Source organism: Pseudomonas sp. lyk4-TYG-107 (genome assembly GCF_030209055.1).
In the GTDB taxonomy this organism is placed as follows: domain Bacteria; phylum Pseudomonadota; class Gammaproteobacteria; order Pseudomonadales; family Pseudomonadaceae; genus Aquipseudomonas; species Aquipseudomonas putida_A.
The window spans coordinates 56,497-114,167 of record NZ_JARVST010000027.1 but is presented as its reverse complement, the minus strand read 5'-3'; the positions used below and the strand labels follow the sequence as shown (position 1 = coordinate 114,167).

Below are 57,671 nucleotides of genomic sequence, written 5' to 3'. Positions count from 1 at the left end.
CTGTGCGCTGGGCACCGTATGGGGTCCAGTGCTGGTCGCCGCGGAAGTAGAAATCGTGGGCGGGCAGGGTGTCCGGCAGCGATTCGTTGGTCAGCGGCGACAGGTCCGGTACCACGTAACCCATCTGCGCGAAACGGCCGAGCATGGTCTTGTAGTTGCCCAGCGCTTTCTCGTAATCGAACGCGGCTTTTTCCTGCGGATTGAGCTTGTTGCGGTTCACCAGGCCACGGGTCGGCTGATAGACGATCACCAGTTCGACGCCTTTGGCCTTGAACGCATCGTGCAGCTGTTGCAGGCGTTTGTAGCCGGCCGGAGTGGTGTTGAACTCGGTGCGCAAATCTTCCTGGGTACGGAACAGCCAGTCGCCCTGCGCCTGCACCAGGGTGGTGAAGTTCTGCTGGTAGCGCGTGGTGTAGTTCTTCGCGTCATGGGCGGCCGGGCACAGGTTGCAGCACGGTTCGGCGCTGAATTTTGGCGGGGTGGCGCCCGCCGTGTCATCGGCGCGGGCAGCATTGCTGGCCGCCAGAATGCCCACGGTCAGGGCCGACAAGCTGAGTAATTTGATCAGGTGTGAGTGCATAAAATTATCCTCAGTCCCGCAGTTCGGTCTGGCGTTCGACAGGGTCGATCAGTACGGCTTTCTGCTGGCGCACCAGCAGGTCGAGAATTTCATCCTGGCGCTCGCCGAGGATGCCGTTGAAGCTGATGCCGCTGGATTTGGTCGGCGCCAGCATCGATACGCGATACAGCTCGACGCTCAACGGCGAGTCGATGGCCATCGGGCCGCTGCCGTTGGCCGCCAGTTCACCGCCGACCACGATCAGCGACACCTGGGCGTCGAACGGGTCGAGCTTGATGTCACGGTCGGTGTCGGTCAGGTCCTTGATGTGGCCGTAGACGCCGGTCAGACCGTTGGCCATGGCGACGTTTTCGTAGAGGCGGATGTTCACGCTGTTACGAATGCGGATGCCGTGACGTTTGTTGCTGATGACCTTGTTGCCCCACAGCAGGTTGTCGGCGGACTCGTAAAGCGTGATGCCGTCCGTGTGGTTCTTGTAGATCTCGTTGTAGGCAATGATGTTGTTGACGCTGTTACGGTCGATCACCAGGCCCGAGAGGTGGTTGTCGTAGCTCTTGTTGTTGAAGATGAAGCTGTCGTTCACTTCACGGGAAATGATGATGCCGTGCTTCTTCTTCGTACCGTGGACGGTGTTCTCGGCAATGATCAGACCGTGGGAACGGTCGTGCGGGTCGATGCCGTAGACGATGTTGTCCTTGTAGGTGTTGCCCTTGACCACGAAGTCGCGGGTCTCGTAGCAATAGAAGCCGTACCACATGTCGGAGAACTCGGAGCCGACGATCCAGCCGGTCGGTTCAGGGCGTTTGAGCACCTTGGCCATGTTCGGCGTGTACTGGGAAATACTCACCCCGTACGACTTACTGTTGGCGTAGCCGAAACTGGCCATCTTGCTGTTGACGATGTAGGTCTCGGTGCCGCCCCAGGCCAGCAGAAACGGCCGGAATTCCTTCGGCGAACGGAAGGTGGCCGGGCCGTTGTCCTTCTCGCGCCAGCCAGTGACTTTGGTGTCACGCACGAACAGCTGACCGTCGTTGACCAGGAACGAACCGGCCTCTTGCGACAGACGCAACTCCTGGGTCTGGCCGTCGATTTCGAGGATGCCTTTACGGCCGACCACGATCGGCAGCTTCGCCAGGTACACGCCCGGCGAGGTCTCGCTGAAGTACTGCTTGGGCAGTTTCTGCGCCAGATCCTTGAGGTTCAGGTAGCCGTCGTCGACGAAGATCGCCTGCGGGATGCCGTGCTGACGCACCACCCATTCGGCCATCTTGTTGTCGCCGCCGATGAAGTCCTTCAGGGCGTCTTCCTGCATCATCCGGCGCACGCTGATCTTGCCCGGTTTGCTGCGATTGATTTTCGCGGCAGCGGCCTCGGCGGTGTAGCCGGACAGGTCGGGCAGTTTCGGCTTGGCCAGTTCCAGCGCCTCGGTCGGCGCGCTGCTGACGGTGTAGGTCTTGGCTTGTTGCAGCTCTTTGGCGGTGGTCACCGGTTTGCCCTGTTGAGGCACAGCTGGTTCCACCGTGGCGAACGCGCCAGCGGAGGCCAGCAGCATGGCGCCGGCCAACAGGCTGAGCGAGCCTTTCCTTGCATGGTGCATGTCGGGCACTCCCTTGGCGGTTTGCATCAGAAGCGCCAGATCACGTCGATGAACGCGCGGTGCATGTACGAATCGACCTGGCTGCCATAGGCATCACCCGGCTTGAACACGCCGCCACGGAAACGCACCAGCGCCGACGGTTCGTCGATCGACTGGCTCAACGCCGCCGGCAGCAAGCCTTGCTTGAAGTACTTGGTCACCACCAGGTCCATTTCCTGACCCAGGTCCTTGTTGCCATCCTGCAGCGGCAGCGAGGTGCTGGAGAGGATCGCGCCAGTGACGTCGTCGGTGTTGTTTTCCACGGCGTTGATGCCGTTGCTGCCCACCGGCTTGTTGCCGTCCACGCGCCAGAACTTGTGGTAGATCAGGCTGGCGTCGTACTGGTCGTTGAGCATCCACGAACCGAACAGGGTCGCGGTCTGCATGTTGTTCATTTCGCCACGGAACGCTTCGCCGAAACGGTGCACGCGCGAGCGGGTACCGGTGTAGTTGGAGCGGTTGCTCTCCAGACCGTTCTGCTGGTAATCGGCGCTGGCGCGGGCGTAGGCCGCACCGACCTGCCACTGCGGATCGAGGCGCAGACGCACGCCCAGATCGGTGGCCCAGCCGTTGATGTCATCACTGCGCTTGGCTTGGGCCGGACGGCTGCCATCGGCGTTCAGCGGGTTGACCGAATCAAGGTCGCCGCTCATGCCGGTGATGCTGCCCCAGTAGTTGACGGTGTTGGTGTTGCGCCAGTTGTAGGCGTCGCTGTCGGCGGTCAGACCGAGCCAGCTGATGTCGCCGTTCTGGGTTTTGTCGAGGGTGTCGCGGGGCACGCCCGGTTCGGCGTAATCGAGCTTGCCGTTGTCGTGGGTGTGATGACCGCGAATGCCGACCCAGTTACCCGGTGTCCACTGGTAGGCGGCATCGGCGTAGGCGTGCAGGCGATCCTTGTCTTTCGGCGCCAGCTCTTTGAGGTCAGTGCGGTATTCGCTGAAGCGTTCGGCGACACCGACGTTGGCGCGCAACAGGGTGGTGTCGAAGGTCCAGTTCAGCGCTTCGATGTTGGTGTCGCGCCATTGGCCGTCGTCATTGCGCAGGCGCTGGCGACCGAGCTTGAGCATCTCGCCGGGGTACGGCGTCAGGCCGCTGTAGCCGACCCAGAACTCGCGCATCGCCAAGTAGTTTTTCTTGGTTTTGCGATCACTGTTGTCGGTGGTTTGCTCACCGTCCGACTGCTGCAAGGTGTCGGTCTCGATGATGTCGGTCGAGGTCACGGCCTGGCCCATGGCGTAGGCACTCCACGCGCCGCTTTCGCCGTAGATCCAAGGACGCAGGTCCAGGCCCACACCGTTGACGTCGCCGCCGCTGGCGGTGCCGAGGTCGCGGTCGTCTTCGGACTGGCCGGTGATTTTCACTTCCAGGCCGAAGTTCTTGGTTTCAGTGATCGCGGCCAGTGTCGGGCAAGACCAGATCAGCGCGAACGTGAGGCCAATGCCAGCCTTCACAAAGGGATTCAACTTCATAGGGATTCCTCGCCGTCTTCTTCTTGCAGGGCGTGCAGTTGCAGCGTGTTCTGGTTCAGGGCGCCACGGCTGGCCTGTTCCTGTTGCAGCAGGCGCTGGGCTTCGGCCAGACGCTCGGGCGGCAATTGCGCGGCCAGGGTGGTCGCCAGTTCATCGGCTTGCGGGGTGTTCTGCGCCTTGGCCAATTGGCTGAATACGTAGGCGTTGAGCGGGTCGGGCTTGGTGCCCTTGCCTTGGGAAAACAGTTGGGCAATGGCGAAATCGGCGCTGTTCTGGCCATTGCGCGCAGCGGTCAGCAGGTGGTCGAGGGCCTTCTGTGGGTAGACCTTGCCCAGGTAACCACGGCGATAGATCTGGCCGAGGTAGTAGTCGGCGGCGACTTCGCGGCCGACGGCTTTCTGGAAGTGTTCTTCGGCGACTTTCGCGTCGGCCGGCACCAGTTTGCCTTCGTAGTAGAGCTTGCCCAGCAACAGTTCGGCGCGCGGCTGGTCGGCGGCGCGGCCGTTGTCCAGGTACTTCATCATCTGATCGACGTCGCCCAGTTCCGGGAAGTCGTAGAGCAGTTGCGCGAGGGTCACCCACGATGCCGGGTAGCCCGGGGCGATCGGTTCGAGCAGCGACTGCGCGGTCTTCTCGTCGGTCTTGCCCAGGGTCGAATCGGCCAGCACGCGGGCCACCGAATCGACGCGCTGCGCGCTGACTGTGCCACGGCTGTAACCGGCCTGCATCTGCTTGATCAGCTCGGCCTGTTGCTCCGGCTGGGCCCGTTTCTGATAGACCGTGGCCAGTTCGACGTAGCAGATGTCGGTGGTGTTGAGCGCGGCTTTGCAGATTTTTTCCACGTCATCCAGATGCTGGTCGTAAGTGCCTTGGGTGCGATACAGCAGCACCTGCGCCAGACCGGCTTCCGGGTAGCCGGATTTGCGCCACTGATCGATCTGCTGCTGTGCGTTGATGTTCGGGAAGCTGTGCGGGAATTGCAGGTACAGCATCGCCAGCGGGATCAACGTGTTGCCTTCGCCATTGGCGGCGGCTTTTTTCAACAGGCTTTCGGCTTCGTGGTGCTCGGCCTCGGTGGAGCCCGGTTTGGCCACCAGCAGGCGACCGAGACGGGCCTGAGCCCGAGGCGACACGTCGGCGGCGGCGCGGTAGGTCGCTTCGGCCTGTTTGATCTGCTCGGGGTCGCGGCTGTCGACCTGGATATCGGCGAGGCCGACTTGCGCCTCGCTGTAACCCAGATCCGCCAATGCGCGGTAGTTCTGCGCGGCGGTGGCAGTGTCGCCACGCTTGAGCGCTTCGTTGGCCAGGCGTTGGTCGGGCAGGCCGGCGCAACCGGCGAGACTTACCGCCAATGCCAGCGAGCACACCATCAAACCCATGTGGGAGCGAGCCTGCTCGCGAAGCAGTCGACTCGGTACTTCAGACAAACCGCGCTGATCCTTTCGCGAGCAGGCTCGCTCCCACAGGTTCGGCGGTGTGTTCAAGATAGGAGTAGTCACAGGCATGTCCTCGACTTAAAGACCGGCAGCCATGGCTTTGTCGATCAGCCAGTTCAGGTTCGGACCACGATCGCTGTTCACTTCCACCGGGCGCCCGGCGAAGCTGCTGTCCAGTGGTTCGTCTGGCTGGATCTGCACGCGGATGTCGGAGGACAGGTCGGCGCTTTTCAGGCTGGTGCTGCTGACGATCTTGCCGGTGCGGGTCTGGTCTTCGCCGGCGATCTGGAAGCTCACTGGCGTCCCCGGACGCACGTCGCCGAACTGGCGATAGGAGAAGCGCGCATCGACGGTGGCCTGGGTGTTGCGCGGTACCAGAGTGAAGATCACGTCGCCCTTGCTAGCGTACTGACCGTCAGCCACCAGTTGCTGGGCCACGGTGCAATCGCACGGAGAAGTCAGGGTGCCGGTCATTTGCTTGCCGAACAGTTCTTCAACCTTGGCCGGTTGCAACTGGTCTTCGTCCAGATGGCCCTTGAGCACGTCGAGCATGCTGGTGCTGAAGGTCGCCAGCGGCGCGCCTTTGGCGGCGACGCCGTCGGACTTGACCAGGCTCTGCACCGTGCCGTCACGCGGCATGGTGATGTTCATTCCCGGCACGCTGACCAGACCTGCTTGCGCGTGGCTGACGAAGTACATGCCGTACACCGACTTGAAGACGAAACCGAAAGCGACCAGACCGATGGCGAAAATGCCGGCGCTGAAAGTCACGGCTTTCAGACGCCCGAACGGGGTCATGCCGCTGCCGCCGTCCTTGACCTTGCGCGCCTTGGTGAAGTTGTCGCGCTGCAGGGTCGCCAGTACTTCACCCATGCTGACGATGTCGCCGGCCAGGTGCGAAGTGATCAGGTGACGCAGGGTCGAGATGTCCTGCGGTTCCAGATTCTGGAACTGGCAACCGGCGCGGCCGCTCTGGCGGTCGTAGGAGCGCACTTGCAGTTCGACGTCCATGGCCAGGCCGAGGTTGTCGATGACGAATTGCAGGCGTGCCTTGTACACCTCGCCGATGGTCAGCGGCAGTTGCCCGGCGTTGAACGCCAGACCGCCGGCGGACAGGTCGAGGACCCGCGCTTCGACCGGCGTCCGGTCTGGGCCGAAGAAACGCAGTTTGGCCGGGATTTTCACTCGGGCGTGCTGACGCTGGGCTTCGGATTCATGCACTACGTTGGCGTTGACGGCGGTATTCATGGGGGCGATTTCCTTGTTAATTCAATAGGGGCAGGTCAGACCATCATCAGCAGCACGGCGACGAAAATGCTGCCGGCGGAGAAGGTCATGGTCCGAGACGACCAGGTGTTGAACCAACGTTGAAAGCTGGCGAGATCACGGGTCAGGGAAGTGGGTTGGCGCGTCCAGGATTGCTGGTCGAGGCGGAAGAATACGTAGATCTTCACCAGCGCACCGACGATCTGGTTGTAATACAGAATCACGGGATAGGCCGGGCCGATCCGGTGACCGGAGCACGACAGCAGCAGGGTCAGAATCAGGCGGGTGATGCCGATCCACAGCAGGTAGGCGAGGATGAACGCGCCGCCGTACTTGAAGCTGGCGATGAGGGCCACGGTCAGGCCCAGCAACGACGTCCACATCGATACGCGCTGATCGAACAGCACCACCGAGGTGAAGGCGCCGAGGCGTTTCACACCCAGGCCCAGCGCTCGCGAGTTCTGGCGCAGGTTGTTGCCGTACCAGCGGAACATCAGTTTGCGGCTGGCCTTGATGAAGCTCTTTTCCGGCGGATGCTCAACGGTGTTGATCGCGGCGTCCGGCACGTAAAAGGTGTCGTAACCCAGGCGCATCAGGCTGAACCAGCTCGACTTGTCGTCGCCGGTCAGAAACTTGAAACGGCCCAGGCGCCAGTGTTGCAGCGAGTCGCTTTCGACGTCGGCGATGAATTCCGGATCGGTCACCACGGTGGCACGAAACACCGACATGCGCCCGGTCATGGTCAGCACGCGCTTGGACAGGGCCATCGAGCACATGTTGATGTGGCGCTGGGCAAAACGCAGCTTGTGCCATTCGCTCATGATGTAGCCGCCACGTACTTCGCAGAATTCGTTGGTGGTCAGGCCACCGACGTTGCCGATCAGCTGGAACCACGGCACGGTCTTGCGCACGGTGCCTTCGCCGAGCACGGTGTCGCCGTCGATCACGGCCACCACGGCACGGTCGTCCGGCAGGTGACGGGAGATCGCGCGGAAACCATAAGCCAGGCCATCGCGCTTGCCGGTGCCGGGAATGCGCACGAAGTCGAGCTTCACGCGGTCTGGCGGATTCATCCGCGCCCACAGCGCCTTGACCAGCAGCTCATCGGACATTTCGACGATCGAGCAGACCACGGTGGTCGGCAGTTCGCAGTCGATGGCTTCGCGGATCACCGAGCTGTAGACCTGCGCGGTGGTCAGCGCGTCGATACGGAAACTGGTGACCATCAGAAACACATGCGACGGATCCGCCGCTTTACCCAGCTTGCGCACTTTGCGGCGCAGATGCGGGTAAACGATGTAGAGAAAAATCATGCCGCGCACAAAGTGCGTTGCACCCATCGAGTAGCGCCAGATACCCACGGCGCCAATCAGGAAAATAAAGTCCTTCGACTCGGAGTCGAATGTGGACGTGGGCAGCATCAAGGCCAGGCCCAACAACAAACTGAGGTAAAACAGCCAACCGGCGGCCTGAAGTAGGCCGTGCTTTAGCCTGTGCATAATCTGCATCCGTCTCTATCTCGGGCGAGCCTGTCGGGTGGCCCGATGGGGTTAAGGCAGGCGAAGAACCGGCCGAGGGTTCAAATCCCCCGGCCGGAAGGCTGACTTACCAGCAGATACCTTCGGTGCGAGTACCCGGGTTGGTGGCTTTGGCCATGAAGCCGACCAGGTCGATGACCTGTTTGCCTTGCGGCGCTTCCTGGGCCAGCGCGCGGAACTTCTCGTCGCGGTTGCCGAGGATGATCACGTCGGAGTTGTCGATCACCGAATCGAAGTCCGAGTTGAGCAGGGACGACACGTGCGGGATCTTCGACTCGATGTAGTCCTTGTTCGCGCCGTGAACACGGGCGTACTCGACGTTGCTGTCGTAGATGCTCAGGTCGTAGCCCTTGCCGATCAGCATTTCGGCCAGTTCCACCAGCGGACTTTCGCGCAGGTCATCGGTACCGGCCTTGAAGCTCAGACCGAGCAGGGCGACTTTGCGTTTGTCGTGGCTTTCAACGATGTCGAAGGCGTTCTGCACTTGCGATTCGTTACTGCGCATCAGCGAGTTGAGCAACGGCGCTTCGACGTCCAGCGAACCTGCACGGTAGGTCAGGGCGCGCACGTCTTTGGGCAGGCACGAACCACCGAAGGCGAAGCCCGGGCGCATGTAGTACTGGGACAGGTTGAGGGTCTTGTCCTGGCAGACCACGTCCATCACTTCACGACCATCGACGCCAACCGCTTTGGCGATGTTGCCGATCTCGTTGGCGAAGGTGACCTTGGTTGCGTGCCAGACGTTGCAGGTGTACTTGATCATCTCGGCGACCGCGATGTCCTTGCGGATGATCGGCGCGTCGAGTTCTTCGTACAGCGATTGCAGAACGTCGCCCGAGGCCTTGTCGAACTCGCCGATGACGGTCATCGGTGGCAGGTCGTAGTCCTTGATCGCGGTGGATTCACGCAGGAATTCCGGGTTGACCGCGACGCCGAAATCGACACCGGCCTTCTTGCCCGAGCAGTCTTCGAGGATCGGGATCACCACGTTGGCGACGGTGCCCGGCAGCACGGTGCTGCGTACCACGATGGTGTGGCGGGTGGTTTTTTCACGCAGTACGAAACCGATCTCGCGGCACACCGCCTCGATGTAGTTCAGTTCCAGGTCGCCGTTCTTCTTACTCGGCGTACCGACGCAGATCATCGACAGGTCGGTGTCACGAATCGCCTCGGCGAAGTTGGTCGTACCGCGCAAACGACCGGTCTCGATACCCTGAGCCAGAAGTTCGCCCAGACCCGGTTCCACAATCGGCGACTTGCCGGCGTTGATCATGTCGATCTTGTCTTTGGCAACATCGACGCCAACCACGTCATGGCCCCGTGCAGACAGGCAACCGGCACACACTGCGCCAACGTAACCCAAACCAAATATGCTGATGCGCATCGCAATTACCTCTGTGTTTTATCAAGCCATTAGATGGCCGGAGTTAATGGTGTTCAGCGGTCATAGTGCACTCGAAAGTGCGGCATACAGGCGCCACAATGCCGTGTGCAGGCATACTAAGTTCCGAGTGTCTAAATAAGTGCACTCAAGATGTGCGCAACTAGGCCTTAGTTGTTATGACTTGCCCTGTTATGCAGCGGATCTTCTTGCTGGAAGACTCTTGTGCATGTGTTCAGTCCACCTGATGTCGGACGAAAGGCCCGTAGATCAAGCGGTTGGGTGCTCAGGCGAGCACAATTACAGGGGCGCAGCCTTGGCCTTGTAGAGGATGTTTATGGTGCGTATCACCTATCCATCGTTAGTTGATCAGATGAGTGAACCATCTAGGCAAGTTGCTGTGACAACTTGGTTACATGGTTCTCCGCTCTGCGTAAGTTATCTCGTACAAACTCGGCGAGAATCGTTACCGGTGGTATGAGCTATGCATTTGGACATAGTTCCTACCCGCTCATCGCGAAATCTGAAATTTTTTGAAATATTGCCAAAGATGGCACTGGTCTCAATTTGATAGCACTTTCGATTTGGGCCTTTGTTAATCGGTGCGTAATCGAGCTAGATAGTTTTGTGCCACTACCGTAAAAAAATTTACGTGCCACTACTGAAAAAAAGTGAGGCTGTCGAGTGAAACTAAAATTAGAATTGGGCAGGACGATTTTATGGCGCCAATAAAACGGCGAAATGTTGCGAGGGATTTTTGACGTCGTGCGAGCTGCACGACTCTTTATAGAAAGAGTCGTGCAATGGGCATGCTTTATTCCGGGGCGTGGTCGCGCAAAAACACCAGATTGTCCGGTTTAGATTGCTCGGCGCTGTAGCGATAACCCTGCACATCGAACTGCTTGAGCAGGGCAGGATCGCTGATTTTTTCCTGAATCACGAAACGGCTCATCAGGCCGCGGGCCTTCTTCGCGTAGAAGCTGATGATCTTGTACTGGCCGTTCTTCAGGTCCTTGAAATCGGTGTTGATGATCCGGGCGTTCAGGGCGCTGCGTTTGACCGCCGAAAAGTACTCGTTGGAGGCCAGGTTCAGCAGCACATCGTCGCCCTGATCGGCCAGCGCTTCGTTGAGCCATTCGCTGATGCGCGTACCCCAGAACGCGTACAGGTCCTTGCCACGGGCGTTGGCCAGTTTGGTGCCCATTTCCAGACGATACGGCTGCATCAGGTCCAGCGGACGCAGCAGGCCATAGAGACCGGAGAGCATGCGCAAGTGCTTTTGCGCATAGTCGAACTGAGCTTCGCTGAACGATTGCGCGTCGAGGCCGGTGTACACGTCACCCTTGAACGCGAGCAGCGCCTGCTTGGCGTTTTCCGGGGTGAAGGCGGGCGTCCAGCTGCCGAAACGCGCGGCATTCAGGCCGCCGATCTTGTCGGACACGTGCATCAGTTCGCTGATCTGTGCCGGGCTCAGTTCGCGCAGCTGCTGGATCAGCTCCTGAGAGTGATCGAGGTATTGCGGCTGGGTAAAGCGCTGGGTCGCCGGCGGTGTTTCGTAATCGAGGGTCTTGGCGGGGGAAATCACCATCAGCATGAAGTCGTCTCCTTTTATCGTGGGGGCGATTCTAGGGGGTTGGCCGAGTGGACTCCAGCTATCAAGTCCATAGGTGATCGACGGCCTAACTCAAACCCTCTGTGGGAGCGAGCCTGCTCGCGAAAGCAGATTCAGATTCACTATAAATGTGGACCGATACACCGTATTCGCGAGCAGGCTCGCTCCCACAGGAGATAGGTGTTGCTGCTGGGAATCGTGCGGGATCAGCTATAGTGCCGCGCGGGTTTGGTTATGGAGACACCCCTTTGCGCATTGTTCTTTTATTCACCGCGTGGCTGTTGAGCTTCGGGGCCATGGCGGCGCCGGGCGATGTGGCGACGCTGGATCGCAGCACCTGGCCGGAGCAACTGAGCAGCCCGACGCTGTTCGACGTCGCCTCGCGCGCGGAAATCCTCATGTTCGCCCGGGGCCTGCTCGGCACCGAGGCGCTGGACGAGGCCGCGCTGGCCCAGCGCCTTGGGCTGCGCACGGTCAACGTCGACGCGATCAGCCACCTGCGGCAGCGGCTCTGGGAACGTCTGTTGGCCAACTACAACTTCGCCCAGCAGAGCTGCGATCAGGATGCCTCGTTCTGCTTCCTCGTCGAAGACCTCTCGACCCTGCGCGAGCAGGCCGCCAAGTTCGTGGTCAGCGACGACAGCTATTACACCAAGTGGGCCGAGCCGAGCCGGTTGTTTCATCTGCAGTATCTGGACGAGCTGATGCGCAAGGCCGCGCTGTCACCGCAAACCAGCAGCGAAGTCGATCAATTCGGCGACTACGAGCGCAATGGCGACGAGATGCACGATCGACTGTTTCTGCTGAGCTTCGACAGCGCCGCCAATCTGCAGCCGGACAACACCGACTGGATTGCCGACTATCTGCGCAAATCCAATCTCAGCGGCACGTTCTTCCTGTTGGGCAAGGATGTTCAGGCGCGTCTGGCCGATCACTCGGTGAGCAATCTGCAATCGGAGTTCTCGAAACAGTGTGTCGGCGTGCAGGGTTGGGAGTTCCGTTCCCACAGCTATTGGCAGGACTGGCAGGACTCGGTGCGCCGCAGCGCCGATCTGGTGAAGAACAAGTTGCCGGAAAACTACGTGCCGCTGTTCCGTCCGCCGGAGGGGCAGCGTCGCTCTGATGCTGGCAGTTTCTTCCGCAATCAGGGCCTGCAAGTGGCGCTGTGGGACATCGATGCCCAGGATGGTGCCGGCAAGCTCAAGGGCGCGCAGAGCGCGCAGCGGGTGCTGACCCTGATGCTGCTGTGGCGTCACGGGGTGATCAATTTCAACATGAAACAGGATGCGGTGAAGACCGCGTTGCCGTGGCTGATCACGCAAACTGCACAAAGCGGCATCGGCTTTGAAGACTGTCAGGACGGGTTTCGCTGACAAACGGCAAAAGCCCGGAAACATTAGGCTTGGGGCGATTTTTCTAGAGAATTCGATGCAGGCGGACTTCCGACTTTAGCGGGGTCTGGACGGTCCGCCAAGGGCTTTTCGTCACTCTGCAAAATAAACTTAAAAAAACCGTCAAAGTGCTTTTTTATGTCATGGGTTTTGGAGTATTACGAAGACAGACCGCCGAAACCTGCAACACAGGTGGCGTCTTCCAAGACTCCTTTTGTGTGCAGTTCATCCAGGCCCTCGTGGATGGATTCGGCAGTCACTTCGAGGCGCAGCACCGCCCAGGTATTGCGTCGAATGGCTCCCACAAAGGTGACCGAGTATGGATGATCACGGACGTAGCCCTTCTTCCAACCAGCCAATCCTTTATGTACTCGATACCAACGTATTGATTCACGATCCAAATGCCCTGCTGAATTTCGAAGAACACCACGTCGCGATCCCGATGACCGTGCTCGAAGAGCTGGACAAGCTCAAGAGCGGCCATCACAGCGTTGCTGCCGAATGCCGCCAGGCGATCCGGCTGATCGACAAGACACTGGGCGATGCCTCCCCCGAGGACGTTGAACTGGGTGTGCCGATCCAGCGCGGCAAGGGCGGGCCAAAGGGCTTGCTGTCAATTCTGATGAGCAAACAGGCCGAATCGAACCTGATTCTGCCCGAGCATCTGAACGACAACAAAATCATCAACCAGTTGATCGACCTGCACACCCGTGATCCGAAGAAGGCCGTGGTGCTGGTCACCAAAGACATCAACATGCGCCTCAAGGCGCGCGCCTGCGGGATCGATGCCGAGGACTACAGCACCGACCAGTTGGTCGATGACGTGTCCCTGCTGCCCAACGGCTACCACAACATGACCGGCTCCTTCTGGGACCGCGTCAGCAAAGTCGAAACCCGTCAGGATCACGGCCGCACCTGGCATCAGGTGCAGTTGATCGACAACCTGCCGGCGGTGCACATCAACGAGTTCATCATTGACGAACAAGGCTTTGTCGGCTGGATCAAGGAAATCCAGGAAGACAAACTGCTGATCCTCGACCTGCATCAGGAACCGCTGCTGCATCAGGAAGCCTGGGGTCTCAAACCGCGCGACATCTATCAGAGCCTGGCGCTGTATGCGTTGCTGGATCCGGACATTCACCTGGTCAACCTGTCGGGTGCCGCCGGCTCCGGTAAAACCATTCTGGCGCTGGCTGCGGCGATCGAGCAGACCATGGTCAGCAAACGCTATCGCCGCATTATCGCGACCCGCAGCGTGCAGGGCCTGGACCAGGAAATCGGCTTCCTGCCGGGTACTGAAGCGGAAAAAATGGAGCCTTGGCTGGGCGCCATCACTGACAACCTCGAAGCCTTGCACATGGATGACGAAAACACCCATGGCAGCGTCGATTACATCCTCAGCAAAGTGCCGTTGCAGTTCAAATCGCTCAACTACATTCGTGGTCGCAGCTTCCAGCAGAGCCTGATCCTGATCGACGAATGCCAGAACCTCACGCCGCACCAGATGAAAACCATCATCACCCGGGCCGGCGCCGGTTCCAAAGTGGTGTGCCTGGGCAACCTCGCACAGATCGATACCCCTTACCTGTCCGCGACCAGCTCCGGGCTGACCTACCTGACCGAACGCTTCAAGGATTTCCCCAACGGGGTGCACATCACCCTGCAAGGGGTGCCGCGCTCGATTCTGGCCGAATACGCCGAATCGCATTTGTAACCCTTCCAACAAAACCGGGCGGCCGCAATGCCGCCCGGTTTTTTATGGATAAACACAAGGCCATTGTAGGAGTGAGCCTGCTCGCGATAGCGGTGTGACATTCAGCATGAGTGTCGACTGATACACCGCTATCGCGAGCAGGCTCACTCCTACAGGGGATTTGCGGGGCAACAGTAATCTCACTCGCAGATATTTGACCCACAGGTTTACAATCCCTGCTCCTGATCAGGAGTAATCCCGTGCTGACTCATCTCGATTCCCAAGGTCGCGCCAACATGGTCGACGTCACCGAAAAAGCCGTGACGTTCCGTGAGGCGACGGCCCAAGCGCTGGTGCGCATGCTCCCCGAAACCCTGCAGATGATCGTCAGCGGAGGCCATCCCAAGGGCGACGTGTTTGCCGTGGCGCGCATTGCCGGCATTCAGGCGGCGAAGAAAACCAGTGATCTGATCCCGCTGTGCCATCCGCTGATGCTCACCGGGGTCAAGGTTGAACTCAGCGCTGAAGGTGACGACAGTGTGCGCATCGTCGCCCGCTGCAAGCTGTCAGGGCAGACCGGCGTGGAGATGGAAGCACTGACCGCTGCCAGCGTCGCCGCACTGACCATCTATGACATGTGCAAAGCGGTGGATCGCGGCATGATCATCGAAAGCGTGCGTCTGCTGGAGAAGGTCGGCGGCAAGAGCGGGCATTTTCAGGCGGAGCAGCCATGAAGCTGACGGTTAAATTCTTTGCCCGTTATCGTGAAGCACTGGGCGTGGACTCGGTGGAGGTCGAAGGCGATTTCGCCACGGTCGACACTGTGCGTGCGCTGCTCGCGCAACGCCAGGGTGCCGAAGTGCTGAGCGAACAGAACCTGATGTGCGCGCGCAACGAAGACCTGTGCCAGCTCGACGAGCCGGTGAGCGATGGCGACGAAGTGGCATTTTTCCCCACCGTGACCGGAGGCTGAGGCATGGCGATTCGGGTGCAGTCCATGGCGTTCGATCCCGGCGCTGAAGTCAACGCGATGCACGCGGCCAACGTCGGCGTTGGCGCGGTGGTAAGTTTTGTCGGCTACGTGCGCGACTTCAATGATGGGCTGGATGTGGCGGGGATGTTCCTTGAGCATTATCCGGGCATGACCGAAAAAGCCCTCGGCAAGATCGCCGTCGAGGCCGAGCAGCGCTGGCCGCTGCTGAAGCTGGAAGTGCTGCACCGCATCGGCGCGCTGGAGCCTGGCGAGCCGATTGTGTTTGTCGGTGCGGCCAGTGCCCATCGCCAGGCGGCGTTCGACGCCTGCGCTTTCGTCATGGACTACCTGAAAACCCGCGCGCCGTTCTGGAAGAAAGAAAACACCAGTGACGGCCCGCGCTGGGTCGAGGGGCGTGACAGTGATCATGCCGCTGCGGATCGCTGGAAGAAGTAATTACTGCATCGCCCTCTAGTCAGCCATCGCTGGCAAGCCAGCTCCCACAGTGTTTTGTGTCGTGCGCATATTTTATGTCCACCACTGAACCGTGTGGGAGCTGGCTTGCCAGCGATGAGGCCATCTGCAACACCAAAACCTTTCTTTCCTCTAATTGACGATTTGTACACATGAGTCCAATATGGATTTATAAGTACAAAAAAGACATATCCCCCCGTTCCAGCTCTTTTCTTCTGTCTTGCCAAACCAACAACAACCCGCGAGAGAACGAACATGAAGAAACTCCCCCTGATCACCGGTCTGGCCCTGAGCCTGTTGGCGTGCACCAGCTCGTTTGCCGCCGAGAAAACCTTGCGCATCGGCATCGAGGCCGCTTATCCACCGTTCGCTTCGAAAACCGACAAGGGTGAAATCGTCGGTTTCGACTACGACATCGGCAACGCCCTGTGCGCGCAGATGAAGGTCAAATGCGTGTGGGTCGAGGGTGAGTTCGATGGCCTGATCCCTTCGCTGAAAGTGAAGAAAATCGACATGGCGCTGTCGTCGATGACCATCAACGAAGACCGCAAGAAGTCGGTGGATTTCACCCACAAGTACTACTTCACGTCGTCGCGACTGGTGATGAAGGAAGGCGCTACGGTCGATGATCAATACGCCAGCCTCAAGGGCAAGACCGTCGGCGTGCAGCGCGCCACCACCACCGATCGTTATGCTACCGAGGTGTTCGAACCGAAGGGCATCAACGTCAAGCGCTACGGCAATAACGAAGAAATCTACATGGACCTGGCGGCCGGGCGGCTCGATGCGATTTTCGCCGACACCATCCCGCTGAACGATTTCCTGTCGATGCCACGCGGCAAGGGCTATGCGTTTGTCGGGCCGGAGCTGAAGGATCCGAAGTACGTGGGCGAAGGCGCGGGGATTGCGGTGCGCAAGGGCAATACCGAGCTGGTCAGCGAATTGAACACGGCCATCGACGGGATTCGGGCGAGTGGCGAGTATCAGAAGATTTCCCAGAAGTACTTCAAGTCTGACATTTACGGCGACTGACAGCCCGCTATCGCTGGCAAGCCAGCTCCCACAGTGACCGAGTCGTGCACAGATTTTGTGTACACCAAAAAAACTGTGGGAGCTGGCTTGCCAGCGATGGGGCCGGAAATGCCAATGCAGATCTTCAGCCCTTCAATTCCTTCAAATGCTTGTACACCGTCGCCCGCCCCATGTTCAGCACATTGGCCACATAGTTCGAGGCACTCTTGCCCTTGAACGCGCCTTCGGCGTGCAGGGCCAGCACCAGTTCGCGCTTGTGATCGCGGGTCAGCAGATTCAGGCTCAGTTGCCGCTCGCGCAGCCAGGCGTGGAGGAAGGTGTTGATGCGTTCCTGCCAGTCATCGCGAAACAGTGAATCCGGCTGCGGGATCAGTTTGCTCGGCGACAGGAACAGATCCAGCGCAGCCTTGGCATTCTCAAACAACGAAATATTCAGGTTGATGCACAGCACCGCCAGTGGCCGCTCTTCACCGTCGCGCAGCACGGTGCTCAGGCTGCGGATTTTCTGGCCGTCCCAATTGAGCTTTTCGTACGGGCCGATGTTGCGCTCGCTGACCTCCTCGCTGAGCATGTCTTCAAGCGATGAATCGTCGCCGATCTCGCGCTTGGACAGGTTGTTGGCGATGTAGTCGACCTTCTGCGTGCGCAGGTCGTGCAGCACCACCTCGGCGTGGGGAAAGAACAGCGTGGCGATGGCGTCGGCGATGGCACGGAAGTTATCCAGTGCCGGATCGATTTCGGGGGCGGTCATGATTGTGGAGCTCCAGGCGGCGTCAGCGCCCCCGTGCACGGGGGCGCTGCGAGTGTGCCGCAATCCGTTGGGCGCGTCATCCGCAGGGGCCATCAGCGCAGTCGTGAAGGGGAGAGCATGGCGCTGCTCAGGCCGAACTGCTGCAACGACTCAGGCAACGGCTGACCACGCACCAATGCCGCGCTGGCCTGGCCCATGGCCGGTGAGGTCTGAATACCGTAACCACCCTGTGCCGCGACCCAGAACAGCCCCGGCACCTGCGGATCGAAACCGCTGAGCAGATCACCGTCGGCGACGAAGCTGCGCAGTCCGGCCCAGGTGCGGGTCGGGCGGCGAATGGTCAGGGTCGTAGCCTCTTCGATCTGATAGATGCCCATGGCGATGTCCAGCTCTTCCGGTTGCACGTCATGCGGTTCGACCGGGTCGGCGTTGGCCGGCGAGCCGAGGAACATCCCGGCGTCGGGCTTCATGTAGAACGATTCGTCGAGGCTGACCAGCATCGGCCAGTGATGAATGTCCACGCCCTCGGGGCCGGCGAAAATGAACGCCGCACGGCGTTTCGGTTGCAGGCCCAGCGCCTGGGCGCCAGCCAGCGCGCCGATCTGGTCAGCCCAGGCGCCGGCGGCGTTGATGATGACCGGCGCGCTGAAGGTCTGACCGTTGGTTTGCACCTGCCAGAGGCCAGCGGCGTCGCGCGTCAGGCCCAGCACTTCGCAATCGGTGTGCACCTCGCCGTTGTTGCGGCGGATACCGCGCAGGTAGCCCTGATGCAGGGCGTCGGTGTCGATGTCACTGGCGGTCGGATCGTAGATCGCGCCGTGGACTTTTTCCCGACGCAGGATCGGCAGACGGGCGCAGGCTTCGTCGGCGCTGAGCAGCTGCATTTCTGGCACTGTGGCTTTGGCGCTGAGGTACTGGTTGTTCAGCTCGGCGGCGTCACCGCTGAAGTCCACGGTCATTTCGCCGCGCGGTGTCAGCAATGGGTGCTCGCAAAAGCCGCTCGGCGGATGGTCGAAAAACTCACGGCTGGCCAGTGTCAGCGCGCGCACCTGCGGCGTACCGTAGGCGGCGGTGTACAGCGCGGCAGAACGCCCGGTGGAGTGATAGGCCGGGTGCGATTCACGTTCGAGCACGATCACTTTGGCGTGGGGCGACAGCCAGAAACCGGTGGAAGCGCCGGCAATCCCGCCGCCGATGATGATGAAATCTGCCTGGCTCATGAAAGGTCTCCGGTGTTTACGCAATATCAAGGCGTTCACTAGTCCACTGTGGGAGCGAGCCTGCTCGCGAAAGCGGTGTATCAGTCGACATCTTCGGTGAATGTCAGGCCGCATTCGCGAGCAAGCCCGCTCCCACAATGGGATGTGTGGTGTCAGTTATTTAATTGATAAACCGCATTCGCCAGCGCAATGTCTTCCAGGCCCAGGCCAATTGAACGGAAAAATACGTGACGGTCGTAATCAGGGCGCGGCACTTTCTCGCTGAGCAGGTCGGCGAGGTCACCGACAATCGCAGACTTGTCCCAGCCATGCTGCTCGGTCGCGATCAACATCTCACCGGCCGAGCCCGGCGTGGTCAGCCGATAGTCACAGAACACTTGCATGTCGCCCAGGCTCTGCGGCGGCACCTCATGGGCGCGTGGCGCGTTGGTGCTGATCGAGGTGATCAGCGCCGGTTTGCTCAAGCTGGCCGGGTCGATGACCGGGCCGGCGGACGAGGTGCAGAGCATGATCACGTCCGCGTCTGTGAGGGCGACATCGCGGCTGTCGGCAATCTTCACCCCCGGGTAGATCTCTTTCAGCAGCGCCCGGGTTTCAGCGTCTTCAGACAGGCTCGGCGAATACACGCTGATGTTCTGCCAGTCGCGCAGACCTTTCACGTAATGCAAATGAGCCTGGGCAACCTTGCCGCTGCCGATGATCGCCAGTCGTTGGGCATTCAGCGGGGCGAGGGCATCGACTGCAACGGCGGTGGTCGCTGCAGTGCGTGCGGTGGTCAGCTCGCCGGCATCGCAAAGCAGCAGCGGTTGGCCGGTTTTCATCGACATTAATAGGGTCCACGCTGTCACCAGTGGCCCTTGCTCGCGGACGATGTACGGCGAGGTCTTGACCCCGTACACGCCGTCCTCGGCCAGCACCCCCAGATAATTGATGAAGTCGCCGGCGCCCTGCGGAAACTCCACCAACTGCTGCGCCGGTTGCACGGCGTGGCCGGCGGCGAGGTCGCGGAACAGTTTGCGCAGGATCTGCGGCACGTCGATGCGCGCCAGCAGCTCGCGGGCCTGGGTATGGTCGATCACGTAGGGTGTACTGGACATGTCAGGCTCCACGGTCTGGATGTAAACTAATTTGTCCATTATGGACTTTTAGTTGTCTACCGCAAGCGCCTGTTGAAAACGCCGGGCAAAAAAAAGCGCAGTCCGTTGCCGGCTGCGCTTTTTGCGTTACAGATCGCTTACTGCGGCTGCGGACGCTTGCGTTCAACAGCGCGCAACAGGTGCGTCGGTGGTGTTTCGCAGCTGATCTTGCGACCGAGTTTTTCTTCGATCGACGGCAACTGGTAGGAATCGTCCTCGCCGGCGAAGCTGATCGATACACCGTCGGCGCCCGCGCGACCGGTACGGCCGATGCGGTGTACGTAGTCGTCCGGCACTTCCGGCAGGGTGAAGTTGATCACGTGGCTGATGCCGTCGATGTGGATGCCGCGACCGGCGACATCGGTGGCCACCAGCACGCGGATCTTGCCTTCGCGGAAGCCTTCAAGGGTCTTGATGCGCTTGTGCTGCGGCACGTCGCCGGACAGTTGCGCGGCGTTGATGCCGTCGCGCACCAGGCGCTCTTCGATGCGGCGCACTTCGTCCTTGCGGTTGGCGAAGACGATCACGCGTTCCCAACCGTTGTCGTTGACCAGGTTGTAGAGCAGTTTGTATTTGTCAGCCGCGGCCACCGCATAGATGTGCTGCTCGACGTTTTCGTTGGCCACGTTGGTGACTTCGATTTCAACGATTGCCGGATCGGTGGTCCATTGCTTGGCCAGGTTCATCACGTCTTCGGTGAAGGTCGCGGAGAACAGCAGGGTCTGACGCTCGGACTTCGGCGGGGTCTGGCGAATGATCTGCCGCACTTGCGGGATGAAGCCCATGTCGAGCATGCGGTCGGCTTCGTCCAGCACCATCACTTCGACCATGTCCAGATGCACGTCGCCGCGCTGGTTGAAGTCGAGCAGACGGCCCGGGGTGGCGACGAGGATGTCGCAGTGGCGCGCTTCTAGGTGCTTGAGCTGCTTGTCGAAGTCCATGCCGCCAACGAACGTCATCACGTTGAGGCCGGTGTACTTGGTCAGGTCGGCAGCATCCTTGGCGATCTGCACCACCAGCTCACGGGTCGGCGCGATGATCAGCGCACGGGGTTCACCCATGTAGCGTTCTTTCGGCGGTGGCGTCTGCAACAACTGAGTTATGATCGAGATCAGGAACGCAGCGGTCTTGCCGGTGCCGGTCTGCGCGCGGCCGATGGCATCTTTGCCGGCGAGGGTGAAACCCAGCACCTGCGCCTGGATCGGCGTGCAGTACGGGAAGCCCAGGTCCTGGATGGCGTGCATCAGTTCCGGAGCGAGCTTGAAATCGTGAAAGCGGGTTTTGCCTTCCTGGGGTTCGACAACGAAATCTTCGAGCTTCCAGGGAATGACCGGTGCCTTGGGCTTCGGTTCGCGGCGCGACCGGGGTGGTTTCGGCGCTTCGGCGCGGACCGGTTCGGTGGCGATGGCAGGTTGCGGCTCGGGCTGGGGTGTCGCTACCGGAGCCGGACGTTCAGCCTTGGGCGTATCGCAGCGAGGGCCGGGGGCGTGCGACGGCGCACTGGGGACTGGCGCGAGCTGCTCAGCCTCGCTTTTACCGAACATTTTCTTGAGTGCTTTGAGCACGGTCATCTCATCAATTGGTTAAGGAATGTACGCCGGCCAGTGTAATGCAAGAAACGGGCGCGGCGTAGTGGGATGATCAAAGGGGCGTTCGCGCTGAAACGATCAACGCAGGCGTTCAGCCAGCCAGACGCCGATATCACGAATTTCTTCGGGTAACACTTCGTGCTCCATTGGGTATTCCTGCCATGTCACGGTGACACCATGCTTCACCAAATGCTCATAGGCGCTGCGCCCCATCGAGTTCTGCACCACGCCGTCGAACTGGCCGTGCAGGCACAGCGCAGGAATACGCTGCTGACTGGCTGAAAGCTCCATCTCGTCAGTGAAGGTCGGGGCATAGGTGGAGAGGGCAAGTACGCCACCCAACGGGCCTTGCCACTTTATATAAGCGGTGTGCAAAACGACGGCGCCGCCTTGGGAAAACCCGGCGAGAAAAATCCGCGAAGCGTCTATTCCGCTGGCGCGCTCCTTTTCGATCAATTCAATGATGCGATCCGCCGACGCTTCCAACTGCTCACGGTCAATCGACCGTGCCGGGCTCATGGCCTTTATGTCGTACCAGCTCGGCATCTCGTAACCACCATTGATGGTGACGGGCAGGGTAGGCGCTTGCGGCAATACGAAGCGGGTAGTCAGCAGGCTTTCCTGCAGCGCTTCGGCGACCGGCAAGAAGTCATAGCGGTCCGCGCCGAGGCCGTGCAGCCAGATTACGCAGGCGTCTGCAGGCTTTACGGGTTGAAGAATCAGGGGCTCGGTCATGGCTGCTCCAAAAATGTGCGGGCGCTCTCAATAAGTGCGTGATTGAGGTGCGCGTCCGGTCGATCCGTTAAGAAGATGTCGCAAGGCTACAAGTTTTGCTATTGACCTGTCGCGCAATCGCTTCAGCAAGCGGTGTGGTACGGGCTTTGCTATGGAGGATTCTGTACGAAGCGTCCTACGCCTTGCGGTAACACTATCAGTGTACGTCTTGCGACGGGATTGCAAAGAATCCGGTGATGGATGTTCGCCAATGGCCGCTACGGGCAAAGCGAACGTGAAAGGGCTACAGCCCGTTCGGCCGATTGGTGAGAAGTGAGTTGTCCATGATGTGGATTTTCTCCTACTAGACTCATAGCGAAGGTCTTACGTCGGTTGACCCCAAAAAAAGCCAACACGGGTCAACAACGCCTCAAAAGGGTGCGACTGGACTCAAGCTCCGACACAACAAGAGCAAAACTGGAGGTTTGAATGAAGATGTTGAAATCCACTCTGGCGGTCGTGACTGCAGCAGCAGTACTCGGCGTCAGCGGGTTCGCTCAGGCGGGTGCAACCCTGGATGCCGTGCAGAAGAAAGGTTTCGTGCAATGTGGCGTGAGCGACGGTCTGCCGGGTTTCTCGGTGCCGGACGCTTCGGGCAAGATCCTCGGGATCGACGCTGACGTCTGCCGCGCTGTGGCCGCTGCCGTATTCGGCGACGCCAACAAGGTCAAGTTCAGCCAGTTGAACGCCAAGGAGCGCTTCACCGCGCTGCAGTCCGGCGAAATCGACCTGCTCTCGCGCAACACCACCATGACCAGCTCGCGCGACGCCGGCATGGGCCTGAAATTCCCGGGCTTCATCACTTACTACGACGGCGTGGGCTTCCTGGCCAACAACAAGCTGGGCGTGAAAAGTGCCAAGGAACTGGACGGTGCAACCATCTGCATCCAGGCCGGTACCACCACCGAACTGAACGTGTCCGACTACTTCCGCGCCAACGGCCTGAAGTACACCCCGATCACTTTCGACACCTCCGATGAAAGCGCCAAGTCGCTGGAATCCGGTCGTTGCGACGTGCTGACCTCCGACAAGTCGCAGCTGTACGCACAGCGCAGCAAACTGGCTTCGCCAAAAGACTACGTGGTGCTGCCGGAAACCATTTCCAAAGAACCGCTGGGCCCGGTCGTACGTAACGGCGACGACGAGTGGCTGGCGATCGTTCGCTGGGTTGGCTACGCGCTGCTGAACACTGAAGAAGCCGGCGTGACCTCGAAAAACGTGTTGGAAGAAGCCAAATCCACCAAGAACCCGGACGTCGCCCGTCTGCTGGGTGCTGACGGTGAATACGGCAAAGACCTGAAACTGCCGAAGGACTGGGTTGTGAAAATCGTTTCGCAGGTCGGTAACTACGGTGAAATCTTCGAGAAAAACCTCGGCAAGAGCACTCCGCTGGAAATCGACCGTGGCCTGAACGCGCTGTGGACCAACGGCGGCATTCAGTACGCACCACCAGTGCGCTAATGGTTCTATCACCCGGCGGGCCAACCGCCGGGTGATGTTCTGTTCCATTTCTTCCGGGGCACTTCATGCAAAATTCAATCGGCGCACCAAAGCAGAGGCTCAGCCTCAGCGATCCGCGAGTGCGTGCGTGGCTGTTTCAGATCATCACCGTCGTGGCGGTGGTCGCCATGGGCTGGTATCTGTTCGATAACACCCAGACCAACCTGCAGCACCGGGGCATCACCTCCGGTTTCGACTTTCTGGAGCGCAGTGCCGGGTTCGGCATCGCTCAGCACCTGATCTCCTACACCGAAGCGGACAGTTACGCTCGGGTGTTCGTGATCGGCCTGCTCAACACCCTGTTGGTGACCTTCATCGGCGTGATCCTGGCGACCCTGCTGGGCTTCATCATCGGTGTGGCGCGGCTGTCGCCGAACTGGATCATCAGCAAACTGGCGACCGTGTACGTGGAAGTGTTCCGCAACATTCCGCCGCTGCTGCAGATCCTGTTCTGGTACTTCGCGGTATTCCTGACCATGCCGGGACCGCGCAACAGCCACAACTTCGGCGACACCTTCTTCGTCAGCAGCCGTGGCCTGAACATGCCGGCCGCGCAAATGGCTGACGGCTTCTGGGCGTTCTTCATCAGCGTGGTGCTGGCCATCGTCGCCATCGTGCTGATGTGCCGCTGGGCCAACAAGCGTTTTGAAGACACCGGCGTACCGTTTCACAAGTTCTGGACCGGCCTGGCGATCCTGCTGGTGATCCCGACCTTGTGCGCGCTGATCTTCGGTGCCCCCCTGCACTGGGAAATGCCGCAACTCAAGGGTTTCAACTTCGTCGGCGGCTGGGTGCTGATCCCGGAACTGCTGGCGTTGACCCTGGCGCTGACCGTGTACACCGCCGCGTTCATCGCGGAAATCGTCCGTTCGGGGATCAAGTCGGTCAGCCATGGCCAGACCGAAGCGGCGCGTTCGCTCGGCCTGCGCAACGGCCCGACCCTGCGCAAGGTGATCATTCCGCAAGCCCTGCGGGTGATCATTCCGCCACTGACCAGCCAATACCTGAACCTGGCGAAGAACTCGTCGCTGGCCGCCGGTATCGGTTATCCGGAAATGGTTTCGCTGTTCGCCGGCACCGTGCTCAACCAGACCGGTCAGGCCATCGAAGTCATTGCCATCACCATGAGCGTGTACCTGGCGATCAGTATCAGCATTTCCCTGCTGATGAACTGGTACAACAAGCGCATTGCGCTGATCGAGCGGTGAGGAAACGCGCATGACAACCCATACTTTCAAACCCGACATGCCACCGCCGGCCAAGGTCTTCGGCCCGATGGCATGGATACGCGCGAACATGTTTTCCAGCTGGCTCAACACCCTGCTGACCCTGTTTGCGTTTTATCTGATCTACCTTGTGGTCCCACCGATCCTCAGCTGGGCGATTCTCGATGCCAACTGGGTCGGCACCACCCGCGCCGACTGCACCAAGGACGGCGCCTGCTGGGTGTTCATTCAGCAGCGTTTCGGCCAGTTCATGTACGGCTACTACCCGACCGGCCTGCGCTGGCGCGTCGACCTGACCGTGTGGCTGGCGGTGATCGGCGTGGCACCGCTGTTCATCTCGCGCTTCCCGCGTAAAGCGGTGTACGGTCTGAGCTTCCTGGTGATCTACCCGATTGTCGCCTGGTGCCTGCTGCACGGTGGCGTGTTCGGCCTCGACGCCGTGGCGACCAGCCAGTGGGGCGGTCTGATGCTGACCCTGGTCATCGCCACCGTGGGTATCGCCGGCGCCTTGCCGCTGGGGATCATTCTGGCGCTGGGCCGGCGCTCGAACATGCCGGCGATTCGTGTGGTCTGCGTGACCTTCATCGAGTTCTGGCGCGGCGTGCCGTTGATCACCGTGCTGTTCATGTCCTCGGTGATGCTGCCGCTGTTCCTGCCCGAAGGCATGAACTTCGACAAGCTGCTGCGGGCGCTGATCGGGGTGATCCTGTTCCAGTCGGCCTACGTTGCCGAAGTGGTGCGCGGCGGTCTGCAAGCGATCCCCAAAGGTCAGTACGAAGCGGCAGCGGCGATGGGCCTCGGTTACTGGCGCGCCATGGGCCTGGTGATTCTGCCGCAAGCCTTGAAGCTGGTAATCCCCGGCATCGTCAACACGTTTATTGCGCTGTTCAAGGACACCAGCCTGGTGATCATCATCGGCCTGTTCGACCTGCTCAACAGCGTCAAGCAAGCCGCTGCCGACCCGAAATGGCTGGGCATGGCCACCGAAGGCTACGTGTTCGCCGCCCTGGTGTTCTGGATTTTCTGTTTTGGTATGTCGCGCTATTCCATGCATCTGGAACGCAAGCTCGACACTGGCCACAAGCGTTAGGAGTTCTCTGTAAATGAGCGAAGCAATCAAAAAGCCTGTCGGCCCTGAAGGCATTATCCAGATGCAGGGCGTGAACAAGTGGTACGGCCAGTTCCACGTGCTGAAAGACATCAACCTCAACGTCAAACAGGGCGAGCGCATCGTCCTGTGCGGCCCGTCGGGTTCGGGCAAATCGACCACCATCCGCTGCCTCAACCGTCTGGAAGAGCACCAGCAGGGCCGCATCGTCGTCGATGGCGTGGAGCTGACCAACGACCTCAAGCAGATCGAAGCGATCCGCCGCGAAGTCGGCATGGTGTTCCAGCACTTCAACCTGTTCCCGCACCTGACCATCCTGCAGAACTGCACGCTGGCGCCGATGTGGGTGCGCAAGATGCCCAAGCGCAAGGCCGAGGAAATCGCCATGCATTATCTGGAGCGCGTACGCATTCCGGAGCAGGCGCATAAATTCCCGGGGCAACTGTCCGGCGGTCAGCAACAGCGTGTGGCGATTGCCCGCGCGCTGTGCATGAAACCGAAAATCATGCTGTTCGACGAACCGACCTCGGCCCTCGACCCGGAGATGGTCAAAGAGGTGCTGGACACCATGATCGGCCTCGCCGAAGACGGCATGACCATGCTCTGCGTGACCCACGAAATGGGCTTCGCCCGCACCGTGGCCAACCGGGTGATCTTCATGGACAAGGGCGAAATCGTCGAACAGGCGGCGCCGAACGACTTCTTCGACAACCCGCAGAATGACCGTACCAAGCTGTTCCTGAGCCAGATCCTGCATTGATCGAAATCAGCCAGTGAAATAAACCCGGACCTGTTCCGGGTTTTTTTTTGCCCGCGATTTGCCCCTTGTGCCGATTCGGCTGCCTGACTACCATGTCAGGAAATTCATCCTATGATTGGATGAAAGGGCAAATTCAATGACAGACATCTCACCTTTGATCAAACGATCCCTGGTCGATCAGGCTCTGGATCAGTTGCGTCAGCGCATCAGCGATGGCGTGTGGCAGGTCGGCGAACGGCTGCCGACCGAGCCTGAGTTGTGCGCCGAACTGGGCATCAGCCGCAACACGGTGCGCGAAGCCATGCGCGTGCTGGCGTTTTCCGGGTTGATCGAAATCCGGCAGGGCGACGGCAGTTATCTGCGCGCAGTGGTCGATCCGATGGACACGCTCAAGGCGTTATCACGCTGCTCGCTGGAGCAGGCGCGCGAGACCCGGCACATCCTCGAAGTCGAAGCGATTGGCCTGGCCGCGTTGCGTCGCACCGATGAAGATCTCGCCGCGCTGCGCGAAGCGCTCGGCACCAGCGGCAGCCACTACCACGGCGATCTCGACACTTACATTGCCTGCGATCTGGTGTTCCACCGCCGTCTGGTGGACGCCGCGCACAACCCCACCCTCAGCGAGTTGTATCGCTATTTCTCCAGCATCGTCGGCGCGCAATTGCGCCAGACGCTGAACATCGTCCCGCGCCGTCAGGAAGTGTTCGACCTGCACATCGAGTTGCTCGATGCGGTCGAACAACGCGACCCGGAACGGGCCAAAGCCATATCGAGGCAGTTGATCAATGAACCTTGAAAGCGATAAAAACCTCCCAATCCCCAAGCGCACGGCGGAGCTCGAAGAGCTACTGATCGACGCCGAGGCCGATGACGAGCAAGTGCAGCAAAGCCATCCGCTGGTGCGCCGGCCGTGGCTGTTGTTGCTGGGGCTGATTCTGGTGGCGCTGAACCTGCGCCCGGCGCTGTCGAGCATGGCGCCGCTGCTCAGCGAAGTGTCGAAAAGCCTTGGCCTGTCTGCGGCTCAGGCCGGTCTGCTGACCACGTTGCCGGTGTTGTGCCTGGGCTTGTTTGCGCCGCTGGCGCCGATTCTGGCGCGGCGTTTCGGCGCTGAACGGGTGGTGTTGGGGATTCTGCTGACCCTGGCCGCCGGGATTATTGTGCGCAGCAACTTCGGTGAGATCGGGCTGTTTGCAGGCAGCGTGCTTGGCGGTGCGAGCATCGGCATTATCGGCGTGCTGCTGCCGGGCATCGTCAAACGCGACTTCGCCAAACACGCCGGGACCATGACCGGCGTCTACACCATGGCCCTGTGCCTGGGCGCGGCAATGGCAGCGGGTTCCACCGTGCCGTTGAGCGAACACTTCGACCACAGCTGGGCACTGGGCCTGGGCTTCTGGGTAATTCCGGCGCTGGTGGCGGCGTTGTTCTGGCTGCCGCAAGTCGGGCAGAAACACGGCGCGCACAATGTCGCCTATCGAGTGCGTGGGCTGCTGCGCGATCCGCTGGCGTGGCAAGTGACCTTGTACATGGGCCTGCAATCGTCGCTGGCGTACATCGTGTTCGGCTGGTTGCCGTCGATTCTGATCGGCCGCGGCCTGACTCCGACCCAGGCCGGCCTGGTGCTGTCCGGTTCGGTGATCATCCAGCTCGCCAGTTCGCTGGCTGCGCCGTGGCTGGCGACCCGTGGCAAGGACCAGCGCCTGGCGATCGTGGTGGTGATGGCGCTGACCCTCGGTGGTCTGTTCGGTTGCCTGTATGCGCCGATTGAAGGCCTGTGGGGCTGGGCGATTCTGTTGGGTCTGGGGCAGGGCGGTACGTTCAGCCTGGCGCTGACCCTGATCGTGCTGCGCTCGCGGGATTCGCATGTGGCGGCGAACCTGTCGAGCATGTCCCAGGGCTTCGGCTACACCTTGGCGTCGATGGGACCGTTCGCGGTCGGCGTGGTGCATGACTGGACCGGCGGCTGGAATGCGGTGGGCTGGATCTTCGGCATCATTGGCACCGGTGCGATCATTGCCGGGCTGGGTGCCGGCCGGGCGTTGTACGTGCAAGTGCAAAGCGAAAAGATCTGACACGGTTCAACTTGTAGGAGTGAGCCTGCTCGCGATAACGGTGTGTCGGTCAACATTGCGCTGACTGATACACCGCTATCGCGAGCAGGCTCACTCCTACAGTGGTTCTGTGTGTTGCTGATATTCGGTGCACGAATGCCGATAGTGTTTCTTCGATTTGCAGCTTATCGTGCTGGCAATCTGTCCATTTCCCGGAGTTTGCCCATGAGCGAAGCCCACGCCGCCCTGATCACCCGCTTCTACCAGGCCTTCCAGCGCCTCGACGCCGAGGCCATGGCCGCCTGCTATACCGACGATGTGGTGTTCAGCGATCCGGCCTTCGGTGAACTGCGCGGGCGCGATGCCGGCGACATGTGGCGCATGCTCACCACCCGCGCCAAGGACTTCTCCCTGACTTTCGACAATGTCCGCGCCGACGAGCGCAGCGGCGGCGCGCACTGGGTGGCGACTTACCTGTTCAGCCAGACCGGCAACGTGGTAATCAACGATATCCAGGCGCGCTTCGTCTTTCGCGACGGCAAGATCTGCGAGCACCACGATCACTTCGACCTGTGGCGCTGGTCGCGGCAGGCGTTGGGCTTCAAAGGCCTGCTGCTCGGCTGGACTCCGCTGGTGCGCAACGCGGTCCGGGCGCAGGCGCTGAAAGGTCTGAAGGCATTTCAGGCTACTCGCTGATAAGATCGCGGCCTGTTTCCTACACATCCAGATCCCGAAGTGACCAGCCTCAGCAAAAAACCGGTTGAAGTCGTCGAGCCAGCGAGCAAGTCCTGGTTCGTCTACCTCGTGCGCGCGGCCAACGGTTCGCTGTACTGCGGGATCAGCGACGACCCGGTGCGCCGCTTCGCCAAGCATCAAAGCGGCAAGGGCGCACGCTTCTTCCTGTCCAGCCCGGCGATGGCGCTGGTCTACACCGAGCGTTGCCGCGACAAGAGCGACGCGTTGCGTCAGGAACGGCTGATCAAAAAACTGCGCAAGAGCGCCAAGGAATGCCTGGTCGCGTCTTATCAATCTGACTGATTGGTTCTCATCAGGCAGATCTGTAGGCTGCTAATCAAATGCACGCTAAGCTGCGGACTCACTTTCTGTGCGGCGGAGCCGAGCATGTCCGAGTTGATTCTGCATCATTACCCGACCTCTCCATTTGCCGAAAAGGCTCGTCTGCTGTTGGGCTTCAAAGGCTTGTCGTGGCGCTCGGTGCACATTTCGCCGGTGATGCCCAAGCCGGATCTGACCGCGCTGACTGGCGGCTACCGCAAGACCCCGGTGTTGCAGATCGGCGCCGACATCTATTGCGACACATCGTTGATTGCCCGTCGTCTGGAGCAGGAAAAAGCCCTGCCGGCGTTTTTCCCGGAAGGCCAGGAAATGACCAGCGCCAGCTTCGCCGCTTGGGCCGATTCGGTGGTGTTCCAGCATGCGGTCAGCCTGGTGTTCCAGCCGGAATCGGTCGCGGTGCGCTTCGGCAAGTTGCCGCCGGAAGCGATCAAGGCCTTTATCGCTGACCGTGCCGGGCTGTTCAGTGGAGGCAGCGCCACGCGACTGTCGGCCGAACAGGCCAAGCATCAATGGCCAACGATCATGGCGCGGCTGGAGCAGCAATTGCAGCGCGAGCAGGGCGACTTCCTGTTCGGTGAGCCGTCGATTGCCGACTTCGCCCTGGCGCATCCGCTGTGGTTCCTCAAGGCGACGCACGTCACTGCGCCGTTGGTCGATGAATATCCGGCCGTGACTGCCTGGCTGGGCCGTGTGCTGGGCTTTGGTCATGGTGCCGCGAGCGAAATGACTGCCGAGGAGGCGCTGGAAGTGGCGCGCAGTTCGACGCCGGCGGCGCTGCCGGATGAGCAGTTTGTCGATCCGAACGGTTTCAAGGCCGGGCAGCAGGTGGCGATTGCCGCGACAGATTACGGGGTTGATCCGGTGGTGGGTGAGTTGCTGTTTGCTGGCCGCGAAGAGCTGATCCTGCGCCGTGAAGACCCGCGTGGCGGCGTGGTGCATGTGCACTTCCCGCGCTTTGGTTTCCGCATCGAAGCCCGCTGATCAGCAAGCGGCCTTTGCTTGGGGGGCAATTGTGGTGAGGGGATTTATCCCCGATGGGGCGCGAAGCGCCCCCAAAAAACTGCACGCCCTACCAAGCAGATTTTGCGACGGCTTCGCCGCCGATCGGGGATAAATCCCCTCACCACAGAGGAGTTGTGTTATTTCAGGGCGGCGAGGATCTCGTCCGGGTCGAACCCGCGAATCAACGTGCCATTCACGTCGATCAGCGGAATCCCGCGTCCACCCAGCGCCTCATACGCCTTGCGCGCCTCGGCGTTCTTCTCGATATCGAATTCCTTGAAAGGAATCCCCTTGCTGTCGAGAAAGCGTTTGGTCTGCTTGCAGTAGCCGCACCAGTCGGTGGCATACAGCACGACATGGGCCTGCGCCCGCGTCTGCTCAGAGACCATCTGCGATGGGTTGAACACCCGCTCGATCTTGCCCCAGTTCTGATAGACCACGACCACCAGCAGAACCAGCGCAACCTTCTTCAGCACATTACCGAGCATCAGTTGCGGCGCTTGAGCTGATCGGTGAGCGAGGTTGGCAGGCCCTTGATGATCAAGGTGCCGGCCTCCTCGTCGTACTCGATCTTCGAACCCAGCAGGTGCGCTTCAAAGCTGATCGACAGGCCTTCGGCGCGGCCGGTGAAGCGGCGGAACTGGTTAAGGGTGCGTTTGTCCGCCGGAATCTCCGGCGACAGACCGTAGTCCTTGTTGCGGATGTGGTCGTAAAAGGCTTTCGGGCGTTCTTCATCGATCAGCTCCGACAGCTCTTCCAGGCCCATCGGCTCGCCGAGCTTGGCCTGACTGCTGGCGTAATCGACCAGGGTCTTGGTTTTCTCGCGGGCGGAGTCTTCCGGCAGGTCTTCGCTTTCGACGAAGTCGCTGAAGGCCTTGAGCAGCGTGCGCGTCTCGCCCGGGCCATCGACGCCTTCCTGGCAGCCGATGAAGTCGCGGAAGTATTCCGAAACCTTCTTGCCGTTCTTGCCCTTGATGAACGAGATGTACTGCTTGGACTGCTTGTTGTTCTGCCACTCGGAGACGTTGATCCGCGCCGCCAGATGCAGCTGGCCGAGGTCCAGGTGACGCGACGGCGTCACGTCGAGCTCATCGGTCACCGCCACGCCTTCGCTGTGGTGCAGCAGGGCGATCGCCAGGTAGTCGGTCATGCCCTGCTGATAGTGAGCGAACAGCACGTGGCCGCCGACCGACAGGTTCGACTCTTCCATCAGCTTCTGCAGGTGCTCTACCGCAACCCTGCTGAACGCGGCGAAGTCTTTGCCACCGTCCATGTATTCCTTCAGCCAGCCGCTGAACGGGAACGCACCGGATTCCGGATGGAACAGGCCCCAGGCTTTGCCCTGTTTGGCATTGTAGCTCTCGTTGAGGTCGGCGAGCATGTTCTCGATGGCCGCGGACTCAGCCAGTTCGGAGTCACGGGCGTGCAGAACTGCGGGCGTGCCGTCGGGTTTTTTGTCGATCAGGTGGACGATGCAATGACGGATCGGCATGGGCTTCTCGGCTGGTGGAAGGGAGGAGGGCAGGCTCCCCCGAAAAAGCGCCCAGTGTACCGCAACCACTGGTTTTGGCGCGGGGTGAAGGGCAAATCCAGGGCGGGTGGGTGCCCTTATGCAGTTTTTTACCGATTTAGAGCAATAAAGCTGACCAAATGGGTAGCTAGAGGCGGATATTTCCCCGTCTCTGTGCTAGTTTTGCCCGGTCTTACGCGAAGTCACTGCGTTAAGCGTGCAATCAGCATTTGTCAGGTCGAACCAAACCCTGATTTCGGCATCTATAACCCGACTCGTCGTGGTTATCGCCGAGGGTGCCAGATCCAGAAGATCGGGCTCGATGGCTGACACTGCACTCTGCAATCCATATGAATTTGATAGGGAAGGAACACTACATGGCTCTTACTAAAGACCAACTGATCGCCGACATCGCTGAAGCTATCGACGCGCCGAAAACCACCGCGCGTAACGCTCTGGACCAACTGGGCCAAATCGTTGCCGATCAGCTGGAAAACGGCGGCGAAATCACCTTGCCAGGTATCGGCAAGCTGAAAGTGACCGAGCGTCCTGCCCGCACTGGCCGTAACCCTTCGACTGGCGCTGCCATCGAAATCCCTGCCAAGAAAGTGATCAAGCTGGTTGTGGCCAAAGGCCTTACCGACGCTGTGAACAAGTAAGACGCAGCGATAAAAAAACCGTGCACCGGAGCGATCCGGGCACGGTTTTTTTGTGCCTGCGATTTGGCGGCGCCACGCAATCCAATGTGGGAGCGAGCCTGCTCGCGAAAGCGCTGTGTCAGTCAATAATGAAGTTAACTGACACGCCGCCTTCGCGAGCAGGCTCGCTCCCACAGGTGATCAGCAGTGTCTCAGCGCGTCCAGCGCTCGCGCCGCCAGATCTGCTGCTCGGATTTGGTCTGGAAGGTCCAGGCCACGAAGCGGCTCTGCTTCTGCCCTTGCGACATCTCCACCACCTGGCTTTCCAGCACGCCGGCCTTCTTCAGCGCGGTTTCGATGGCGGGCAGGTTCGAGGCTTTCGACACCAGCGTGCTGAACCACAGCACCTTGTGCTGGAAGTTCGCGCTTTCGGCGATCAGTTGGGTCACGAAACGCGCTTCACCGCCTTCACACCACAGCTCGGCGGACTGGCCACCGAAGTTCAGCACCGGCAGCTTGCGTTTCGGATCGGCCTTGCCCAGTGCGCGCCATTTGCGCTCGCTGCCCTTGGTCGCTTCCTCCATCGAAGCGTGGAACGGCGGGTTGCACATGGTCAGGTCGAAGCGCTCGCCCGGCTCCAGCAGACCAATCAGGATGTGCTTGCGGTTTTCCTGCTGGCGCAGCTGGATCACCTTGTTCAGCCCGTTGGACTGGACGATGGCTCGGGCGGCAGCCACGGCGGTCGGATCGATTTCCGAACCGAGGAAGTGCCAGCGGTATTCGCTGTTACCGATCAGCGGATACACGCAGTTGGCACCCATGCCGATGTCCAGCACGTTGACGATTGCACCGCGCGGGACCTTGCCGTCATTCATGCTCGCCAGCAGGTCGGCGAGGAAGTGCACGTAATCGGCCCGGCCCGGGACCGGTGGGCACAGATAGTCTGCCGGAATGTCCCAATGCTCGATGCCATAGAACGCCTTGAGCAGCGCCCGGTTGAACACGCGCACCGCGTCGGGGCTGGCGAAGTCGATGCTTTCCTTGCCGTACGGGTTGGTGATCACGAATTTCGCCAGTTCCGGCGTGGTCTTGATCAGCGCCGGGAAGTCGTAGCGACCCTGGTGGCGATTGCGCGGGTGCAGGCTGGCCTTTTCACGCGGCTCGACGGCTTTGGCCGGGGTCGCGGCATCAGGCTTCTTGCGCGCAGGTTTGGGTGTGCGGGGGGCGTTCATGGGTGTGATCGATTCGGGTATGGCTGAAAGTGGCGGGTATTGTCCCACATCTAAAGGCAACACCGTTCAAACTGTGGGAGCGGGCTTGCTCGCGAAAGTGGTGTGTCCACCAACACATAGGTTGAATGACACACCGCCTTCGCGAGCAGGCTCGCTCCCACAGGGGATTCGTGGCGATTCTTGAATAAAAAAGGGAGGCCTTTGCGGGCCTCCCTTTTTCATTGCGGCTTGCCCTTACAGGCTGGAAATCCGCGCGTGCTGCTCGGCCAGTTTGCCCAAGGCCTGTTCAGCCTCGGCCAGTTTGGCGCGTTCCTTCTCGATGACTTCGGCCGGGGCCTTGTCGACGAAACCGGCGTTGGACAACTTGCCACCAACCCGCTGGACTTCGCCCTGCAGACGCAGGATTTCCTTGTCCAGACGTGCCAGCTCGGCGCCCTTGTCGATCAGGCCGGCCATCGGCACCAGCACTTCCATTTCGCCCACCAGTGCGGTGGCGGACAGCGGCGCTTCTTCGCCAGCCGCCAGAACGGTGATCGATTCCAGACGCGCCAGTTTCTTCAGCAGCGCTTCGTTCTCGGTCAGGCGACGCTGATCTTCAGCGCTGACGTTCTTCAGGTAGATCGGTAGCGGTTTGCCCGGGCCGATGTTCATTTCGCCACGGATGTTACGCGTGCCGAGCATCAGGCCCTTGAGCCACTCGATGTCGTCTTCAGCGGCCGGATCGATGCGCTCTTCATTGGCCACTGGCCAAGGCTGCAGCATGATCGTCTTGCCCTGAATACCGGCCAGCGGCGCGATGCGCTGCCAGATTTCTTCAGTGATGAACGGCATGAACGGATGCGCCAGACGCAGCGCCACTTCCAGTACGCGCACCAGCGTGCGACGGGTGCCGCGCTGACGCTCGACCGGCGCGTTTTCGTCCCACAGCACTGGCTTGGACAGTTCCAGGTACCAGTCGCAGTACTGGTTCCAGATGAACTCGTACAGCGCTTGCGCGGCGAGGTCGAAACGGAACTGATCCAGTTGACGGGTCACTTCGGCTTCGGTGCGCTGCAGTTGCGAGATGATCCAGCGATCCGCCAGCGACAGCTCGTAGGCTTCGCCGTTCTGGCCGCAGTCTTCGCCCTTGTCCAGAACATAACGCGCGGCGTTCCAGATCTTGTTGCAGAAGTTGCGATAGCCTTCGACGCGGCCCATGTCGAACTTGATGTCGCGACCGGTGGACGCCAGCGAGCAGAAGGTGAAGCGCAGGGCGTCGGTGCCGTAGCTGGCGATGCCGTCGGCGAACTCGTCGCGGGTCTGCTTCTCGATCTTCTTCGCCAGTTTCGGCTGCATCATGCCGGAGGTGCGTTTCTGCACCAGGGCTTCCAGCTCGATACCGTCGATGATGTCCAGCGGATCCAGGACGTTGCCCTTGGACTTGGACATCTTCTGGCCCTGGCCATCACGCACCAGCCCGTGCACATAAACGGTTTTGAATGGTACTTGCGGGGTGCCGTCCTCGTTCTTGATCAGGTGCATCGTCAGCATGATCATCCGGGCAACCCAGAAGAAAATGATGTCGAAGCCGGTGACCAGCACGTCGGTGGAGTGGAATTTTTTCAGGAACTCGGTCTTTTCCGGCCAGCCGAGGGTGGAGAACGTCCACAGACCCGAGCTGAACCAGGTGTCGAGCACGTCGTTGTCCTGTTGCAGCGCAACGTCCGGGCCGAGGTTGTGCTTGGCACGCACTTCGGCTTCGTCGCGACCGACGTAGACCTTGCCCGACTCGTCGTACCAGGCCGGAATCCGATGGCCCCACCACAGCTGACGGCTGATGCACCAGTCCTGGATGTCGCGCATCCACGAGAAGTACATGTTTTCGTACTGTTTTGGCACGAACTGGATACGGCCGTCTTCAACGGCAGCAATCGCCGGTTCAGCCAGCGGCTTGGTGGAAACGTACCACTGGTCGGTCAGCCACGGCTCGATGACGGTACCGGAACGGTCGCCTTTCGGCACTTTCAGGTTGTGATCGTCGACGCTGACCAGCAGGCCGGCGGCGTCGAACGCAGCGACGATCTGCTTGCGCGCTTCGAAACGCTCGAGACCGGCGTACTCGGCCGGGATCTTGCCATCGATGCTGTCGTTCAACGTGCCGTCGAGGTTGAACACCTGGGCTGCGGGCAGCACGTTGGCGTTCTTGTCGAAGATGTTCAGCAGCGGCAGGTTGTGGCGCTTACCGACTTCGTAGTCGTTGAAGTCGTGGGCCGGGGTGATTTTCACGCAACCGGTGCCGAATTCAGGATCGCAGTAATCGTCGGCGATGATCGGGATGCGGCGGCCAACCAGTGGCAGCTCGACAAATTTGCCGATCAGGGCTTTGTAGCGTTCGTCGTTCGGGTTAACCGCGACGGCGGAGTCGCCGAGCATGGTTTCCGGACGGGTGGTCGCGACGATCAGGAAATCGTTGCCTTCAGCGGTTTTCGCGCCGTCAGCCAGCGGATACTTGAGGTTCCACAGGAAACCTTTCTCGTCGTGGTTTTCCACTTCGAGGTCGGAAATCGCCGTGTGCAACTTGGTGTCCCAGTTGACCAGACGCTTGCCGCGGTAGATCAGGCCGTCTTCGTGCAGGCGTACGAAGGCTTCTTTAACCGCTTCCGAGAGACCGTCGTCCATGGTGAAGCGCTCGCGGCTCCAGTCCACGGACGAACCGAGGCGACGGATCTGGCGGCTGATGTTGCCGCCGGACTGATCCTTCCACTCCCAGACTTTCTCGAGGAATTTCTCGCGGCCCAGGTCATGGCGGTTCTGGCCGGTGGCTTCCAGTTGACGCTCCACCAGCATCTGCGTGGCGATACCGGCGTGGTCGGTGCCCGGCTGCCACAGGGTGTTGCGACCCTGCATGCGGCGGAAACGGATCAGGGCGTCCATGATCGCGTTGTTGAAACCGTGACCCATGTGCAGGCTGCCGGTGACGTTCGGCGGCGGGATCATGATGGTGTAGGAATCGCCCGCGCCTTGCGGTGCGAAATAGTTCTCGGACTCCCAGGTGTTGTACCAGGAAGTTTCAATGGCGTGCGGCTGGTAGGTCTTATCCATGCGCGGCGGGACCCTATTGGCATTTATTCAGGAAAAGCCGGGAAGTATAGCGGGGCATGGGGCCGAGGGCGAGCGGGGGAGGTAGTGCGCGGTTCAAATGTGGGAGCGGGCTTGCTCGCGAATTCGGTGTGTCAGCCAGCGATGATGGTGCCTGACATACCGCATTCGCGAGCAAGCCCGCTCCCACAGGGGATTTGTGGTTATTCGTATTGGCTCAAAAGCCGTTCCATCCGCGCCTCGAGGCGGCGTTTGATTTCGGTTTCGATGTGCGGCGCGAAGTCGTCGATCACGTCCTGCATGATCAATTGCGCAGCGGCGCGCAGTTCGCTGTCCAGGTGCAGCAGGGCGTCCGGGCCTTTATCCACAGGTGCGGCAGCAGGTGCCGGGGCCGGAGCAGGTGGCGGTTCGATGGTCGGCGGCGTGGCGTCGACGGCCTCGAACAGCATCGGAATCTGTTCCTGTTCACCGTCCTCGACCGTGTCGGTCAGCAAGGGCGGTTGCAGGTTGTCATCGCCGAGCAACTGGCGGATCGATTCGAGATCGTCCAACAGGTGTGCAGGCTTTTGCAGCGGTTTTGGAGTGTCCATCGGCGTACTCAGAGTCGCTGTAAACGGTGATCTTGCAGAGGATAGCCCTGTTCGCGGTAGAAACGGAAACTCTCCCGTGCCGCCGCGCGAATCGTCGGATCTTCCACCACCACTTCCGCCACGCGGGCGAATTTACTGGTGAAAGCCGGGACTTTCAGGTCGAGGTTGACCAGCAAGTCCTGATGCTCGCCGCAGTCAGCGCCCGTTCCCAGCACGATCAAACCGTCCGGTTCGCTCTCGGCAGGGCCGTGCGGCACGAACGTTTCGCCCTTGAACGCCCACAGGCGCGCATCGAGATCATCGCGCTGAGCAGCATCGCTGCAATGCAGGTAGATGCGATGGCCCATGCGCCAGGCTTTCTCGGTGAGCTTGCAGGCAAAGTCCAGGCGAGCCGAAGGATCGGCGCTGGGCAGGATATAGAAGTCGACTTTGGTCATTGCGGTTCCTGAGCCTTGAGCGGCGTCACCGTAGAGTGACGCCGCCCAGGTTCATCGGTTTCAGGCTTTGGCGCGGTCCAGCAGGTATTGGGTCAGCAGCGGAACCGGACGGCCGGTGGCGCCCTTGTCCTTGCCGCCGCTGGTCCACGCGGTGCCCGCGATGTCCAGGTGCGCCCAGTTGAGGTTCTTGGTGAAGCGCGACAGGAAGCACGCGGCGGTGATGGTGCCGGCCTTCGGCCCGCCAATGTTGGCGATGTCGGCGAACGGGCTGTCCAGTTGCTCCTGGTATTCGTCGAACAGCGGCAGTTGCCAGGCGCGGTCGTCAGCAGCTTTGCCGGCGCTGAGCAGTTGTTCGATCAGTTCGTCGTTATTGCCCAGCAGGCCCGAAGTGTGGGCGCCCAGTGCAACCACACAGGCACCGGTCAGTGTGGCGATGTCGATCACTGCCTGCGGCTTGAAGCGCTCGGAGTAGGTCAGGGCGTCGCACAGCACCAGACGGCCTTCGGCGTCGGTGTTGAGGATTTCCACGGTCTGGCCGCTCATGGTGGTGACGATGTCGCCCGGACGCGAAGCATTGCCGCTCGGCATGTTTTCGGCGCAGGCGAGGATGCACACCAGGTTGATCGGCAGTTTCAGTTCGAGCACGGCACGCAGGGTACCGAACACGGAGGCCGCGCCACCCATGTCGTACTTCATTTCGTCCATGCCGGCGCCCGGCTTGAGGCTGATGCCGCCGGTGTCGAAGGTGATGCCTTTGCCGACCAGCGCGTAAGGCTTCTCGGATTTCTTGCCACCGTTGTATTGCATGACGATCAGGCGCGGCGGCTGGGCGCTGCCCTGGCCGACGGCGTAGAACGAGCCCATGCCCAGGGATTTGATCTTCTTCTCGTCGAGGACTTCGACTTTCAGATCCTTGAACTCTTTGCCGAGGTTCTTCGCTTGCTCGCCGAGGAAGGTCGGGTGGCAGATGTTCGGCGGCAGGTTGCCCAGATTACGGGTGAAGGCCATGCCGTTGGCGATCGCGGTGGCATGGTTCACGGCGCGCTGCACTTCAGCCTGAGCAGCCTTGATGGTCAGCAGGGTGATTTTCTTCAGGGCGCGCGGTTCGGCTTTCTGGCTCTTGAACTGGTCGAAGGTGTATTCGCCGTCCACCAGGGTTTCCGCCAGCAGACGGGTCTTGCCGTAGCTGTCGCGGTTCTTGACGATGATTTCATCCAGGGCCAGCACGGCATCGCTGCCACCCAGACCTTTCAGGGTGTTGAGGATGCCAGCCACGATTTTACGGAACGGACGGTCGCCCAGTTCTTCATCCTTGCCCACGCCGACCAGCAGCACGCGCTCGGCTTTCAGGTTCGGCAGGCTGTGCAGCAGCAGGCTCTGACCGACCTTGCCGGCCAGATCACCACGCTTGAGCACGGCGCTGATCGCGCCACCGCTCAGCTCGTCGACCTGTCTGGCGGCGACGCCGAGTTTGCGGCCTTCGCCGACGGCAACCACCAGGGTGGCGGTTTTCAACGTTTCTGGGCTAACGCTTTTTACAACCAGTTCCATGTCCGGATCCCTGAATGAATGGTCAACACACAGGCGTTCGACGGTGTCCGCAGTCGCCTGCTTATAGATAGAAGAGGCGCAGGTCTGTGCCTGCGACGAAGGCGGCAGTTTGAACCTCGCTCACCGCGCCTGACAACCCTCGGTTGTGCGATCTTCAACGGAATCTACGCTTGGGTGAGTGTGCGCAGTGACAGGCGCCCTCAATCACAGGATAATGCCGCATCTTTTTTCGACGGCTCTGCCTTGCGGGTCGCTCGAAACATTTGCTTGTTTGGCCGCCTTAGCCTGACAACCCTGGAGTGTCTGGTTTGATCGTCTTCCGTTATCTATCCCGTGAAGTGATGTTGACCCTGAGCGCCGTCAGCGCCGTGCTGCTGGTCATCATCATGAGCGGTCGCTTCATCAAATACCTTGCCCAGGCCGCTGCGGGCCAACTCGATCCGGGATCGCTGTTCCTGATCATGGGTTACCGTCTGCCGGGTTTCATGCAACTGATCCTGCCGTTGGGTCTGTTTCTCGGGATCCTGCTGGCTTACGGCCGGTTGTACCTCGAAAGCGAAATGACCGTGCTCTCGGCCACCGGCATGAGTCAGCAGCGTCTGCTGCGCATGACCCTGTTCCCGGCAACGCTGGTGGCACTGGTGGTGGCGTGGCTGAGCCTGAGTCTGGCCCCGCAGGGCGCCAACCAGTTCCAGCTGCTGCTGAACAAGCAGGACGCCCTGACCGAATTCGATACCCTCGAACCTGGCCGTTTCCAGGCGTTGCGTGACGGCACTCGGGTGACCTACACCGAAAGCCTGACCGACGATCGCGTCAACCTCGGTGGCGTGTTCATCTCGCAGAAAAACCTCGGCTCCGATCAGAAGGACCGCGGGATTTCCGTGCTGGTGGCCGAAAAAGGCCGCCAGGAAGTTCACTCGGACGGCAACCGCTATCTGATCCTGCACAACGGCTATCGCTATGACGGCAGCCCGGGTCAGGCCGATTACCGCGCGATCAAATACGACACCTACGGCGTATTGCTGCCAAAACCGGATGCCAGTGACGAAGTCACCGACCGTGACGCGATCCCGACTTCGACCCTGCTGGGCGCCGACGACGAGCGTTCCAAGGCCGAACTGCAATGGCGGATTTCCCTGCCGTTGCTGGTGTTCATCGTGACCCTGATGGCGGTGCCGCTGTCGCGGGTCAATCCGCGTCAGGGCCGTTTCCTGAAGCTGCTGCCGGCGATTCTTCTTTATATGGCTTACCTGACCATCCTGATTGCCGCCCGCGGCGCCCTCGAAAAAGGCAAGATCCCGCCGGCCCTTGGCCTGTGGTGGGTGCACGGGATCTTCCTGGTCATCGGTCTCGGCCTGCTGTACTGGGAGCCGATGCGTCTGAAGCTGGCCAGCCGTCGCAGCGCTGTGCTGGAGGTGGCCCGTGGTTAAACTCGACCGCTACATCGGCAGCAGCGTATTCGTGGCGATCATCGCCGTGCTGGCGATCATTCTGGGTCTGGCGACCCTGTTTGCCTTCATCGACGAGATGAGCGACGTCAGCGATACCTACACGCTGACCGATGTGCTGAGCTTCGTCCTACTCACCGCGCCGCGTCGCCTGTACGAAATGCTGCCGATGGCCGCGCTGATCGGCTGTCTGATCGGCCTCGGCAGTCTGGCCAGCAGCAGCGAACTGACGGTCATGCGTGCCGCGGGTGTGTCCATCGGGCGCATCGTCTGGGCCGTTATGAAGCCAATGCTGGTGCTGATGCTGGCTGGCGTGCTGATCGGCGAATACGTGGCCCCGGCCACCGAAAGCATGGCCCAGGCCAATCGCTCGCTGGCGCAAGGCAGCGGCGACGCGCAGAGCGCCAAGCACGGCATGTGGCACCGTCAGGGTGAGGAATTCATCCATATCAACGCCGTGCAACCCGACGGTCTGTTGTATGGCGTGACCCGCTATCACTTCGACAAAGAGCGCCACCTGCTCAGCTCCAGCTTCGCCAAGCGTGCGGAGTTCGACGGCAAGCGCTGGCTGCTCAGCGACGTGACCACCACGGTGTTCCACGAGCGCAGCACCGAAGTGGTGAATGCGCCGAGCGAGGAGTGGGACGTGTCGCTGAGCCCGCAACTGCTCAATACGGTGGTGATGGCGCCTGAGTCGCTGTCGATTTCCGGTCTGTGGGGCTACATCCACTACCTGGCGGATCAAGGCCTGAGCAATGGCCGCTATTGGCTGGCATTTTGGGTCAAGGTGTTGCAGCCGCTGGTCACCGCCGCGCTGGTGCTGATGGCGATCTCCTTCATCTTCGGTCCGTTGCGCTCGGTCACCCTCGGTCAGCGAGTGTTCACCGGTGTGCTGGTGGGCTTCACCTTCCGCATCGTCCAGGATCTGCTTGGCCCTTCGAGCCTGGTGTTCGGTTTCTCGCCGCTGTTCGCGGTGCTGGTGCCGGCCACGGTCTGTGCGCTGGCGGGTGTGTGGTTGCTGCGACGGGCCGGCTGATGGCCGCGTTGTTGCCAACGCTGTAACCGCGAAAACGCCTCGGTCGACAGATCGGGGCGTTTTCGTATGCAATCCGGGTGACAGGCGAACGTGACGCTTGCGCCGTGTATCAGGTACAATTCCCGGCTATTTTTCGGCGGGCCAAGCCTGCAGCCTTTTTGAGTGTTGATCCGTGAGTGATTTGAGTCATATCCGCAATTTCTCCATCATCGCCCACATTGACCATGGCAAGTCGACGCTGGCTGACCGTTTCATCCAGATGTGCGGTGGCCTGGCCGAGCGTGAAATGGAAGCCCAGGTACTGGATTCCATGGATCTGGAGCGCGAACGCGGGATCACCATCAAGGCCCACAGCGTTACCCTCTATTACAAAGCCAAAGATGGCGTCACCTACCAGCTGAACTTCATTGACACCCCGGGTCACGTCGACTTCACCTACGAAGTCAGCCGTTCCCTGGCCGCGTGTGAAGGTGCGTTGCTGGTGGTCGATGCCGGTCAGGGTGTTGAAGCCCAGTCCGTGGCCAACTGCTACACCGCCATCGAGCAAGGCCTCGAGGTCATGCCGGTGCTGAACAAGATCGACCTGCCCCAGGCCGAGCCGGACCGCGTCAAGGACGAGATCGAGAAGATCATCGGCATCGACGCCACCGACGCCGTCACCTGCAGCGCCAAGACCGGCCTGGGTGTCGACGAAGTGCTCGAGCGTCTGGTCGCGACCATTCCTGCGCCGACCGGCAACATCGAAGATCCGCTGCAAGCGCTGATCATCGACTCCTGGTTCGACAACTACCTGGGCGTTGTCTCCCTGGTGCGCGTGCGTCATGGCCGCGTGAAGAAGGGCGACAAGATCCTGGTGAAATCCACCGGCAAGATCCACCTGGTCGACAGCGTTGGTGTATTCAATCCGAAGCACACTGCTACCGCTGACCTCAAGGCTGGCGAAGTGGGCTTCATCATCGCCAGCATCAAGGACATTCACGGTGCACCGGTCGGTGACACCCTGACCCTGAGCTCGACTCCGGATGTGCCGGTTCTGCCCGGTTTCAAACGCATCCAGCCACAGGTTTACGCCGGTCTGTTCCCGGTCAGCTCCGACGACTTCGAGGATTTCCGCGAAGCGCTGCAGAAACTGACCCTGAACGACTCGTCGCTGCAGTACACCCCGGAAAGCTCCGACGCACTGGGCTTCGGCTTCCGTTGCGGGTTCCTCGGCATGCTGCACATGGAGATCATCCAGGAGCGCCTCGAGCGCGAATACGACCTGGACCTGATCACCACCGCGCCAACGGTAATTTTCGAGCTGGTGCTGAAAACCGGTGAAACGATTTACGTCGACAACCCATCCAAGCTCCCGGATGTGTCGGCCATCGAAGACATGCGCGAGCCAATCGTGCGTGCCAACATCCTGGTTCCGCAGGAGCACCTGGGCAACGTCATCACCCTGTGCATCGAGAAGCGCGGCGTACAGGTCGACATGCTGTTCCTCGGCAATCAGGTCCAGGTGACCTACGACCTGCCGATGAACGAAGTGGTCCTGGACTTCTTCGACCGTCTCAAATCCACCAGCCGTGGCTATGCTTCGCTGGATTACCATTTCGATCGTTACCAATCGGCTAATCTGGTGAAACTGGACGTGCTGATCAACGGTGACAAGGTCGACGCCCTGGCGTTGATCGTGCACCGTGACAATTCGCACTTCAAAGGTCGCCAGTTGACCGAGAAGATGAAAGAACTGATTCCTCGTCAGATGTTCGACGTGGCGATCCAGGCGGCCATTGGCGGTCAGATCGTTGCCCGGACAACCGTCAAGGCACTCAGAAAGAACGTATTGGCCAAATGCTACGGCGGTGACGTAAGCCGTAAGAAAAAGCTGCTTGAAAAGCAAAAGGCCGGTAAGAAACGCATGAAGCAGGTCGGCAACGTGGAAATTCCACAAGAAGCCTTCCTTGCCGTGCTCAGGTTGGAATAGTCAGGTCCTATGTCACTAAATTTCCCGCTGTTGCTGGTCATCGCCGTGTTCGTCTGCGGCCTGTTGGCGTTGCTCGATCTGCTGTTCCTGGCGCCGCGTCGGCGTGCTGCCATTGCCTCTTATCAAGGCAGTGTCAGCCAGCCCGAGCCCGTGGTGGTCGAGAAGCTGAACAAAGAGCCGTTGCTGGTCGAATACGGCAAGTCGTTCTTTCCGGTGCTGTTCATCGTGCTGGTGCTGCGTTCGTTCCTGGTGGAACCGTTCCAGATCCCGTCCGGCTCGATGAAACCGACTCTGGACGTGGGCGACTTCATTCTGGTGAACAAGTTTTCTTACGGGATCCGCCTGCCGGTGATCGACAAGAAAATCATCGAAGTCGGTGATCCGCAGCGTGGTGATGTGATGGTGTTCCGCTACCCGAGCGACCCGAACGTCAACTACATCAAGCGTGTAGTCGGCCTGCCGGGCGATACGGTGCGTTACACCGCCGACAAGCGTCTGTTGGTCAATGGCGAGTCGATTGCCGAGCAACTGGTCGGCTCCGAGCCGGGCACGCTGGGCAGCGCGGAACTCTACAAGGAAAAACTCGGCGCTGCCGAGCACCTGATCCGCAAGGAAATGAGCCGCTACCGCGCTACGCCGGACCATACCTGGACCGTGCCGGCCGGGCACTACTTCATGATGGGCGACAACCGCGACAACTCCAACGACAGTCGCTACTGGGATGACCCGAACATTCCCAAGGATCTGCTGGGCATGGTTCCCGACCAGAATATCGTCGGCAAAGCCTTCGCTGTCTGGATGAGCTGGCCGGAACCGAAACTCAGCCACCTGCCGAATTTCTCGCGGGTTGGCCTGATCAAGTAATCAATCACGGCGCTGTTGACCACAGCGCCGAATGCATTTCTGGAGTCGACACAAATCGGCACCAGGGCATGAAGCCACGATATTCAGGACGTCATTTTTGAACACAGCGTTAATTGTCCCAGGCCTGCGCCGTACCCCGGCGATGGCAGTGGAATCCAGCCACGAACTCAGCGTGGGTAAACCGTGAGCGTTTCTCTAAGCCGTCTCGAGCGCCAGCTCGGTTACACCTTCAAGGATCAGGAGCTGATGCTGCTGGCCCTCACGCACCGCAGCTTTGCCGGGCGTAATAACGAACGCCTGGAATTCCTCGGCGATGCCATCCTCAACTTCGTCGCCGGCGAGGCGCTGTTCGATCGCTTCCCGCTGGCCCGCGAAGGCCAATTGTCGCGTTTGCGCGCACGTTTGGTGAAGGGTGAGACACTGGCCGTGCTGGCCCGTGGTTTCGACTTGGGCGACTACCTGCGTCTGGGCTCGGGCGAACTGAAAAGCGGTGGCTTCCGTCGCGAATCGATTCTGGCCGATGCCCTGGAAGCGTTGATCGGCGCGATCTACCTCGATGCCGGCATGGACGTCGCTCGCGAGCGCGTACTGGCCTGGCTGGCCGGTGAGTTCGAAGGCCTGACGCTGGTCGACACCAACAAGGATCCCAAGACCCGTCTGCAGGAACACCTGCAATCGCGCGGTTGCGAACTGCCACGCTACGAAGTGGTGGATATCCAGGGTGAGCCGCACTGCCGTACCTTCTTCGTCGAGTGCGAAGTGGTCTTATTGAATGAAAAAAGCCGAGGTCAGGGTGTGAGCCGTCGTATTGCCGAACAGGTAGCGGCCGCCGCAGCACTGATTGCCCTGGGCGTGGAGAATGGCAATGACTGATACAAACGCAACTCGCTGTGGCTACGTTGCCATCGTCGGCCGTCCCAACGTCGGCAAATCGACGTTGCTGAACCACATCCTCGGCCAGAAGCTCGCGATCACCTCGCGCAAGCCGCAGACCACCCGTCACAACATGCTCGGGATCAAGACCGAGGGTGACGTGCAGGCGATCTACGTCGACACCCCCGGCATGCACAAGGGGGGCGAAAAGGCCCTGAACCGCTACATGAACAAAACCGCTTCGGCAGCATTGAAAGACGTCGACGTGGTGATCTTCGTGGTTGATCGCACCAAGTGGACCGAAGAGGACCAGATGGTCCTGGAGCGCGTGCAGTACGTGACCGGGCCGCTGATCGTCGCACTGAACAAGACCGACCGCATCGAAGACAAGGCCGAGCTGATGCCGCACCTGTCGTGGTTGCAGGAACAGCTGCCGAACGCACAGATCATCCCGATTTCCGCGCAACACGGGCACAACCTCGACGCGCTGGAAAAGGTCATCGCCGATCACCTGCCGGAGAACGATCACTTCTTCCCGGAAGACCAGATCACCGACCGCAGCAGCCGTTTCCTTGCCGCCGAACTGGTGCGCGAGAAAATCATGCGCCAGATGGGCGCCGAGCTGCCGTACCAGATCACCGTCGAGATCGAAGAGTTCAAGCAGCAGGGCAAGACCCTGCACATCCACGCGCTGATCCTCGTCGAGCGTGACGGCCAGAAGAAAATCATCATTGGCGACAAAGGCGAGCGCATCAAGCGCATCGGCACCGAGGCGCGCAAGGACATGGAGCTGCTGTTCGACTCCAAGATCATGCTCAACCTGTGGGTCAAGGTGAAGGGCGGCTGGTCCGACGACGAGCGTGCACTGCGTTCGCTGGGTTACGGCGACCTGTAATCACCGTTCCTGAGAACACCGATACCCACTGTGGGAGCGAGCCTGCTCGCGAAGGGAAGTAACATTCAGCATTGATGTTGACTGTCACTTCGCTTTCGCGAGCAGGCTCGCTCCCACATTTGGTTTTTGGGTGGTGTGTAAAAACCGCGTTTCTTCATCGAGAACTCCATGTCGCAAACCCCACCTCCCGCCCAGCTCGCCTACGTCCTGCATTCGCGCGCCTACCGCGAAACCAGCGCGCTGGTCGACTTCCTCACGCCGCAAGGGCGGCTGCGGGCGGTGTTGCGCAGTGCGCGGGGCAAGGCCGGGACACTGGCGCGGCCGTTCGTGCCGCTGGAAGTCGAGTTTCGTGGCAAGGGTGAGCTGAAGAACGTCGGGCGCATGGAAAGTGCCGGCAACGCGACCTGGATGGTCGGTGAGGCGCTGTTCAGTGGCCTCTATCTCAATGAGCTGCTGATCCGCCTGCTGCCTGCCGAAGACCCGCACCCGGCGGTGTTCGACCATTACGCTGCAACACTGCTGGCCCTGGCCGAGGGTCGCCCGTTGGAGCCGCTACTGCGTTCTTTCGAATGGCGCCTGTTGGACGATCTCGGTTACGGCTTCTCCCTGAACACCGATATCCACAGCGAACCGGTCGCGCCGGACGGTCTCTATCGTCTGCAAGTGGATGCCGGACTTGAACGGGTGTTTCTGTTGCAGCCGGGCCTGTTCAACGGCACCGAACTGCTGGCCATGGCCGAAGCCGACTGGACCGCTCCCGGCGCACTGTCGGCGGCCAAGCGTCTGATGCGTCAGGCACTGGCCGTGCACTTGGGCGGTCGCCCCCTCGTCAGCCGCGAGCTATTTCGCAAGCCCTGATATGCTGTGCGCCGAATCTTTCCCTTCAGGAGCGCATCCGTGACCACCAGCAATCGCATTCTTCTTGGCGTGAACATCGACCACGTCGCCACCCTGCGTCAGGCCCGTGGCACACGCTACCCGGATCCGGTCAAGGCAGCGCTGGACGCGGAAGAGGCGGGCGCCGATGGCATCACCGTGCACTTGCGTGAAGACCGCCGGCACATTCAGGAGCGCGACGTGCTGCTGCTCAAGGATGTGCTGCAGACCCGCATGAATTTCGAAATGGGCGTCACCGAAGAAATGATGGCGTTCGCCGAACGCATCCGTCCGGCGCACATTTGCCTCGTCCCGGAAACCCGTCAGGAACTGACCACTGAAGGCGGTCTGGATGTAGCGGGGCAGGAAGAGCGCATCAGGGCAGCGGTCGAGCGCCTGTCGAAGATCGGCAGCGAGGTGTCGCTGTTCATCGATGCTGACGAGCGCCAGATCGCTGCGTCGAAGCGCGTCGGTGCGCCGGCCATCGAACTGCACACCGGGCGTTACGCTGATGCCGAAACCCCGACTGACGTTGCTGAAGAATTGAAGCGTGTGGCCGACGGCGTAGCGTTTGGTCTGGCGCAGGGCCTGATCGTCAACGCCGGGCATGGCCTGCATTATCACAACGTCGAAGCCGTGGCGGCGATAAAAGGCATCAACGAATTGAACATCGGCCATGCGCTTGTGGCGCACGCGTTGTTCGTTGGGTTCAAGTCTGCAGTGTCCGAGATGAAGGCGCTGATCTTGGCTGCCGCCAAGCACTAAGCCTCGACACAAAAACCTGTGGGAGCGAGCCTGCTCGCGAAAGCGGTAAATCAGTCAACCATGATGTCGACTGACACGACGCCTTCGCGAGCAGGCTCGCTCCCACATTTGTTTTTGGGGCGGTGGTTAGAGCGGGGCAGGCTCTTGAGCCGGTTTTGACTTGTCGATACCGGGCACATGCAGATTGCCCTCAGCCACCTGATCGCCTTCAAGCTGCGGCTGGGTCACCCAGGTCAGGATGTCGTAGTAGCGACGGATGTTCGCCACGAAATGCACTGGCTCGCCGCCCCGGGCGTAGCCGTAGCGGGTCTTGCTGTACCACTGCTTCTGCGACAGGCGCGGCAGCATCTTCTTCACATCCAGCCACTTGTCCGGGTTCAGGCCTTCGCGGGACGCCAGTTTGCGTGCGTCATCGAGGTGACCGCTGCCGACGTTGTACGCCGCCAGGGCAAACCAGGTGCGGTCCGGCTCCTGAATCGATTCGTCGAGCTGATCCTTCATGTAGGCCAGGTACTTGGCGCCGCCCATGATGCTTTGCTTGGGATCGAGACGGTTCGACACGCCCATCGCCTGAGCGGTGTTCTGGGTCAGCATCATCAAACCGCGCACGCCGGTTTTCGAAGTGACTGCCGGTTGCCACAGCGATTCCTGATAACCGATGGCCGCCAGCAGGCGCCAGTCGACTTTCTCTTTCTTGGCGTAGGTCTTGAAGTGCTGTTCGTATTTGGGCAGGCGCTGCTGCAAGTGCTGGGCGAAGGTAGTGGCGCCCATGTAGCCGAGGACATCGACATGGCCGTAATAGCGGTCTTTCAGGCGCTGCAGGGTGCCGTTCTTCTGCACCTTGTCGAGGTAGGCGTTGATCTCGTTGAGCAGGCTGTTGTCTTCGCCGGCGGCCACCGCCCAGCTCTGGCTGCGCGCATCGCCGAGGTCGAAGGCCACGCGGATGTTGGTGAAGTACACCTGGTTCATCGCCACTTCGTTGGAGTCGACCAGCGTCAGGTCGATCTGGCCTTCATCGACCATGCGCAACAGGTCGACCACTTCAACGGCGTCGGATTCTTCGTATTCGATGCCTGGAAATTTCTTTTTCAGCTCCGCCAGTTGTTCAGCGTGGGTGCTGCCCTTGAGCACCATGATTTTCTTGCCGACCAGATCGCCCGGGTCGGTAGGGCGAGACTGGCCGTTGCGGTAGATGATTTGCGGAGTGACTTCGAGGTAGGAGTGGGAAAACCGCACCTGCTTCTTGCGCTCCTCGCTGCTGACCAGACCTGCCGCCGCCAGCACCGGGCCGTTCGGCTTGCCGATCTGGTTGAACAGGTCATCGAGGTTGTCGGCGGTCTCGATCTTCAGTTCGACCCCCAAATCGTCGGCGAAGCGCTTCACCAGCTCGTATTCGAAGCCGGTTTCACCGCTGCGATCCTGAAAGTAGGTGGCGGGGCTGTTACGGGTAATCACCCGCAGCACACCATCCTCCTTTACGCGCTCGAGTGTGTTGGGTTTATCAACACAGCCACCGAGCATCAGGAAGAGTCCGGTTGCGATCAGCCATTTGGCGTATCGCGGACGCAAAGCCGTTGGGAAAAACATCTGCGCAGTATACGCAAACGGCTGCGGGCGCCATATCTCGACAGTGAGCGGGTTGTCTGCTAGAGATCACAAAACCGCACGAAACCCCGCAGGAATGGGGCTGAAAGGCATTTTGTGACAGAAAAAATAAGCGCGGCTCGTGCACCCTCGGAATTTGACTTCAAAGGCAGAAACACAGATTGATATCCGAGTGCAACCGTGCGTAGCGTTTCGGGTGATGTTGAGGGCGGTTTAGGCTAGAATGCACGGCCTCAAAGCACACCCCTTCCCGAGGCTGTCCCGAAGATGTTGATCCTGCGCGGCGCTCCTGCCCTTTCTGCCTTTCGCCACAGCAAACTCCTTGAGCAACTGAGCCAGAAGGTTCCAGCTGTCAGTGGCCTGTATGCTGAATTCGCTCACTTCGCCGAAGTCACCGGCGTCCTGACCGGCGACGAACAGCAGGTGCTTGCGCGCCTTCTGAAGTACGGCCCAAGCGTTCCGGTACAAGAGCCGACCGGCCGTCTGTTTCTGGTGTTGCCGCGTTTCGGCACCATCTCGCCATGGTCGAGCAAGGCCAGCGACATCGCTCGCAACTGCGGCCTGAGCAAGATCCAGCGCCTGGAGCGCGGCATCGCGTTCTACGTGGCCGGCCAGTTCAGCGACGCCGAAGCCCAGCAAATCGCCGACGTGCTGCATGACCGCATGACCCAGATCGTTCTGGGCAATCTGGAACAGGCCGCCGGTCTGTTCAGCCACGCCGAGCCGAAGCCGCTGACCGCGATCGACATCCTCGGTGGCGGCCGCGCCGCGCTGGAAAAGGCCAACACCGAGCTGGGCCTGGCCCTGGCCGAAGACGAGATCGATTACCTGGTCAACGCCTTCAACGGTCTCAAGCGCAACCCGCACGACATCGAACTGATGATGTTTGCCCAGGCCAATTCCGAGCACTGCCGCCACAAGATCTTCAACGCCAGTTGGGATATTGACGGCGAAAGCCAGGAAAAAAGCCTGTTCGGCATGATCAAGAACACCTATCAGATGCACAACGAAGGCGTGCTGTCCGCTTATAAGGACAACGCTTCGGTGATCGTCGGTAACGTCGCCGGCCGCTTCTTCCCGGATCCGGAAACCCGCCAGTACGGCGCGGTGCAGGAGCCGGTGCACATCCTGATGAAGGTCGAAACCCACAACCACCCGACCGCGATCGCCCCGTTCCCGGGCGCGTCCACCGGTTCCGGTGGCGAGATCCGCGACGAAGGTGCAACCGGTCGTGGCGCCAAGCCAAAGGCCGGCCTGACCGGTTTCACCGTATCCAACCTGCAGATCCCGGGCTTCGAACAGCCGTGGGAAGTGCCGTACGGCAAGCCTGAGCGCATCGTTACCGCGCTGGACATCATGATCGAAGGCCCGCTGGGCGGCGCCGCATTCAACAACGAATTCGGTCGTCCGGCCCTGACTGGCTACTTCCGTACCTTCGAACAGTCGATCACTACTCCGCACGGTGACGAAGTTCGTGGTTACCACAAGCCGATCATGCTCGCGGGCGGCATGGGCAACATCCGCGAAGAACACGTCAAGAAAGGCGAGATTCTGGTCGGCTCCAAGCTGATCGTGCTCGGCGGCCCGGCAATGCTGATCGGTCTGGGCGGCGGCGCTGCGTCCTCGATGGCTACCGGCACCAGCTCGGCGGATCTGGATTTTGCTTCCGTACAGCGTGAAAACCCTGAGATGGAGCGTCGCTGCCAGGAAGTCATCGACCGTTGCTGGCAGTTGGGCGACAAGAACCCGATCAGCTTCATCCACGACGTGGGTGCGGGCGGTCTGTCCAACGCCTTCCCTGAACTGGTCAACGACGGCGACCGTGGTGGCCGTTTCGAACTGCGCAACATTCCAAATGACGAGCCGGGCATGGCCCCGCACGAAATCTGGTCCAACGAATCTCAGGAACGTTACGTTCTGGCGGTCGGCCCGGCCGACTTCGAGCGCTTCAAGGCGATCTGCGAACGTGAGCGCTGCCCGTTCGCCGTGGTCGGCGAAGCCACTGCCGAGCCGCAACTGACCGTGACGGACAGCCACTTCGGCAACAACCCGGTGGACATGCCACTGGAAGTGTTGCTGGGCAAGGCCCCGCGCATGCACCGTTCGGTGGTTCGCGAAGCCGAGCTGGGTGACGATTTCGATCCGTCGAACCTCGACATCAGTGAATCCATCGAGCGCGTCCTGCATCACCCGGCCGTGGCGAGCAAAAGCTTCCTGATCACCATCGGCGACCGCACCATCACCGGCCTCGTGGCCCGTGACCAGATGGTTGGCCCATGGCAGGTACCGGTGGCCGACGTCGCCGTCACCGCCACCAGTTTCGACGTCTACACCGGTGAAGCGATGGCCATGGGCGAGCGCACTCCGCTGGCGCTGCTGGACGCTCCGGCGTCGGGCCGCATGGCCATCGGCGAAACCCTGACCAACATTGCCGCTTCGCGCATCAACAAGATCTCCGACATCAAACTGTCGGCGAATTGGATGTCCGCTGCCGGCCACCCGGGCGAAGACGCGCGTCTGTACGACACCGTGAAAGCGGTCGGCATGGAACTGTGCCCTGAGCTGGGCATCACCATTCCGGTGGGCAAGGACTCCATGTCCATGGCCACCCGCTGGAACGACAACGGCGAAGAAAAAACCGTGACCTCGCCGATGTCGCTGATCGTGACCGGTTTCGCCCCAGTGGCTGACATCCGTCAGACCCTGACCCCGGAACTGCGCATGGACAAGGGCACCACCGACCTGATCCTGATCGACCTCGGTCGCGGTCAGAACCGCATGGGTGCCTCGATCCTCGCACAGGTTCACGGCAAGCTCGGCAAACACGCGCCGGACGTTGATGACGCCGAAGACCTGAAGGCCTTCTTCGCGGTGATCCAGGGCCTCAACGCCGACGGTCACCTGCTGGCTTACCACGACCGTTCCGACGGTGGTCTGCTGACCTCCGTGGTGGAAATGGCGTTCGCCGGCCACTGCGGTCTGAGCCTGAACCTGGACAGCGTTGCCGAAAACTCGGCCGAAATCGCTGCAATCCTGTTCAACGAAGAACTGGGTGCGGTGATCCAGGTTCGTCAGGACGCCACGCCAGACATCCTCGCGCAGTTCAGCGCGGCCGGTCTGGGTGACTGCGTGTCGGTGATCGGTCAGCCGATCAACAATGGCCAGATCAACATCACCTTCAACGGTGACACGGTGTTCGAAGGCCAGCGTCGTCTGCTGCAACGTCAGTGGGCCGAGACCAGCTACCAGATCCAGCGTCTGCGCGACAACGCCGACTGCGCCGAGCAAGAGTTCGACGCGCTGCTGGAAGAAGACAACCCGGGCCTGAGCGTCAAGCTGAGCTTCGACGTCAACCAAGACATCGCAGCGCCTTACATCAAGAAAGGCATCCGCCCACAGGTTGCCGTGCTGCGTGAGCAGGGCGTCAACGGTCAGGTGGAAATGGCCGCCGCGTTCGACCGCGCTGGTTTCAACGCGATCGACGTGCACATGAGCGATATTCTTGCTGGCCGCGTCGACCTGAACGAGTTCAAAGGTCTGGTGGCCTGCGGTGGCTTCTCCTACGGCGACGTACTCGGCGCCGGTGAAGGCTGGGCCAAGTCGGCGTTGTTCAACAGCCGTGCCCGCGATGCGTTCCAGGGCTTCTTCGAGCGTAACGACAGCTTCACCCTCGGTGTGTGCAACGGTTGCCAGATGATGTCCAACCTGCACGAGCTGATCCCGGGCAGCGAGTTCTGGCCGCATTTCGTGCGCAACCGCTCCGAGCAGTTCGAAGCGCGCGTGGCGATGGTGCAGATCCAGGAATCGAACTCGATCTTCCTGCAGGGCATGGCCGGTTCGCGTATGCCGATCGCCATCGCGCACGGTGAAGGCCATGCCGAGTTCTCCAGCGAAGAAGCCTTGCTGGAAGCAGATCTGTCCGGTTGCGTGGCGATGCGTTTCGTCGACAACCACGGCAAGGTCACCGAAGCCTACCCGGCCAACCCGAACGGCTCGCCGCGCGGGATTACCGGTCTCACCAGCCGCGACGGTCGTGTGACGATCATGATGCCGCACCCGGAGCGGGTGTTCCGCGCGGTGCAGAACTCGTGGCGTTCGGAAGACTGGACCGAGGATGCTCCCTGGATGCGCATGTTCCGTAATGCGCGTGTCTGGGTGAACTAAGCGTCGTGTACAAGCTCGGGTTTTTTGTTCCCGACAGTCATGTCGAGGTGGTCAAGGACGCTGTATTCGCTGCCGGTGGTGGGCGGATCGGGGACTATGACCACTGTGCCTGGCAGGTGCTTGGGTCTGGTCAGTTTCGGCCTTTGCACGGCAGTCAGCCGTTCATTGGTGAGGCGGGGCAGGTTGAGCGGGTCGAGGAATGGAAGGTTGAGCTTGTGGTTTGTGACGCGTTGATTCGTGATGTGGTGGCGGCTTTGAAGTTGAGTCACCCTTACGAGACGCCGGCTTATGAGGTGTGGCGGCTGGAGGATTTCTGATCTTTTTGCCGCTGGAACGGGAAACCCGCAGATGAGTGATTGTCTGCGGGCTTTTTGTTGGATGCGATTTTCCGGGCAATGGGGTTCAATGTGGGAGCGAGCCTGCTCGCGAAGGCGTCGGATCAGGCGATGATGTTCTGACTGATCGGGTACATATCCGTTGCTGCGGTAACGGCTTCTTAGGGTTCCGCCCTTACGGCGGGTCACTTTTGACAAACGCCTCAAAAGTAACCAAAAACGCTTGCTCCTACGTTCGGCCCGCTCGCTGAGGCTCGGGGTCCCTTCGCTCCGGTATTGATCCGGGCGCAGCGCCTCCGGTTTGCTTCGCTGCACCTCCTCTCGCTGTGTTTGGCTGCGCCAAACGGTCGCTGCGCTCCCACGCCCGGATCAATCCCTCCACTCAGCCTTCCGACGTCGCCCGTGGATCAAGATCAAGAGCGACAGCCGAGCTTGCGCTCATCCTGTTGAGTGGTGAGGAGCGAAGCGGGGCAGCGCCGTTTTTGCTTTTGCTTTTCTGTGGGAGCGAGCTTGCTCGCGAAGGCAATCTGACAGACAACCTAACTCTTGCAGATGCCCACAACCCCTGTGGGAGCCTGGCTTGCCAGCGATGGCGGCCTGACAGCCGAGCAGTCTCTATCTGGTGCAGTACTCACCTGTAGGAGCTGCCGAAGGCTGCGATCTTTTGACTTTGGTTTTTTACAGTCAAAGGGCAGATCAAAAGATCGTCCGAACGCGGCCCGAGCCTTCGGCAGCTCCTACACGGGATGTTTTGTGTTTAAGAGTGTGTGGAATTACCAGAACCTTCCCACAAGGTTTTCAGGTTGTCCCTCGGACGTCCGGTCTCTAGGCTTCGTCTGTCGCTGCCAATTCAGCGACCGGGAGGTGAGATACCCGATTTGGATCCCCACACAAGTGCCCCCATAATTGCGGCCAGCTTTCACTGTCAGCAATTCCTTATGGCGGCTATGTACGGGCGGACTTCGGTCCGGCCGGATTTGGGGTCCTTACCGGTAATCTCACTCCGTACATGGCTGCCACCTCTTCTCCGAGTGAGATCGGGAGCAAGTGGCCGCAACACTTAAAAAGGACTTGTTCGATGGACAAACTGATACCCGACCCACCCGCCGACGCCATCCGCGTCGAAGACCTGACGAAAGACCGTGAAGCCATCAAGCGCGCTGTCGATTTCTACTTCACCCCGCAACCCGCTCAGGCGCATCAGCCCAGCACAATGTTCCTGGTCAACCCCAGCATCGACACCGAAACCCTGCTGGCCCACGCCTACGAATCGTTGGCCTGCGCCAGTGCCATGGCCAGCAACTTCGCCAGCGAACTCAGCGGCCTGCAACGCAGCACCGCACTGGCGATCCAGCAAATCGTCATGCTCGCCGAACTGGCGGTAAACCGGGCGCTGGACCGGGTCGATCCACAGACCTGATCTCTCAGGATCACCGCGTTATCGTTCTTCGCGAGCAAGCCCGCTCCCACATTTGACCGGCGTACACAGGTCAATGTGGGAGCGGGCTTGCTCGCGAAGGGGGCCGCCCAGACGCCGGCGAGTCAAACCTTGGCGCTGACCTCACTCCGTTTAACCAACGCCTCAATCGCCCCACTCAAACTCGCCGCTTTCTCGCCAATCAACAAATGCCAGACCCCACCCTCCAGCGGGCTGACACCCTGGCAACCCAGCTCTTTCAACTGAGCCTCGGACAACGCTTTACCATCGACCAGTTGCAGGCGAATGCGGGTCAGGGCGATGCAGTCCAGCTGCAGCACATTCTCGCTACCGCCCAACGCCGTCAGCCATTGTTGGGCTTCCGGTGCAGCGACCATTGCAGCTTTCGATTCCTCGACCACCACCGCAGGCGCAGCCACCAACGCACGCCCCAGCGTCGGCATGGCGAGGCGGATTTCGTCGGCGATGCTGTCGGCCAATGGCCCGACCACCACCTGCAAGCTGCCGCCCTTGCCCGGGCGTACCACGGCCATCGCACCCAGAGCCTTCAAGTCAGCGTCGGAAGCCTTGTTGCGATCGACCATTTCCAGGCGCAGACGAGTCGTGCAGGCGCCCACGGTAAGCAGATTCTCGGCACCGCCCAAGGCCTTGATGTACGCAGCAGCACGTTCGTTTTCCGTAAGCACCGACTTCTCGGTGGCGGCCACGTCCTCACGCCCCGGCGTCTTCAGATTGAAGCGGCGGATACAGAAATCAAACACCGCGTAATACACCACGGCGTACGCCAGCCCGACCGGAATCACCAGCCAGCCATTGGTCGAACGCCCCCAACCCAGCACCATGTCGATGAAGCCGCCGGAGAAGGTGAAACCCAAATGGATGTTCAGCGCATTGGTGATCGCCATAGACAACCCGGTCAGCAGCGCATGCAGCAGATACAGCAGCGGGGCGAGGAACATGAAGGCGAATTCGATGGGCTCGGTCACGCCGGTAAGGAACGAAGTCAGGGCCATCGACAGGAAGATCCCGCCCATGACCTTGCGCCGCTCCGGCAACGCGTTGCGGTACATTGCCAGGCACGCGGCGGGCAGGCCGAAGATCATCATCGGGAACATGCCGGTCATGAACTGGCCGCCCTTTGGATCGCCGGCGAAGTAGCGTGACAGGTCGCCGGTGACCAGTGCGCCGGTGGTCGGGTCGGTGAAGTTGCCGAACACGAACCACGCCATGTTGTTGAGGATGTGGTGCAGGCCGGTGACGATGAGCAAGCGGTTGAACACGCCAAACACGAACGCACCGATGCTGCCGCTTTCCATCATCAAGGCGCCGAAGCTGTTGATGCCATGCTGGATCGGCGGCCAGATGTAGCCGAACACCACGCCCAGCGCGACGGCGGCGAAACCGGTGACGATCGGCACGAAGCGCCGGCCGCCGAAGAATGCCAGGTACTCCGGCAGCTTGATGTCTTTGAAGCGGTTGTACAGCGCGCCGGCCATCAGGCCGCTGACGATCCCGGCGAGCATGCCCATGTTGATGCTCGGGTCGAGCACCTTGAGCGTGGAGATCATCACCAGGTAACCGATCACTCCGGCCAGGCCTGCGGTGCCGTTGTTGTCCTTGGCAAACCCGACAGCGATGCCGATGGCGAAGATCATCGCCAGGTTGGCGAAGATCACCTGGCCGGCATCGTGA

The 57,671-nt window shown here is 60.6% G+C and carries 49 protein-coding genes (2 of these 49 only partly in view); 27 read left to right on the top strand and 22 right to left on the bottom strand.

Annotated features, from left to right (window positions below; genetic code table 11):
• From QRN61_RS21955 to yaaA, 8 genes are all read right to left on the bottom strand, one after another.
• Nucleotides 1-580, bottom strand: the beginning of a protein-coding gene (locus QRN61_RS21955; protein WP_285375458.1) for an alginate O-acetyltransferase. 881 nt of this gene lie to the left of the window's left edge; the window shows 580 of its 1,461 coding nt (coding positions 1-580); its start codon is at nt 578-580; the stop codon falls past the left edge of the window.
• A 10-nt stretch (nt 581-590) separates the two neighbouring features.
• Nucleotides 591-2,177 carry a mannuronan 5-epimerase AlgG gene (algG, locus tag QRN61_RS21950; protein WP_285375456.1) on the bottom strand — a complete coding sequence of 529 codons (1,587 nt, stop codon included), beginning with the start codon at nt 2,175-2,177 and terminating at the stop codon, nt 591-593.
• 26 nt (nt 2,178-2,203) lie between these two features.
• Entirely contained in the window at nt 2,204-3,685 is a 1,482-nt protein-coding gene (locus tag QRN61_RS21945) for an alginate export family protein (RefSeq protein WP_027610925.1), read from the bottom strand.
• The gene (algK, locus tag QRN61_RS21940) at nt 3,682-5,184 is read right to left on the bottom strand and encodes an alginate biosynthesis TPR repeat lipoprotein AlgK (protein ID WP_177325604.1); all 1,503 of its coding nucleotides are present in this window, start codon (nt 5,182-5,184) and stop codon (nt 3,682-3,684) included. Before algK ends, QRN61_RS21945 begins: the two co-directional genes overlap by 4 nt.
• A 15-nt stretch (nt 5,185-5,199) precedes the next feature.
• A complete protein-coding gene (locus QRN61_RS21935; protein WP_027610927.1) occupies nt 5,200-6,369 on the bottom strand; it encodes an alginate biosynthesis protein Alg44 in 1,170 nt (389 codons plus the stop codon).
• A 35-nt stretch (nt 6,370-6,404) separates the two neighbouring features.
• Nucleotides 6,405-7,886 carry a mannuronan synthase gene (gene alg8 / locus QRN61_RS21930; RefSeq protein ID WP_502942646.1) on the bottom strand — a complete coding sequence of 494 codons (1,482 nt, stop codon included), beginning with the start codon at nt 7,884-7,886 and terminating at the stop codon, nt 6,405-6,407.
• 106 nt (nt 7,887-7,992) lie between these two features.
• Nucleotides 7,993-9,309, bottom strand: a complete 1,317-nt coding sequence (locus QRN61_RS21925; RefSeq protein ID WP_047601441.1) for a nucleotide sugar dehydrogenase — start codon at nt 9,307-9,309, stop codon at nt 7,993-7,995.
• Between the two features lie 811 nt (nt 9,310-10,120).
• Nucleotides 10,121-10,900 (bottom strand): peroxide stress protein YaaA, encoded by a 780-nt coding sequence (gene yaaA, locus QRN61_RS21920; protein WP_096795175.1) that lies wholly within the window; start codon nt 10,898-10,900, stop codon nt 10,121-10,123.
• A gap of 314 nt (nt 10,901-11,214) precedes the next feature.
• On the opposite strand from yaaA, the gene QRN61_RS21915 reads away from it, so the two are divergent.
• From QRN61_RS21915 to aotJ, 6 genes are all read left to right on the top strand, one after another.
• Nucleotides 11,215-12,291, top strand: coding sequence for a polysaccharide deacetylase family protein (locus QRN61_RS21915; protein WP_430962668.1), 1,077 nt, complete (start codon nt 11,215-11,217; stop codon nt 12,289-12,291).
• A 337-nt stretch (nt 12,292-12,628) separates the two neighbouring features.
• On the top strand, nt 12,629-14,023 hold the full coding sequence (locus QRN61_RS21910) for a PhoH family protein (RefSeq protein WP_027610931.1): 1,395 nt from the start codon (nt 12,629-12,631) through the stop codon (nt 14,021-14,023).
• Nucleotides 14,024-14,262: 239 nt separating this feature from the next.
• Nucleotides 14,263-14,736 (top strand): cyclic pyranopterin monophosphate synthase MoaC, encoded by a 474-nt coding sequence (gene moaC / locus QRN61_RS21905; protein ID WP_027610932.1) that lies wholly within the window; start codon nt 14,263-14,265, stop codon nt 14,734-14,736.
• Nucleotides 14,733-14,975 (top strand): molybdopterin converting factor subunit 1, encoded by a 243-nt coding sequence (gene moaD, locus QRN61_RS21900; protein WP_097086317.1) that lies wholly within the window; start codon nt 14,733-14,735, stop codon nt 14,973-14,975. The genes moaC and moaD overlap by 4 nt, the downstream gene beginning before the upstream one ends.
• Before the next feature lie 3 nt (nt 14,976-14,978).
• Nucleotides 14,979-15,431, top strand: coding sequence for a molybdopterin synthase catalytic subunit MoaE (gene moaE, locus QRN61_RS21895; RefSeq protein ID WP_103369086.1), 453 nt, complete (start codon nt 14,979-14,981; stop codon nt 15,429-15,431).
• 273 nt (nt 15,432-15,704) lie between these two features.
• Nucleotides 15,705-16,481 carry an L-arginine-binding protein AotJ gene (aotJ, locus tag QRN61_RS21890; RefSeq protein WP_027610934.1) on the top strand — a complete coding sequence of 259 codons (777 nt, stop codon included), beginning with the start codon at nt 15,705-15,707 and terminating at the stop codon, nt 16,479-16,481.
• A 124-nt stretch (nt 16,482-16,605) separates the two neighbouring features.
• Here the strand turns inward: aotJ and QRN61_RS21885 are convergent, their stop codons facing one another.
• From QRN61_RS21885 to QRN61_RS21865, 5 genes are all read right to left on the bottom strand, one after another.
• Nucleotides 16,606-17,232: a helix-turn-helix transcriptional regulator gene (locus QRN61_RS21885; protein WP_103369084.1), complete on the bottom strand. Its 627-nt coding sequence runs from the start codon at nt 17,230-17,232 to the stop codon at nt 16,606-16,608.
• A 92-nt stretch (nt 17,233-17,324) separates the two neighbouring features.
• On the bottom strand, nt 17,325-18,452 hold the full coding sequence (locus tag QRN61_RS21880) for an NAD(P)/FAD-dependent oxidoreductase (protein WP_097086319.1): 1,128 nt from the start codon (nt 18,450-18,452) through the stop codon (nt 17,325-17,327).
• Between the two features lie 152 nt (nt 18,453-18,604).
• The gene (locus QRN61_RS21875) at nt 18,605-19,549 is read right to left on the bottom strand and encodes an ornithine cyclodeaminase family protein (RefSeq protein WP_097086322.1); all 945 of its coding nucleotides are present in this window, start codon (nt 19,547-19,549) and stop codon (nt 18,605-18,607) included.
• Between the two features lie 137 nt (nt 19,550-19,686).
• Nucleotides 19,687-21,159 carry an ATP-dependent RNA helicase RhlB gene (rhlB, locus tag QRN61_RS21870; protein ID WP_285375449.1) on the bottom strand — a complete coding sequence of 491 codons (1,473 nt, stop codon included), beginning with the start codon at nt 21,157-21,159 and terminating at the stop codon, nt 19,687-19,689.
• A 96-nt stretch (nt 21,160-21,255) separates the two neighbouring features.
• Nucleotides 21,256-21,912, bottom strand: coding sequence for an alpha/beta hydrolase (locus tag QRN61_RS21865; RefSeq protein ID WP_285375448.1), 657 nt, complete (start codon nt 21,910-21,912; stop codon nt 21,256-21,258).
• 468 nt (nt 21,913-22,380) lie between these two features.
• On the opposite strand from QRN61_RS21865, the gene QRN61_RS21860 reads away from it, so the two are divergent.
• The 9 genes from QRN61_RS21860 to QRN61_RS21820 all read left to right on the top strand — a co-directional run bounded on the left by QRN61_RS21860 (nt 22,381) and on the right by QRN61_RS21820 (nt 30,654).
• Nucleotides 22,381-23,412: an amino acid ABC transporter substrate-binding protein gene (locus QRN61_RS21860; RefSeq protein ID WP_007965188.1), complete on the top strand. Its 1,032-nt coding sequence runs from the start codon at nt 22,381-22,383 to the stop codon at nt 23,410-23,412.
• 65 nt (nt 23,413-23,477) lie between these two features.
• Complete coding sequence (locus tag QRN61_RS21855; protein ID WP_097086328.1) at nt 23,478-24,659, top strand: amino acid ABC transporter permease; 1,182 nt, start codon at nt 23,478-23,480, stop codon at nt 24,657-24,659.
• Between the two features lie 10 nt (nt 24,660-24,669).
• Nucleotides 24,670-25,767, top strand: coding sequence for an amino acid ABC transporter permease (locus QRN61_RS21850; protein ID WP_007965184.1), 1,098 nt, complete (start codon nt 24,670-24,672; stop codon nt 25,765-25,767).
• A gap of 13 nt (nt 25,768-25,780) precedes the next feature.
• Entirely contained in the window at nt 25,781-26,545 is a 765-nt protein-coding gene (locus tag QRN61_RS21845) for an amino acid ABC transporter ATP-binding protein (RefSeq protein WP_003221897.1), read from the top strand.
• Between the two features lie 136 nt (nt 26,546-26,681).
• Nucleotides 26,682-27,341: a FadR/GntR family transcriptional regulator gene (locus QRN61_RS21840; RefSeq protein ID WP_285375447.1), complete on the top strand. Its 660-nt coding sequence runs from the start codon at nt 26,682-26,684 to the stop codon at nt 27,339-27,341.
• Entirely contained in the window at nt 27,331-28,617 is a 1,287-nt protein-coding gene (locus tag QRN61_RS21835) for a CynX/NimT family MFS transporter (RefSeq protein WP_285375446.1), read from the top strand. Before QRN61_RS21840 ends, QRN61_RS21835 begins: the two co-directional genes overlap by 11 nt.
• A gap of 204 nt (nt 28,618-28,821) precedes the next feature.
• On the top strand, nt 28,822-29,292 hold the full coding sequence (locus QRN61_RS21830; RefSeq protein ID WP_027610944.1) for a nuclear transport factor 2 family protein: 471 nt from the start codon (nt 28,822-28,824) through the stop codon (nt 29,290-29,292).
• 39 nt (nt 29,293-29,331) lie between these two features.
• On the top strand, nt 29,332-29,634 hold the full coding sequence (locus QRN61_RS21825) for a GIY-YIG nuclease family protein (RefSeq protein ID WP_115988155.1): 303 nt from the start codon (nt 29,332-29,334) through the stop codon (nt 29,632-29,634).
• 84 nt (nt 29,635-29,718) lie between these two features.
• Complete coding sequence (locus QRN61_RS21820) at nt 29,719-30,654, top strand: glutathione S-transferase family protein (protein ID WP_183785812.1); 936 nt, start codon at nt 29,719-29,721, stop codon at nt 30,652-30,654.
• A gap of 158 nt (nt 30,655-30,812) precedes the next feature.
• On the opposite strand, the gene QRN61_RS21815 is transcribed toward QRN61_RS21820, so the two are convergent.
• Both QRN61_RS21815 and yejK read right to left on the bottom strand, forming a co-directional pair.
• Nucleotides 30,813-31,163, bottom strand: a complete 351-nt coding sequence (locus tag QRN61_RS21815) for a glutaredoxin family protein (protein ID WP_115988153.1) — start codon at nt 31,161-31,163, stop codon at nt 30,813-30,815.
• On the bottom strand, nt 31,163-32,167 hold the full coding sequence (gene yejK / locus QRN61_RS21810) for a nucleoid-associated protein YejK (RefSeq protein ID WP_095138266.1): 1,005 nt from the start codon (nt 32,165-32,167) through the stop codon (nt 31,163-31,165). Before yejK ends, QRN61_RS21815 begins: the two co-directional genes overlap by 1 nt.
• Nucleotides 32,168-32,562: 395 nt before the next feature.
• Between yejK and QRN61_RS21805 the strand changes: the two genes are divergently transcribed.
• On the top strand, nt 32,563-32,844 hold the full coding sequence (locus QRN61_RS21805) for an HU family DNA-binding protein (protein ID WP_003221909.1): 282 nt from the start codon (nt 32,563-32,565) through the stop codon (nt 32,842-32,844).
• A gap of 191 nt (nt 32,845-33,035) precedes the next feature.
• On the opposite strand, the gene rlmF is transcribed toward QRN61_RS21805, so the two are convergent.
• From rlmF to QRN61_RS21780, 5 genes are all read right to left on the bottom strand, one after another.
• The gene (gene rlmF / locus QRN61_RS21800; RefSeq protein WP_285375445.1) at nt 33,036-34,055 is read right to left on the bottom strand and encodes a 23S rRNA (adenine(1618)-N(6))-methyltransferase RlmF; all 1,020 of its coding nucleotides are present in this window, start codon (nt 34,053-34,055) and stop codon (nt 33,036-33,038) included.
• 234 nt (nt 34,056-34,289) lie between these two features.
• Nucleotides 34,290-37,136: a valine--tRNA ligase gene (locus QRN61_RS21795; RefSeq protein WP_007965170.1), complete on the bottom strand. Its 2,847-nt coding sequence runs from the start codon at nt 37,134-37,136 to the stop codon at nt 34,290-34,292.
• A gap of 200 nt (nt 37,137-37,336) precedes the next feature.
• Nucleotides 37,337-37,723 carry a DNA polymerase III subunit chi gene (locus tag QRN61_RS21790; RefSeq protein WP_097086346.1) on the bottom strand — a complete coding sequence of 129 codons (387 nt, stop codon included), beginning with the start codon at nt 37,721-37,723 and terminating at the stop codon, nt 37,337-37,339.
• A gap of 8 nt (nt 37,724-37,731) precedes the next feature.
• Nucleotides 37,732-38,160: a DNA polymerase III subunit chi gene (locus tag QRN61_RS21785; RefSeq protein ID WP_150370321.1), complete on the bottom strand. Its 429-nt coding sequence runs from the start codon at nt 38,158-38,160 to the stop codon at nt 37,732-37,734.
• A 60-nt stretch (nt 38,161-38,220) separates the two neighbouring features.
• On the bottom strand, nt 38,221-39,711 hold the full coding sequence (locus QRN61_RS21780) for a leucyl aminopeptidase (protein ID WP_027610952.1): 1,491 nt from the start codon (nt 39,709-39,711) through the stop codon (nt 38,221-38,223).
• A 308-nt stretch (nt 39,712-40,019) separates the two neighbouring features.
• Between QRN61_RS21780 and lptF the strand changes: the two genes are divergently transcribed.
• The 8 genes from lptF to pdxJ all read left to right on the top strand — a co-directional run bounded on the left by lptF (nt 40,020) and on the right by pdxJ (nt 48,437).
• Nucleotides 40,020-41,141 carry an LPS export ABC transporter permease LptF gene (gene lptF / locus QRN61_RS21775; protein WP_285375442.1) on the top strand — a complete coding sequence of 374 codons (1,122 nt, stop codon included), beginning with the start codon at nt 40,020-40,022 and terminating at the stop codon, nt 41,139-41,141.
• Nucleotides 41,134-42,195, top strand: a complete 1,062-nt coding sequence (gene lptG, locus QRN61_RS21770; protein WP_007965162.1) for an LPS export ABC transporter permease LptG — start codon at nt 41,134-41,136, stop codon at nt 42,193-42,195. Before lptF ends, lptG begins: the two co-directional genes overlap by 8 nt.
• A gap of 172 nt (nt 42,196-42,367) precedes the next feature.
• Nucleotides 42,368-44,164 (top strand): translation elongation factor 4, encoded by a 1,797-nt coding sequence (lepA, locus tag QRN61_RS21765; RefSeq protein WP_003221926.1) that lies wholly within the window; start codon nt 42,368-42,370, stop codon nt 44,162-44,164.
• A gap of 9 nt (nt 44,165-44,173) precedes the next feature.
• Complete coding sequence (gene lepB / locus QRN61_RS21760; RefSeq protein WP_025112167.1) at nt 44,174-45,028, top strand: signal peptidase I; 855 nt, start codon at nt 44,174-44,176, stop codon at nt 45,026-45,028.
• Nucleotides 45,029-45,211: 183 nt separating this feature from the next.
• Complete coding sequence (rnc, locus tag QRN61_RS21755; RefSeq protein ID WP_024011703.1) at nt 45,212-45,901, top strand: ribonuclease III; 690 nt, start codon at nt 45,212-45,214, stop codon at nt 45,899-45,901.
• Nucleotides 45,894-46,796 (top strand): GTPase Era, encoded by a 903-nt coding sequence (gene era / locus QRN61_RS21750; RefSeq protein ID WP_003221935.1) that lies wholly within the window; start codon nt 45,894-45,896, stop codon nt 46,794-46,796. Before rnc ends, era begins: the two co-directional genes overlap by 8 nt.
• Before the next feature lie 168 nt (nt 46,797-46,964).
• Complete coding sequence (gene recO / locus QRN61_RS21745; RefSeq protein ID WP_007965159.1) at nt 46,965-47,654, top strand: DNA repair protein RecO; 690 nt, start codon at nt 46,965-46,967, stop codon at nt 47,652-47,654.
• A gap of 39 nt (nt 47,655-47,693) precedes the next feature.
• Nucleotides 47,694-48,437 (top strand): pyridoxine 5'-phosphate synthase, encoded by a 744-nt coding sequence (gene pdxJ / locus QRN61_RS21740; RefSeq protein WP_285375429.1) that lies wholly within the window; start codon nt 47,694-47,696, stop codon nt 48,435-48,437.
• A 126-nt stretch (nt 48,438-48,563) separates the two neighbouring features.
• Here the strand turns inward: pdxJ and mltF are convergent, their stop codons facing one another.
• Nucleotides 48,564-50,024, bottom strand: a complete 1,461-nt coding sequence (mltF, locus tag QRN61_RS21730; protein ID WP_198758458.1) for a membrane-bound lytic murein transglycosylase MltF — start codon at nt 50,022-50,024, stop codon at nt 48,564-48,566.
• 285 nt (nt 50,025-50,309) lie between these two features.
• Here mltF and purL point away from each other — a divergent pair, with 285 nt between their 5' ends.
• The 3 genes from purL (at nt 50,310) to QRN61_RS21715 (ending at nt 55,961) form a co-directional block, all read left to right on the top strand.
• A complete protein-coding gene (purL, locus tag QRN61_RS21725) occupies nt 50,310-54,206 on the top strand; it encodes a phosphoribosylformylglycinamidine synthase (protein WP_285375425.1) in 3,897 nt (1,298 codons plus the stop codon).
• A gap of 5 nt (nt 54,207-54,211) precedes the next feature.
• A complete protein-coding gene (locus QRN61_RS21720) occupies nt 54,212-54,523 on the top strand; it encodes a YqfO family protein (RefSeq protein WP_285375423.1) in 312 nt (103 codons plus the stop codon).
• Between the two features lie 1,096 nt (nt 54,524-55,619).
• Nucleotides 55,620-55,961 carry a DUF6124 family protein gene (locus QRN61_RS21715; protein WP_285375421.1) on the top strand — a complete coding sequence of 114 codons (342 nt, stop codon included), beginning with the start codon at nt 55,620-55,622 and terminating at the stop codon, nt 55,959-55,961.
• A gap of 122 nt (nt 55,962-56,083) precedes the next feature.
• Here QRN61_RS21715 and nagE read toward each other — a convergent pair whose 3' ends face one another.
• Nucleotides 56,084-57,671 carry the 3' portion of an N-acetylglucosamine-specific PTS transporter subunit IIBC gene (gene nagE, locus QRN61_RS21710; RefSeq protein ID WP_285375418.1) on the bottom strand. It continues 128 nt past the right edge of the window, so only the last 1,588 of its 1,716 coding nucleotides appear in the window; its start codon lies beyond the right edge, outside the window; the stop codon is at nt 56,084-56,086.

Bases quoted from the DNA above. Each gene is read 5' to 3' on its own strand.
- algG (WP_285375456.1), bottom strand. From the start codon at position 2,177: ATGCACCATGCAAGGAAAGGCTCGCTCAGCCTGTTGGCCGGCGCCATG.
- QRN61_RS21945 (WP_027610925.1), bottom strand. From the start codon at position 3,685: ATGAAGTTGAATCCCTTTGTGAAGGCTGGCATTGGCCTCACGTTCGCG.
- QRN61_RS21935 (WP_027610927.1), bottom strand. From the start codon at position 6,369: ATGAATACCGCCGTCAACGCCAACGTAGTGCATGAATCCGAAGCCCAG.
- alg8 (WP_502942646.1), bottom strand. From the start codon at position 7,886: ATGCACAGGCTAAAGCACGGCCTACTTCAGGCCGCCGGTTGGCTGTTT.
- QRN61_RS21925 (WP_047601441.1), bottom strand. From the start codon at position 9,309: ATGCGCATCAGCATATTTGGTTTGGGTTACGTTGGCGCAGTGTGTGCC.
- yaaA (WP_096795175.1), bottom strand. From the start codon at position 10,900: ATGCTGATGGTGATTTCCCCCGCCAAGACCCTCGATTACGAAACACCG.
- QRN61_RS21915 (WP_430962668.1), top strand. From the start codon at position 11,215: ATGGCGGCGCCGGGCGATGTGGCGACGCTGGATCGCAGCACCTGGCCG.
- QRN61_RS21910 (WP_027610931.1), top strand. From the start codon at position 12,629: ATGGATGATCACGGACGTAGCCCTTCTTCCAACCAGCCAATCCTTTAT.
- moaD (WP_097086317.1), top strand. From the start codon at position 14,733: ATGAAGCTGACGGTTAAATTCTTTGCCCGTTATCGTGAAGCACTGGGC.
- moaE (WP_103369086.1), top strand. From the start codon at position 14,979: ATGGCGATTCGGGTGCAGTCCATGGCGTTCGATCCCGGCGCTGAAGTC.
- aotJ (WP_027610934.1), top strand. From the start codon at position 15,705: ATGAAGAAACTCCCCCTGATCACCGGTCTGGCCCTGAGCCTGTTGGCG.
- QRN61_RS21885 (WP_103369084.1), bottom strand. From the start codon at position 17,232: ATGACCGCCCCCGAAATCGATCCGGCACTGGATAACTTCCGTGCCATC.
- QRN61_RS21880 (WP_097086319.1), bottom strand. From the start codon at position 18,452: ATGAGCCAGGCAGATTTCATCATCATCGGCGGCGGGATTGCCGGCGCT.
- QRN61_RS21875 (WP_097086322.1), bottom strand. From the start codon at position 19,549: ATGTCCAGTACACCCTACGTGATCGACCATACCCAGGCCCGCGAGCTG.
- rhlB (WP_285375449.1), bottom strand. From the start codon at position 21,159: ATGACCGTGCTCAAAGCACTCAAGAAAATGTTCGGTAAAAGCGAGGCT.
- QRN61_RS21865 (WP_285375448.1), bottom strand. From the start codon at position 21,912: ATGACCGAGCCCCTGATTCTTCAACCCGTAAAGCCTGCAGACGCCTGC.
- QRN61_RS21860 (WP_007965188.1), top strand. From the start codon at position 22,381: ATGAAGATGTTGAAATCCACTCTGGCGGTCGTGACTGCAGCAGCAGTA.
- QRN61_RS21855 (WP_097086328.1), top strand. From the start codon at position 23,478: ATGCAAAATTCAATCGGCGCACCAAAGCAGAGGCTCAGCCTCAGCGAT.
- QRN61_RS21850 (WP_007965184.1), top strand. From the start codon at position 24,670: ATGACAACCCATACTTTCAAACCCGACATGCCACCGCCGGCCAAGGTC.
- QRN61_RS21845 (WP_003221897.1), top strand. From the start codon at position 25,781: ATGAGCGAAGCAATCAAAAAGCCTGTCGGCCCTGAAGGCATTATCCAG.
- QRN61_RS21840 (WP_285375447.1), top strand. From the start codon at position 26,682: ATGACAGACATCTCACCTTTGATCAAACGATCCCTGGTCGATCAGGCT.
- QRN61_RS21835 (WP_285375446.1), top strand. From the start codon at position 27,331: ATGAACCTTGAAAGCGATAAAAACCTCCCAATCCCCAAGCGCACGGCG.
- QRN61_RS21830 (WP_027610944.1), top strand. From the start codon at position 28,822: ATGAGCGAAGCCCACGCCGCCCTGATCACCCGCTTCTACCAGGCCTTC.
- QRN61_RS21820 (WP_183785812.1), top strand. From the start codon at position 29,719: ATGTCCGAGTTGATTCTGCATCATTACCCGACCTCTCCATTTGCCGAA.
- QRN61_RS21815 (WP_115988153.1), bottom strand. From the start codon at position 31,163: ATGCTCGGTAATGTGCTGAAGAAGGTTGCGCTGGTTCTGCTGGTGGTC.
- yejK (WP_095138266.1), bottom strand. From the start codon at position 32,167: ATGCCGATCCGTCATTGCATCGTCCACCTGATCGACAAAAAACCCGAC.
- QRN61_RS21805 (WP_003221909.1), top strand. From the start codon at position 32,563: ATGGCTCTTACTAAAGACCAACTGATCGCCGACATCGCTGAAGCTATC.
- rlmF (WP_285375445.1), bottom strand. From the start codon at position 34,055: ATGAACGCCCCCCGCACACCCAAACCTGCGCGCAAGAAGCCTGATGCC.
- QRN61_RS21795 (WP_007965170.1), bottom strand. From the start codon at position 37,136: ATGGATAAGACCTACCAGCCGCACGCCATTGAAACTTCCTGGTACAAC.
- QRN61_RS21790 (WP_097086346.1), bottom strand. From the start codon at position 37,723: ATGGACACTCCAAAACCGCTGCAAAAGCCTGCACACCTGTTGGACGAT.
- QRN61_RS21785 (WP_150370321.1), bottom strand. From the start codon at position 38,160: ATGACCAAAGTCGACTTCTATATCCTGCCCAGCGCCGATCCTTCGGCT.
- QRN61_RS21780 (WP_027610952.1), bottom strand. From the start codon at position 39,711: ATGGAACTGGTTGTAAAAAGCGTTAGCCCAGAAACGTTGAAAACCGCC.
- lepB (WP_025112167.1), top strand. From the start codon at position 44,174: ATGTCACTAAATTTCCCGCTGTTGCTGGTCATCGCCGTGTTCGTCTGC.
- era (WP_003221935.1), top strand. From the start codon at position 45,894: ATGACTGATACAAACGCAACTCGCTGTGGCTACGTTGCCATCGTCGGC.
- recO (WP_007965159.1), top strand. From the start codon at position 46,965: ATGTCGCAAACCCCACCTCCCGCCCAGCTCGCCTACGTCCTGCATTCG.
- mltF (WP_198758458.1), bottom strand. From the start codon at position 50,024: ATGTTTTTCCCAACGGCTTTGCGTCCGCGATACGCCAAATGGCTGATC.
- purL (WP_285375425.1), top strand. From the start codon at position 50,310: ATGTTGATCCTGCGCGGCGCTCCTGCCCTTTCTGCCTTTCGCCACAGC.
- QRN61_RS21715 (WP_285375421.1), top strand. From the start codon at position 55,620: ATGGACAAACTGATACCCGACCCACCCGCCGACGCCATCCGCGTCGAA.